Annotated in this window: 58 protein-coding genes and 5 tRNA genes (1 of these 63 cut by a window edge); 25 read left to right on the top strand and 38 right to left on the bottom strand. The window is 38.3% G+C overall.

Going from position 1 to position 57,671, the window contains the following annotated elements; translation table 11 throughout:
* From rpoC to Q4597_RS13075, 24 genes are all read right to left on the bottom strand, one after another.
* A protein-coding gene (rpoC, locus tag Q4597_RS13190) for a DNA-directed RNA polymerase subunit beta' (protein WP_215441888.1) crosses the window boundary here: on the bottom strand, window positions 1–3,047 show its 5' portion. 1,252 nt of this gene lie to the left of the window's left edge; 3,047 of the gene's 4,299 nt are visible here — the first part of the coding sequence; it begins with the start codon at window positions 3,045–3,047; the stop codon falls past the left edge of the window.
* A gap of 55 nt (window positions 3,048–3,102) precedes the next feature.
* Window positions 3,103–6,912, bottom strand: a complete 3,810-nt coding sequence (gene rpoB / locus Q4597_RS13185; RefSeq protein ID WP_215441889.1) for a DNA-directed RNA polymerase subunit beta — start codon at window positions 6,910–6,912, stop codon at window positions 3,103–3,105.
* A 144-nt stretch (window positions 6,913–7,056) separates the two neighbouring features.
* Complete coding sequence (gene rplL, locus Q4597_RS13180) at window positions 7,057–7,434, bottom strand: 50S ribosomal protein L7/L12 (RefSeq protein ID WP_215441890.1); 378 nt, start codon at window positions 7,432–7,434, stop codon at window positions 7,057–7,059.
* 53 nt (window positions 7,435–7,487) lie between these two features.
* A complete protein-coding gene (gene rplJ / locus Q4597_RS13175) occupies window positions 7,488–8,003 on the bottom strand; it encodes a 50S ribosomal protein L10 (protein ID WP_215441891.1) in 516 nt (171 codons plus the stop codon).
* A gap of 28 nt (window positions 8,004–8,031) precedes the next feature.
* Complete coding sequence (gene rplA, locus Q4597_RS13170; RefSeq protein ID WP_215441892.1) at window positions 8,032–8,721, bottom strand: 50S ribosomal protein L1; 690 nt, start codon at window positions 8,719–8,721, stop codon at window positions 8,032–8,034.
* A gap of 20 nt (window positions 8,722–8,741) precedes the next feature.
* The gene (gene rplK / locus Q4597_RS13165; protein ID WP_215441893.1) at window positions 8,742–9,179 is read right to left on the bottom strand and encodes a 50S ribosomal protein L11; all 438 of its coding nucleotides are present in this window, start codon (window positions 9,177–9,179) and stop codon (window positions 8,742–8,744) included.
* A 67-nt stretch (window positions 9,180–9,246) separates the two neighbouring features.
* Window positions 9,247–9,798 carry a transcription termination/antitermination protein NusG gene (gene nusG / locus Q4597_RS13160; RefSeq protein WP_038234863.1) on the bottom strand — a complete coding sequence of 184 codons (552 nt, stop codon included), beginning with the start codon at window positions 9,796–9,798 and terminating at the stop codon, window positions 9,247–9,249.
* Window positions 9,799–9,807: 9 nt separating this feature from the next.
* Window positions 9,808–9,996: a preprotein translocase subunit SecE gene (gene secE / locus Q4597_RS13155; protein WP_194526328.1), complete on the bottom strand. Its 189-nt coding sequence runs from the start codon at window positions 9,994–9,996 to the stop codon at window positions 9,808–9,810.
* A gap of 21 nt (window positions 9,997–10,017) precedes the next feature.
* Window positions 10,018–10,090 (bottom strand) — tRNA-Trp (locus Q4597_RS13150).
* 70 nt (window positions 10,091–10,160) lie between these two features.
* Window positions 10,161–11,348 carry an elongation factor Tu gene (gene tuf, locus Q4597_RS13145; protein ID WP_215441894.1) on the bottom strand — a complete coding sequence of 396 codons (1,188 nt, stop codon included), beginning with the start codon at window positions 11,346–11,348 and terminating at the stop codon, window positions 10,161–10,163.
* 55 nt (window positions 11,349–11,403) lie between these two features.
* Window positions 11,404–11,475, bottom strand: a tRNA-Thr gene (locus Q4597_RS13140).
* 69 nt (window positions 11,476–11,544) lie between these two features.
* Window positions 11,545–11,617: transfer RNA gene (locus Q4597_RS13135), tRNA-Gly, on the bottom strand.
* Between the two features lie 53 nt (window positions 11,618–11,670).
* Window positions 11,671–11,752 (bottom strand) — tRNA-Tyr (locus Q4597_RS13130).
* Between the two features lie 26 nt (window positions 11,753–11,778).
* A tRNA-Thr gene (locus Q4597_RS13125) sits at window positions 11,779–11,852 on the bottom strand.
* A 101-nt stretch (window positions 11,853–11,953) separates the two neighbouring features.
* Window positions 11,954–12,256 (bottom strand): ribosome hibernation-promoting factor, HPF/YfiA family, encoded by a 303-nt coding sequence (gene hpf, locus Q4597_RS13120; protein WP_303406527.1) that lies wholly within the window; start codon window positions 12,254–12,256, stop codon window positions 11,954–11,956.
* Between the two features lie 45 nt (window positions 12,257–12,301).
* Window positions 12,302–13,192, bottom strand: coding sequence for a tyrosine-type recombinase/integrase (locus tag Q4597_RS13115; protein WP_303406526.1), 891 nt, complete (start codon window positions 13,190–13,192; stop codon window positions 12,302–12,304).
* A 135-nt stretch (window positions 13,193–13,327) separates the two neighbouring features.
* On the bottom strand, window positions 13,328–13,522 hold the full coding sequence (rpsU, locus tag Q4597_RS13110; protein WP_038234876.1) for a 30S ribosomal protein S21: 195 nt from the start codon (window positions 13,520–13,522) through the stop codon (window positions 13,328–13,330).
* Window positions 13,523–13,656: 134 nt separating this feature from the next.
* Window positions 13,657–14,826 carry an acyl-CoA dehydrogenase family protein gene (locus tag Q4597_RS13105; RefSeq protein ID WP_303406525.1) on the bottom strand — a complete coding sequence of 390 codons (1,170 nt, stop codon included), beginning with the start codon at window positions 14,824–14,826 and terminating at the stop codon, window positions 13,657–13,659.
* Window positions 14,827–14,837: 11 nt separating this feature from the next.
* Entirely contained in the window at window positions 14,838–15,638 is an 801-nt protein-coding gene (locus tag Q4597_RS13100) for a ComEA family DNA-binding protein (protein ID WP_368506684.1), read from the bottom strand.
* Between the two features lie 94 nt (window positions 15,639–15,732).
* Window positions 15,733–17,805 (bottom strand): amino acid carrier protein, encoded by a 2,073-nt coding sequence (locus Q4597_RS13095; protein WP_303406523.1) that lies wholly within the window; start codon window positions 17,803–17,805, stop codon window positions 15,733–15,735.
* A gap of 110 nt (window positions 17,806–17,915) precedes the next feature.
* Window positions 17,916–18,929 carry a potassium channel family protein gene (locus Q4597_RS13090; protein ID WP_408065839.1) on the bottom strand — a complete coding sequence of 338 codons (1,014 nt, stop codon included), beginning with the start codon at window positions 18,927–18,929 and terminating at the stop codon, window positions 17,916–17,918.
* A complete protein-coding gene (locus tag Q4597_RS13085; protein WP_038234885.1) occupies window positions 18,926–19,153 on the bottom strand; it encodes a PspC domain-containing protein in 228 nt (75 codons plus the stop codon). Before Q4597_RS13085 ends, Q4597_RS13090 begins: the two co-directional genes overlap by 4 nt.
* A 73-nt stretch (window positions 19,154–19,226) precedes the next feature.
* Complete coding sequence (locus Q4597_RS13080; RefSeq protein ID WP_303406522.1) at window positions 19,227–20,501, bottom strand: DUF2851 family protein; 1,275 nt, start codon at window positions 20,499–20,501, stop codon at window positions 19,227–19,229.
* A 148-nt stretch (window positions 20,502–20,649) separates the two neighbouring features.
* The gene (locus Q4597_RS13075) at window positions 20,650–20,961 is read right to left on the bottom strand and encodes a rhodanese-like domain-containing protein (RefSeq protein WP_215441901.1); all 312 of its coding nucleotides are present in this window, start codon (window positions 20,959–20,961) and stop codon (window positions 20,650–20,652) included.
* A 160-nt stretch (window positions 20,962–21,121) separates the two neighbouring features.
* Between Q4597_RS13075 and Q4597_RS13070 the strand changes: the two genes are divergently transcribed.
* From Q4597_RS13070 to Q4597_RS13020, 11 genes are all read left to right on the top strand, one after another.
* Window positions 21,122–21,571, top strand: a complete 450-nt coding sequence (locus Q4597_RS13070; RefSeq protein ID WP_303406536.1) for a MarR family winged helix-turn-helix transcriptional regulator — start codon at window positions 21,122–21,124, stop codon at window positions 21,569–21,571.
* Between the two features lie 34 nt (window positions 21,572–21,605).
* On the top strand, window positions 21,606–22,181 hold the full coding sequence (locus Q4597_RS13065; protein WP_215912551.1) for a YceI family protein: 576 nt from the start codon (window positions 21,606–21,608) through the stop codon (window positions 22,179–22,181).
* Between the two features lie 241 nt (window positions 22,182–22,422).
* Entirely contained in the window at window positions 22,423–23,820 is a 1,398-nt protein-coding gene (locus Q4597_RS13060; protein ID WP_303406521.1) for an anthranilate synthase component I family protein, read from the top strand.
* 2 nt (window positions 23,821–23,822) lie between these two features.
* The gene (locus Q4597_RS13055; RefSeq protein WP_303406520.1) at window positions 23,823–24,386 is read left to right on the top strand and encodes an aminodeoxychorismate/anthranilate synthase component II; all 564 of its coding nucleotides are present in this window, start codon (window positions 23,823–23,825) and stop codon (window positions 24,384–24,386) included.
* Between the two features lie 50 nt (window positions 24,387–24,436).
* On the top strand, window positions 24,437–25,432 hold the full coding sequence (trpD, locus tag Q4597_RS13050) for an anthranilate phosphoribosyltransferase (protein ID WP_215441905.1): 996 nt from the start codon (window positions 24,437–24,439) through the stop codon (window positions 25,430–25,432).
* A gap of 7 nt (window positions 25,433–25,439) precedes the next feature.
* On the top strand, window positions 25,440–25,694 hold the full coding sequence (locus tag Q4597_RS13045) for a hypothetical protein (protein WP_303406519.1): 255 nt from the start codon (window positions 25,440–25,442) through the stop codon (window positions 25,692–25,694).
* Window positions 25,695–25,708: 14 nt separating this feature from the next.
* The gene (gene trpC / locus Q4597_RS13040; protein ID WP_303406518.1) at window positions 25,709–26,491 is read left to right on the top strand and encodes an indole-3-glycerol phosphate synthase TrpC; all 783 of its coding nucleotides are present in this window, start codon (window positions 25,709–25,711) and stop codon (window positions 26,489–26,491) included.
* Window positions 26,492–26,516: 25 nt separating this feature from the next.
* A complete protein-coding gene (locus Q4597_RS13035; protein ID WP_303406535.1) occupies window positions 26,517–27,200 on the top strand; it encodes a phosphoribosylanthranilate isomerase in 684 nt (227 codons plus the stop codon).
* Between the two features lie 37 nt (window positions 27,201–27,237).
* Window positions 27,238–28,422 (top strand): tryptophan synthase subunit beta, encoded by a 1,185-nt coding sequence (trpB, locus tag Q4597_RS13030; RefSeq protein ID WP_303406517.1) that lies wholly within the window; start codon window positions 27,238–27,240, stop codon window positions 28,420–28,422.
* A 76-nt stretch (window positions 28,423–28,498) separates the two neighbouring features.
* Window positions 28,499–29,263 (top strand): tryptophan synthase subunit alpha, encoded by a 765-nt coding sequence (trpA, locus tag Q4597_RS13025; RefSeq protein WP_303406516.1) that lies wholly within the window; start codon window positions 28,499–28,501, stop codon window positions 29,261–29,263.
* A 101-nt stretch (window positions 29,264–29,364) separates the two neighbouring features.
* Window positions 29,365–29,508 (top strand): hypothetical protein, encoded by a 144-nt coding sequence (locus tag Q4597_RS13020; RefSeq protein WP_215441909.1) that lies wholly within the window; start codon window positions 29,365–29,367, stop codon window positions 29,506–29,508.
* 55 nt (window positions 29,509–29,563) lie between these two features.
* Here the strand turns inward: Q4597_RS13020 and Q4597_RS13015 are convergent, their stop codons facing one another.
* From Q4597_RS13015 to Q4597_RS13005, 3 genes are all read right to left on the bottom strand, one after another.
* The gene (locus Q4597_RS13015; protein ID WP_303406515.1) at window positions 29,564–32,110 is read right to left on the bottom strand and encodes a phosphoenolpyruvate carboxylase; all 2,547 of its coding nucleotides are present in this window, start codon (window positions 32,108–32,110) and stop codon (window positions 29,564–29,566) included.
* Window positions 32,111–32,421: 311 nt separating this feature from the next.
* Window positions 32,422–33,087 carry a uracil-DNA glycosylase family protein gene (locus Q4597_RS13010; protein ID WP_303406514.1) on the bottom strand — a complete coding sequence of 222 codons (666 nt, stop codon included), beginning with the start codon at window positions 33,085–33,087 and terminating at the stop codon, window positions 32,422–32,424.
* Between the two features lie 16 nt (window positions 33,088–33,103).
* The gene (locus Q4597_RS13005; RefSeq protein ID WP_303406513.1) at window positions 33,104–36,556 is read right to left on the bottom strand and encodes a pyruvate carboxylase; all 3,453 of its coding nucleotides are present in this window, start codon (window positions 36,554–36,556) and stop codon (window positions 33,104–33,106) included.
* A gap of 196 nt (window positions 36,557–36,752) precedes the next feature.
* On the opposite strand from Q4597_RS13005, the gene Q4597_RS13000 reads away from it, so the two are divergent.
* On the top strand, window positions 36,753–36,881 hold the full coding sequence (locus Q4597_RS13000) for a 30S ribosomal protein THX (RefSeq protein WP_215441913.1): 129 nt from the start codon (window positions 36,753–36,755) through the stop codon (window positions 36,879–36,881).
* An 87-nt stretch (window positions 36,882–36,968) separates the two neighbouring features.
* Here Q4597_RS13000 and Q4597_RS12995 read toward each other — a convergent pair whose 3' ends face one another.
* The 6 genes from Q4597_RS12995 to Q4597_RS12970 form a co-directional block, all read right to left on the bottom strand.
* On the bottom strand, window positions 36,969–37,544 hold the full coding sequence (locus tag Q4597_RS12995; protein WP_303406512.1) for a hypothetical protein: 576 nt from the start codon (window positions 37,542–37,544) through the stop codon (window positions 36,969–36,971).
* The gene (locus Q4597_RS12990) at window positions 37,528–38,325 is read right to left on the bottom strand and encodes an alpha/beta hydrolase (RefSeq protein ID WP_303406511.1); all 798 of its coding nucleotides are present in this window, start codon (window positions 38,323–38,325) and stop codon (window positions 37,528–37,530) included. Before Q4597_RS12990 ends, Q4597_RS12995 begins: the two co-directional genes overlap by 17 nt.
* Window positions 38,326–38,397: 72 nt before the next feature.
* Window positions 38,398–39,006, bottom strand: a complete 609-nt coding sequence (locus Q4597_RS12985; RefSeq protein WP_303406510.1) for a Crp/Fnr family transcriptional regulator — start codon at window positions 39,004–39,006, stop codon at window positions 38,398–38,400.
* 16 nt (window positions 39,007–39,022) lie between these two features.
* Window positions 39,023–39,784: a peroxide stress protein YaaA gene (yaaA, locus tag Q4597_RS12980; protein ID WP_303406509.1), complete on the bottom strand. Its 762-nt coding sequence runs from the start codon at window positions 39,782–39,784 to the stop codon at window positions 39,023–39,025.
* A 107-nt stretch (window positions 39,785–39,891) separates the two neighbouring features.
* Window positions 39,892–40,917 (bottom strand): RluA family pseudouridine synthase, encoded by a 1,026-nt coding sequence (locus tag Q4597_RS12975; protein ID WP_289041029.1) that lies wholly within the window; start codon window positions 40,915–40,917, stop codon window positions 39,892–39,894.
* Window positions 40,918–40,921: 4 nt separating this feature from the next.
* On the bottom strand, window positions 40,922–41,509 hold the full coding sequence (locus tag Q4597_RS12970) for a PASTA domain-containing protein (protein ID WP_215441919.1): 588 nt from the start codon (window positions 41,507–41,509) through the stop codon (window positions 40,922–40,924).
* A gap of 94 nt (window positions 41,510–41,603) precedes the next feature.
* Between Q4597_RS12970 and Q4597_RS12965 the strand changes: the two genes are divergently transcribed.
* From Q4597_RS12965 to Q4597_RS12945, 5 genes are all read left to right on the top strand, one after another.
* The gene (locus tag Q4597_RS12965; RefSeq protein ID WP_303406508.1) at window positions 41,604–42,587 is read left to right on the top strand and encodes a D-alanine--D-alanine ligase; all 984 of its coding nucleotides are present in this window, start codon (window positions 41,604–41,606) and stop codon (window positions 42,585–42,587) included.
* Between the two features lie 36 nt (window positions 42,588–42,623).
* The gene (gene coaD / locus Q4597_RS12960) at window positions 42,624–43,079 is read left to right on the top strand and encodes a pantetheine-phosphate adenylyltransferase (protein ID WP_303406507.1); all 456 of its coding nucleotides are present in this window, start codon (window positions 42,624–42,626) and stop codon (window positions 43,077–43,079) included.
* A gap of 202 nt (window positions 43,080–43,281) precedes the next feature.
* Entirely contained in the window at window positions 43,282–45,135 is a 1,854-nt protein-coding gene (locus tag Q4597_RS12955; RefSeq protein ID WP_215912536.1) for a PAS domain S-box protein, read from the top strand.
* Window positions 45,122–45,526: a two-component system response regulator gene (locus Q4597_RS12950; RefSeq protein WP_215441923.1), complete on the top strand. Its 405-nt coding sequence runs from the start codon at window positions 45,122–45,124 to the stop codon at window positions 45,524–45,526. Before Q4597_RS12955 ends, Q4597_RS12950 begins: the two co-directional genes overlap by 14 nt.
* Window positions 45,527–45,560: 34 nt before the next feature.
* Window positions 45,561–47,336 (top strand): M14 family metallopeptidase, encoded by a 1,776-nt coding sequence (locus Q4597_RS12945; protein ID WP_303406506.1) that lies wholly within the window; start codon window positions 45,561–45,563, stop codon window positions 47,334–47,336.
* Window position 47,337: 1 nt separating this feature from the next.
* Here Q4597_RS12945 and Q4597_RS12940 read toward each other — a convergent pair whose 3' ends face one another.
* Complete coding sequence (locus tag Q4597_RS12940) at window positions 47,338–47,925, bottom strand: NUDIX hydrolase (RefSeq protein ID WP_303406505.1); 588 nt, start codon at window positions 47,923–47,925, stop codon at window positions 47,338–47,340.
* 7 nt (window positions 47,926–47,932) lie between these two features.
* Here Q4597_RS12940 and pyrE point away from each other — a divergent pair, with 7 nt between their 5' ends.
* Together pyrE and Q4597_RS12930 are read left to right on the top strand one after the other, a co-directional pair.
* The gene (gene pyrE, locus Q4597_RS12935; protein ID WP_215912534.1) at window positions 47,933–48,574 is read left to right on the top strand and encodes an orotate phosphoribosyltransferase; all 642 of its coding nucleotides are present in this window, start codon (window positions 47,933–47,935) and stop codon (window positions 48,572–48,574) included.
* 7 nt (window positions 48,575–48,581) lie between these two features.
* Entirely contained in the window at window positions 48,582–48,974 is a 393-nt protein-coding gene (locus tag Q4597_RS12930) for an SRPBCC family protein (protein ID WP_215441927.1), read from the top strand.
* Here the strand turns inward: Q4597_RS12930 and Q4597_RS12925 are convergent, their stop codons facing one another.
* Complete coding sequence (locus Q4597_RS12925) at window positions 48,975–49,706, bottom strand: biotin--[acetyl-CoA-carboxylase] ligase (protein WP_303406504.1); 732 nt, start codon at window positions 49,704–49,706, stop codon at window positions 48,975–48,977. It abuts the gene before it with no gap.
* 93 nt (window positions 49,707–49,799) lie between these two features.
* On the opposite strand from Q4597_RS12925, the gene rsfS reads away from it, so the two are divergent.
* Genes rsfS through Q4597_RS12895 form a run of 6 tightly spaced genes read left to right on the top strand, consistent with a single transcriptional unit; the run spans window position 49,800 to window position 54,589 of the window.
* A complete protein-coding gene (rsfS, locus tag Q4597_RS12920) occupies window positions 49,800–50,183 on the top strand; it encodes a ribosome silencing factor (RefSeq protein WP_215441929.1) in 384 nt (127 codons plus the stop codon).
* A 9-nt stretch (window positions 50,184–50,192) separates the two neighbouring features.
* Window positions 50,193–52,196: an ATP-dependent zinc metalloprotease FtsH gene (gene ftsH, locus Q4597_RS12915; protein WP_303406503.1), complete on the top strand. Its 2,004-nt coding sequence runs from the start codon at window positions 50,193–50,195 to the stop codon at window positions 52,194–52,196.
* A gap of 57 nt (window positions 52,197–52,253) precedes the next feature.
* Window positions 52,254–52,868 carry an LUD domain-containing protein gene (locus tag Q4597_RS12910; RefSeq protein ID WP_215912531.1) on the top strand — a complete coding sequence of 205 codons (615 nt, stop codon included), beginning with the start codon at window positions 52,254–52,256 and terminating at the stop codon, window positions 52,866–52,868.
* Between the two features lie 3 nt (window positions 52,869–52,871).
* On the top strand, window positions 52,872–53,675 hold the full coding sequence (locus Q4597_RS12905; protein WP_303406502.1) for a phosphatidate cytidylyltransferase: 804 nt from the start codon (window positions 52,872–52,874) through the stop codon (window positions 53,673–53,675).
* Window positions 53,665–54,348, top strand: a complete 684-nt coding sequence (locus Q4597_RS12900) for a phosphatidylserine decarboxylase family protein (RefSeq protein WP_215441933.1) — start codon at window positions 53,665–53,667, stop codon at window positions 54,346–54,348. The genes Q4597_RS12905 and Q4597_RS12900 overlap by 11 nt, the downstream gene beginning before the upstream one ends.
* Entirely contained in the window at window positions 54,323–54,589 is a 267-nt protein-coding gene (locus Q4597_RS12895; RefSeq protein ID WP_215441934.1) for an acyl-CoA-binding protein, read from the top strand. Before Q4597_RS12900 ends, Q4597_RS12895 begins: the two co-directional genes overlap by 26 nt.
* 37 nt (window positions 54,590–54,626) lie before the next feature.
* On the opposite strand, the gene Q4597_RS12890 is transcribed toward Q4597_RS12895, so the two are convergent.
* From Q4597_RS12890 to Q4597_RS12880, 3 genes are all read right to left on the bottom strand, one after another.
* Window positions 54,627–55,388 (bottom strand): creatininase family protein, encoded by a 762-nt coding sequence (locus tag Q4597_RS12890; protein ID WP_303406501.1) that lies wholly within the window; start codon window positions 55,386–55,388, stop codon window positions 54,627–54,629.
* A 79-nt stretch (window positions 55,389–55,467) separates the two neighbouring features.
* A complete protein-coding gene (locus Q4597_RS12885) occupies window positions 55,468–56,736 on the bottom strand; it encodes a sterol desaturase family protein (protein ID WP_303406500.1) in 1,269 nt (422 codons plus the stop codon).
* Between the two features lie 76 nt (window positions 56,737–56,812).
* Window positions 56,813–57,406, bottom strand: coding sequence for a hypothetical protein (locus Q4597_RS12880; protein ID WP_303406499.1), 594 nt, complete (start codon window positions 57,404–57,406; stop codon window positions 56,813–56,815).
* Window positions 57,407–57,671: the final 265 nt, after the last annotated feature.

Genomic DNA, 57,671 nt, shown 5'->3' with positions numbered 1-57,671 from the left:
CCGTAAGGTATATTATTAGTACTTAAAGTAATACCGGTTTTCTTATCTACAACTTTGATTTCAGAGGTTCTAGAAATAACAATAGTGGCAGGATTACCCTCATTGTCGGTTCCTATAACCGTTCTTAAATCTTCTATTTCCGCTACACCGCTAAATTTAGCGATCAACTTGTTATCTTCAGAAATGTTACCTGCAATACCACCCACGTGGAATGTACGTAACGTAAGCTGTGTACCTGGCTCACCAATGGATTGTGCTGCCACAACACCTACTGCCTCACCTCTTTGTACCATTTTATTGGTAGATAGGTTTCTACCGTAACATTGAGCACAAATTCCCTTAGGCGCTTCACATGTTAATGCAGAACGTACTTCTACTTTCTCAACAGGAGATTCTTCAATTCTCTTAGCATCGGCCTCCATTATTTCCTGACCAGCAACAAGTAATTGCTCCTCAGTTAATGGATCAAATACATCATGTAATGAAACCCTACCTAAGATACGAGCTCCAAGAGATTCCACAACTTCTTCATTCTTCTTAAGGGCAGAAACTTCAACCCCTCTTAAGGTCTCACAATCTGTAATGTTAATGATTACATCTTGAGAAACATCTACCAAACGACGTGTTAAGTAACCTGCATCCGCCGTTTTAAGGGCAGTATCCGCAAGACCTTTACGAGCACCGTGAGTAGAAATAAAGTATTCAAGGATGGAAAGACCTTCCTTAAAGTTAGAAAGAATCGGGTTTTCAATAATCTCACCACCTCCGGCAGTAGATTTTTTAGGCTTGGCCATCAAACCACGCATACCTGTTAACTGACGAATCTGCTCTTTAGAACCCCTTGCACCAGAATCAAGCATCATGTACACCGAGTTGAATCCTTGCTGATCCTCACGAATACGCTTCATAGCAAGTTCCGTTAACATGGCATTGGTAGATGTCCAAACATCAATTACCTGATTGTAACGTTCATTGTTAGTAATAAGACCCATGTTATAGTTGGTCATAATACCTTCTACCTGAACATTGGCATCGGCAATCATTTCATGCTTCTCTTGAGGAATAATAATATCACCCAAGCTAAATGATAGTCCACCTTTAAAAGCGAACTCATATCCCATTGTCTTAATCTTATCCAAGAAATCGGCAGTGGTCGGAACATCAGTTACAGCCAAAATTCCACCAATAATATCTCTTAAAGATTTTTTGTTCAATACGTCGTTAATGTACCCTGCTGCCTCCGGAACTTCCATGTTGAACAAAACTCTACCTACGGTGGTAGGTATTATTTTGTAAACCAACTCTCCTTCTTCATTAAAGTCCTTAGCTCTAACTTTGATACCTGCGTTCAAGTTTACTTTACCTTCATTAAAGGCAATTTCAACTTCTTCCGCTGAATAAAAAGTAAGACCTTCTCCCGCGATAGGAACTTCAGGTGTAGACTTTCTTTCTTTGGTCATATAGTACAGACCCAATACCATATCCTGAGAAGGTACGGTAATTGGTGATCCATTTGCAGGGTTCAAGATGTTATGCGATGCCAACATCAATAACTGAGCCTCCAAAATAGCTTCTGGTCCTAATGGAAGGTGAACCGCCATCTGGTCACCATCAAAATCCGCGTTAAATGCCGTACAAACCAATGGGTGAAGACGTATTGCCTTACCCTCTATAAGTTTTGGCTGGAACGCCTGAATACCCAAACGGTGCAACGTAGGAGCACGGTTCAACAGTACCGGATGCCCTTTTAGTACGTTTTCAAGAATATCCCAAACAACTGGTTCTTTCTTGTCTATAATTTTCTTAGCGGACTTCACCGTTTTTACAATACCTCTTTCTATCAGTTTTCTGATAACAAAAGGCTTATAAAGTTCGGCAGCCATATCTTTAGGAAGACCACATTCAAACAATTTCATTTCCGGTCCAACAACAATTACCGAACGTGCAGAATAATCAACACGTTTACCCAAAAGGTTTTGACGGAAACGACCTTGCTTACCTTTTAATGAATCCGAAAGAGATTTTAACGGTCTGTTAGATTCCGTTTTTACTGCTGAAGCTTTTCTGGTATTATCAAAAAGAGAATCTACCGCTTCTTGAAGCATACGTTTCTCATTTCTAAGAATTACTTCAGGAGCCTTGATCTCTACCAACCTTTTTAAACGGTTGTTACGAATAATAACCCTTCTGTAAAGGTCGTTCAAATCCGAAGTAGCGAAACGACCACCATCTAGTGGTACCAATGGACGCAATTCTGGCGGAATCACCGGAATTACCTTCATGATCATCCACTCAGGTCTGTTTTCTCTATTTTCTTGAGATTCACGAAGCGCCTCAACTACTTGAAGTCTTTTTAACGCCTCTGTTTTTCTTTGTTTAGAAGTTTCAGTGTTCGCCTTATGACGTAACTGGTACGAAAGTTCTTTTAAGTCTATACGAGCTAAAAGATCTATAAGACATTCCGCACCCATTTTAGCAATAAACTTATTAGGGTCCGTATCTTCTAAATATTGATTTTCAACTGGAATAGATTCCAGAATAGTCAAGTACTCTTCTTCGGTCAAGAAATCCATCTTGTTGATTTCTTCACCTTCAGGTCCTTTGGCAATACCCGGTTGAATTACTACATAACGCTCGTAGTAAATGATCATATCCAATTTCTTGGAAGGTAATCCCAAAAGGTAACCTATTTTATTTGGCAACGAACGGAAGTACCAGATATGAGCTACAGGAACCACTAAGTTAATGTGCCCTACTCTATCTCTACGTACTTTCTTTTCCGTAACCTCAACACCACAACGGTCACAAACAATACCACGGTAACGAATTCTTTTGTATTTACCACAGGCACATTCATAATCCTTAACAGGACCAAAAATACGCTCGCAGAAAAGACCGTCACGCTCTGGCTTGTGCGTTCTATAGTTGATAGTTTCAGGCTTGAGAACTTCTCCTCTTGACTCCGCCAAAATTGCTTCTGGAGAGGCCAATCCGATAGAAATTTTATCAAACCTTTTTATTGGATTATTATCTTTTATTCTAGCCATAATCTAATGGTGATACTAATTAAAATGTGTGTTCTTCAATCGCTACAATCGGATTCTATTCTTCCAAACGGATATCTAAGCCCAAACCTTTAAGTTCGTGCATCAATACGTTGAAAGATTCCGGTAAACCGGGTTCTGGCATGGTCTCGCCCTTAACTATTGACTCATAGGTCTTGGCCCTACCGATAACATCATCCGACTTAACGGTCAATATTTCACGTAAAGTTGCCGAAGCACCATATGCCTCAAGAGCCCAAACTTCCATCTCTCCAAAACGCTGACCACCAAACTGAGCTTTACCACCCAATGGCTGTTGTGTAATTAAAGAGTAAGGTCCTATAGAACGTGCGTGCATTTTATCATCTACCATGTGACCAAGTTTTAGCATATAAATCACACCAACTGTAGCCGGCTGATCAAAACGCTTACCTGTTCCACCATCATGAAGGTAGGTATGGCCAAATCTTGGAATACCAGCTTCATCTGTGTATTCATTAATTTGATCCAATGTAGCACCATCAAAAATTGGTGTAGCATATTTTTTACCCAACTTAAGACCGGCCCAACCTAATACGGTTTCGTAAATCTGACCAATGTTCATACGAGAAGGTACACCTAATGGGTTCAATACAATATCAACTGGTGTTCCATCTGCCAAGAAAGGCATATCCTCTTGACGTACGATACGGGATACAATACCTTTGTTACCGTGACGTCCCGCCATTTTATCCCCAACTTTAAGCTTACGCTTTTTGGCAACATAAACTTTAGCCAGCTTCATAATTCCTGCAGGTAATTCATCACCAACAGAAATTGTAAACTTGTCTCTTCTTAGGTTTCCTTGAAGATCGTTAAGCTTTATCTTATAGTTGTGAAGTAAATCTGCAACAGACTCGTTGGTATCCTTATCCATTGTCCAGCTACCACCTACCAAGTGAGCAAAATCGTCTACGGAGTTTAACATTTTAAGTGTATACTTCTTACCTTTTGGTAATACTTCTTCACCTAAATCGTTCAATACACCTTGAGACGTCTTACCATTGATCAAAGTAAAAAGCTTCTCTATCAAGATGTCTTTCAACTCTTGAAACTTTACTTCGTACTCTAATTCTAACTTGTTAAGCTCTTCTTTATCTTCGGAACGCTTACGCTTATCCTTTACAGAACGAGAGAATAACTTCTTATCAATAACAACACCTCTTAGAGATGGCGAAGCTTTTAAAGATGCATCTTTAACATCGCCCGCTTTATCTCCAAAAATTGCTCTTAATAATTTTTCTTCAGGAGTTGGATCAGACTCTCCTTTTGGAGTAATCTTACCAATTAGGATATCACCTGGCTTAACCTCTGCACCAATACGGATCATACCGTTTTCGTCCAAATCCTTAGTAGCTTCCTCAGAAACGTTAGGAATGTCATGGGTTAACTCCTCTGCACCTAATTTTGTATCTCTAACTTCCAAAGAATACTCATCTACGTGAATAGATGTAAAGATATCTTCACGAACTACTTTTTCAGAAATTACGATTGCATCCTCAAAGTTATACCCTTTCCAAGGCATGAAAGCCACGGTAAGGTTACGGCCTAGTGCCAATTCGCCTTTTTCTGTAGCATATCCTTCACACAGAACCTGACCTTTTTTAACTTTATCACCTCTTCTTACAATTGGCTTCAAGTTAATACTGGTTCCTTGGTTAGTTTTTCTGAACTTAACCAAGTTGTATGATTTAGAATCTTCTTCAAAACTTACCAAACGCTCAGCATCGGTACGATCATATTTTACAGTAATCATTTTGGCATCAACATACTCTATAGTACCATCTCCTTCTGCATTGATTAATACCCTAGAATCAGAAGCAACCTGACGTTCAAGACCGGTACCTACAATTGGTGCCTGTGGTCTTAACAATGGTACAGCTTGGCGCATCATGTTAGATCCCATCAATGCACGGTTGGCATCATCATGTTCCAAGAAAGGAATAAGCGATGCGGAAATAGACGCAATCTGGTTAGGGGCAACATCCGTATAGTTGATTTCACTTGGATCAACAACAGGAAAATCTCCCTCTTCACGTGCAATAACCTTATCTGTATTTATCTGACCGTCTTCTTTTAAAGGAATGTTAGCCTGAGCTATTTTCATTCCTTCCTCTTCCTCAGCACTCAGGTATACAAACTCTTCTGTATTCACCTTAGCGTTATCTACCTTGCGGTAAGGAGTTTCCAAGAAGCCCATTGGGTTTACTTTAGAAAAAACTGCAAGTGAAGATATCAAACCAATGTTTGGACCTTCAGGAGTTTCAATAGGACAAAGTCTACCGTAGTGCGTGTAGTGAACATCACGAACCTCAAAACCTGCACGCTCTCTAGAAAGACCACCTGGCCCTAGCGCCGACAATCTACGTTTGTGCGTAATCTCTGCCAACGGATTGGTTTGATCCATAAACTGAGATAACTGGTTAGTTCCAAAAAATGAATTAATCACAGAAGACAAGGTCTTTGCATTAATCAAATCTATTGGAGTAAACACCTCGTTATCACGTACGTTCATACGCTCACGAATAGTTCTTGCCATACGGGCAAGACCAACACCAAACTGAGACGACAACTGCTCACCAACCGTACGAACACGACGGTTAGAAAGGTGATCAATATCATCAATCTCTGCTTTAGAGTTAATAAGCTCGATCAAGTATTTAATAATAGTTATGATATCTTCTTTAGTCAAGACCTGCTTGTCCATTCCAATATCCAACTGTAATTTCTTGTTCATTCTATAACGACCAACTTCACCTAAGTTGTAACGTTGATCAGAGAAGAATAATTTATCTATAATACCACGAGCAGTCTCCTCATCGGGCGGCTCGGCATTACGTAATTGACGATAAATATGCTCAACAGCTTCTTTTTCTGAGTTTGTTGGATCCTTCTGTAATGTATTGTGAATTATAGAATAATCTGACTGTGCATTACTCTCCTTGTGAAGAAGGATAGTTTTTACGTCAGCTTCCAAAATCTCCGCAATATGGTCCTTTTCCAATACCGTATCACGATCAATAACAATTTCGTTTCTTTCTATAGAAACAACTTCGCCGGTATCCTCATCAACAAAATCTTCGTGCCAAGTGTTCAATACCCTAGCAGCCAATTTGCGACCTAGTACTTTCTTTAGACCGGCGTTTGAAACTTTAACCTCTTCAGAAAGGTCAAAAATCTCAAGAATATCTTTATCTCTCTCAAAACCTATAGCCCTGAAAAGAGTAGTTACTGGCAACTTCTTCTTACGATCAATGTACGCATACATTACACCGTTAATATCTGTTGCAAATTCTATCCACGAACCTTTAAACGGTATAACCCTGGCAGAATATAATTTGGTACCGTTTGCATGAAATGACTGACCAAAGAAAACACCTGGAGAACGGTGCAACTGAGAAACTACAACCCTTTCCGCTCCATTGATAACAAATGTACCACTAGGTGTCATATAAGGTATAGTACCCAAATACACATCTTGCACGATAGTTTCGAAATCTTCGTGCTCAGGATCGGTACAGTATAATTTTAATCGTGCTTTTAACGGAACACTATATGTAAGACCACGCTCTATACATTCTTGGATAGAATATCTTGGCGGATCTATGAAGTAATCTAAAAATTCAAGTACGAACTGGTTTCTGGTGTCCGTAATAGGGAAGTTTTCCATGAAGGTATTGTACAAGCCTTCATTGCCTCTTTCATCAGATTTTGTTTCTAACTGAAAAAAGTCTTGAAACGATTTTATCTGGATGTCCAAGAAATCCGGATACTCCGGCGTGTTCTTAGCGGATGCAAAATTTATTCTCTCAGTCTGTTGTGTGAACATCTATGGACAGTATTTTGAACGTGAATACTAAAAAGGGGTCGTATACTTCTTCATATACGTGGGTCTTACTTGTATAAAAAGGCTTAGGTCTAGCTCCGCCATAAGCGAAGAAAGACCTAAACCAAATTGTTATGGTTGCTGATACTATTTAAGCTCAACTTCTGCTCCTGCTTCTTCCAAAGATTTTTTGATTCCTTCAGCTTCGTCTTTAGAAACACCTTCTTTTACAGCTTTAGGTGCACTATCTACGATGTCTTTAGCATCTTTCAATCCAAGACCAGTTAATTCTTTAACCAATTTAACTACAGCTAGTTTAGAACCACCTGCTGCTTTCAAGATAACGTCAAATTCTGACTTTTCTTCAGCGGCTTCAGCGGCTTCACCACCACCACCAGCGGCAACAGCTACAGCTGCAGCTGCAGGCTCAATACCGTACTCTTCTTTCAATATATCAGCCAACTCGTTTACCTCTTTTACGGTTAAGTTAACCAACTGTTCTGCGAAATCTTTTAAATCTGCCATTTTTACTATCGTTTAATAAATTTTTAAAATATACTTAGTTTACTAGTGCGTTCTTATCTTTCTGATAATGTCTTAAGGATACCTGCCAGTTTACCACCGCCAGATTTAAGTCCAGAAATAACGTTTTTGGCTGGGGATTGTAACAATCCAATAACCTCACCGATCATTTCTTCTTTAGACTTGATGCTTACAAGCGCATCCAAATTCTCATCACCAATATATACTGATTCCTCAACATAGGCTCCTTTCAACAAAGGCTTATTTGACTTCTTTCTAAAAGTCTTTATAAGTTTTGCAGGAACGTTACCTACTTCGGAGAACATTAACGAAGTATTGCCCTTAAGCACTCCGGGAAGTTCACCAAATTCTCTTTCGGAAGCTTCCATTGCTTTTGCAAGCAATGTATTTTTGACTACTGCCAATTTTACGTCAGCTTTGAAACAAGCTCTTCTCAAATCTGAAGTTTGCGTTGCGTTCAAACCTGATATATCAGCTAAATAAATAGTTGAATTTTCGGCCAACTGTGAAGTCAAATCCTGTATTACGTTTGCTTTTTCTTCTCTTGTCATACTGTAAATTTTGAACTACCCAGTTCGATTAAACGGTCTTTGGATCTAACTGAACACTTGGGCTCATGGTACTTGACATGAAAATACTTTTCATGTAAACACCTTTAGCAGCTGCAGGTTTCATCTTTACTAGAGTATCTAACAACTCTCTAGCGTTTTCTTCCAATTTATCCGCAGAGAAAGAAGCTTTCCCTACAGCAGCATGAACGATACCTGTTTTATCAACTTTAAAGTCAATTTTACCAGCCTTTACATCAGATACAGCTTTCGCAACATCCATAGTAACTGTTCCCGTCTTTGGATTAGGCATAAGACCTCTTGGACCTAAAACTCTACCTAAAGGACCTAATTTACCCATAACGCTTGGCATAGTGATGATAACATCAACATCTGTCCAACCACCTTTAATTTTATCCAAATACTCATCTAATCCCACAAAGTCAGCACCGGCCTCAGTAGCCTCTGCTTCTTTATCTGGTGTTACCAAAGCCAAAACTTTTACATCTTTACCTGTACCATGAGGAAGTGTTACAACCCCACGTACCATTTGGTTTGCTTTTCTTGGATCTACACCCAAACGCACAGCCAAATCTACAGACGCATCAAATTTTGTATTGGTAATCTCTTTTATTAAAGCTGCACCTTCACCGACAGAATAAAGTTTATCTTTATCTATCTTGGCGTGGGCCTCTTTTTGTTTCTTAGTTAATTTTGCCATTTCAAATTGCTTTTAAGATTTTAGAAAGGTCGCTTACCTGCAACTTTAAGACCCATAGACCTTGCAGTACCGGCTATCATGCTCATTGCAGATTCTACCGTAAACGCATTAAGGTCTACCATTTTGTCCTCAGCAATTGCTTTAACTTGATCCCAAGTAACATTACCAGATTTTACACGATTAGGCTCACCTGATCCTTTTTTAATCTTAGCCGCTTCCAATAGCTGAACTGCCGCTGGTGGTGTTTTAACGACGAAGTCAAAAGACTTGTCCTTATATACGGTGATAACAACAGGTAATACCTTACCCTGTTTGTCCTGCGTACGAGCATTGAACTGCTTACAGAACTCCATGATGTTAACACCGGCAGCACCTAAGGCGGGTCCAACCGGTGGCGACGGATTCGCTGCACCTCCCCTAACTTGTAGTTTAACTACTTTACCTATTTCTTTTGCCATTGTTTAAAATTAAATTTAAGCTGTATCAAATTGGAAGCAACACAACTTTAAATATGTAACACTTAACTTATACTTTCTCTACTTGCATATAACTTAATTCCAATGGTGTTTTTCTTCCGAAAATCTTAACCATTACTTCAAGCTTACGCTTCTCTTCGTTGATTTTTTCAACTGTACCGTTAAATCCGTTAAACGGACCATCAATAACCTTAACCGTTTCACCATGCGTGAAAGGTATAGCTACCGTATCTGTATTAACAGCCAACTCATCTACCTTACCTAACATTCTGTTCACTTCGGTCTTTCTTAACGGAACAGGATCACCTCCTTTTGTTTCCCCTAAGAAACCGATTACGTTCGTAATAGAACGTATAATATGAATCATTTCACCACCTAGATTGGCCTTAATCATTATATATCCCGGAAAATAAACCCTTTCTTTATTGATTTTTTTTCCATTTCTAATCTGAATCACTTTTTCCGTAGGAACAAGCACATCTTCTAAATAATCAGAAAAACCATGGCGCTCTACCTCACTTTCAATATAGCCTTTGATTTTATTCTCTTGCCCACTGACAGCTCTCACTACGTACCATTTTTTTTCCAATACTTCTGACATAGCGATCGACTAGTTTAAGATGTTATCGAAATACAAACGAACCAATTTGCTGAATGCACTATCTACCCCCCAAGTTGCCAAGGCGAACAAAATAGAAAATACCGCAACCACAACCATAAGATTGGATGATTCGGCTCTTGAAGGCAAAGTAACATTGTTACGAAGCTCCTCTATAGATTCTTTTATATACGTTAACATAATGATTCTTACTTAAATTCGCACGGGAGGAGAGACTCGAACTCCCGACACCTGGTTTTGGAGACCAGTGCTCTACCAACTGAGCTACACCCGTTTATAATTGCATTTAAAGGTGTCCTACTAAAGCAGAACACCCTTAAAATACATTATCCTATAATACTAAATTAGTCTATAATCTTAGTAACCTGACCGGCACCTACTGTTCTACCACCTTCACGGATAGCGAAACGTAGACCTACACTAAGAGCAATAGGCTGAATAAGCTCTACTGTAATAGTAAGGTTATCACCAGGCATAACCATCTCAACACCTGAAGGCAAGGAAATGTTACCAGTTACATCAGTAGTTCTTACGTAGAACTGTGGACGGTAGTTATTGTGGAATGGTGTGTGACGACCACCTTCTTCTTTCTTAAGAACGTAAACCTCAGCTTCAAACTTAGCGTGTGGCTTAACAGAACCTGGCTTACAGATAACCATACCTCTGCTGATCTGAGCTTTTTCAATACCTCTCAACAAGATACCTACGTTATCTCCAGCTTCACCTCTATCCAATATCTTACGGAACATCTCAACACCAGTGATAGTAGAAGTCAATTTCTCAGCTCCCATACCAATAATTTCAACTGGATCACCAGTATTAGCTACACCAGTCTCAATACGACCAGTAGCAACAGTACCACGACCAGTAATCGTAAATACATCTTCAACAGGCATCAAGAAGTCTTTATCAACATCTCTAGCAGGCAATTCGATCCAGCTATCAACAGCTTCCATCAATTCCATTACAGTATCAACCCATTTTTGCTCACCGTTAAGTGCACCTAAGGCAGAACCAGAAATTACAGGACCGTTATCACCATCATACTCGTAGAAAGAAAGCAATTCTCTTACTTCCATCTCAACAAGCTCTAAAAGCTCCTCATCATCAACCATGTCAACTTTATTCAAGAAAACAACGATTCTTGGAATACCAACCTGACGTCCCAAAAGGATATGCTCACGTGTTTGTGGCATAGGACCATCAGTAGCAGCAACAACAAGAATAGCACCGTCCATCTGAGCAGCACCAGTAACCATGTTCTTTACGTAATCGGCGTGACCAGGACAGTCAACGTGAGCGTAGTGACGGTTAGCTGTTTGGTACTCAACGTGAGAAGTGTTAATAGTAATACCTCTCTCTTTTTCCTCAGGAGCGTTGTCAATAGAGTCAAAGCTTCTAAGCTCAGACAAACCTGCATTTGCCAATACTGTAGTAATAGCAGCAGTCAATGTTGTTTTACCGTGATCTACGTGTCCAATAGTACCTATATTCAAGTGCGGTTTGGAACGATCAAAAGTTTCCTTTGCCATTTTTAATGAATTTTAATCTTAGTTATATATTAGTGTACAAATAATGCCTTTATTGAGCCAACGACGGGAATTGAACCCGTGACCTCTTCCTTACCAAGGAAACGCTCTACCCCTGAGCTACGTCGGCTTATTAGGTTCAAGGTTCAAGGTTCAACGCTGTAGATTTTGAAACCACAAACATTACCTTGGCTATTAGAGCGGGAGACCGGGTTCGAACCGGCGACATTCAGCTTGGAAGGCTGACGCTCTACCAACTGAGCTACTCCCGCAATTATAATAATCCAATATTTCAATACCCGAAAAACGGGTTTTCTAAAAAAAGTGGGGAGAGCAGGATTCGAACCTGCGAAGACGTAGTCAGCAGATTTACAGTCTGCCCTCGTTGGCCGCTTGAGTATCTCCCCAAACCAATTTTTTAAAGAACTTTTAGAGCCGATGGAGGGACTCGAACCCACGACCTGCTGATTACAAATCAGCTGCTCTAGCCAGCTGAGCTACATCGGCCTTTCTATGCTATTTTCGGCATAAAAAAGTCCGCTATTTCTAACGGACTGCAAATGTATACGTTTTTTTGTTTATTCAAAACAAAATTCGAAAAAATTTTATCATGCTTGAATACGAGATTTTTCTTTGTGTTTTATCAGCTTCCTTTCCAAGGAGTTACAAGCGGAGTCAACTGCCTCCTCAAATTTCTTACATTGCTTTTTTATCATGAATTTATCTCCGGGGATGTTCAATTTAATCTCCACTATTTTATTTTCCTTTGAACTCGTGTTTTCGACTTTCAAGTACACGTCTGCGCTAATTACCTTATCATAAAAGGTCTCAAGCTTATCCAATCTGTTTTGTAAAAAGTCTATAAGCGTTCTATCCGCATTAAAATTGACTGATTGCGCATTTACTTTCATAGGTTATAATTTTTAAGTTAAACAATGTAATGTAAAATAGTGCTGCTACCCCTTACTTCTTGGGTGGGCATTTGCGTGTACCTTTTTTAATTCAGCAATGCTATTGTGTGTATACACTTGGGTAGATGCTAAACTTGCATGCCCCAACAGCTCTTTTACCGAATTCATATCCGCCCCTTTATTAAGCAGATGGGTAGCGAAAGTGTGCCTTAAGATATGGGGACTCTTTTTAACCTTAGAGGACACCTCACTAAAATACTTATTTATTAATCGATAAACAAGATTTTCATATAGTTTATTGCCCGACTTCAACAAAAAAACATAGGCTTTATCGGTTATTTCACCAAGTGTTTCCCTTTCAATTAAATACCTTTCCAAAAGCGTTACCACAGAAGGCAACAGGGGCACCATACGCTCCTTGTTTCTTTTACCCAAAACTTTTAAAAGCCTTTGAGAAAAATCAATATCCACAAGCTTTAAGTTGATAAGCTCCGCCCTACGCATTCCGGTAGTATAGAACAACTCAATAATCAAACGATCCCTAACTCCTTCAAAATCATCCGGAAAATCAATTTGGGAAAGGATTTTATCCATTTCAGTTTCAGAAAAAGGAACTTCTATTTTTTTTGATGTTTTTAAAGCTTTGTGCCTAGCTAACGGATTCACATCCAACTCCCCTATATTCTGTAAGAATTTATAGTATGCCTTTAGGGAGGCTATTTTTCGGTTGACAGACCTATTGGAAATACCTGAATCTACCAGAACCACAATCCAGCTTCTTATGATTCCGTAAGCTATATGATCAATATTTTTATTTTGATAATGCTCATCACAAAAAGCACTAAACGCCTCCAAATCTCTTTTATACGCCGTTACCGTATGAGCAGAATAGTTCTTTTCTAACGCTAAATATGATATAAAGGATTCCTGAGACATATTACGAAGTTAACAATAGTAAGACTAACAACGCTACGGTAAAAAGGAGATTGCGAAGACAGACAAAATTATTGAAACAAAAGAAGCCCATCATAAATGATGGGCTTCTTCTATTTGTACACTAAACAAAGTCTCTTAGATTTCTTCTTTATCTCTTAAACCTTGAATGTATTCTGCTTTCTGTATCTGCGCTCTGCGCTCAACGGAAGGTTTTGTGAATTGTTGACGCTTACGCAATCTGCGCATCGTACCCGTTTTATCGAATTTACGCTTGAAACGTTTCAAAGCCCGATCGATGTTTTCTCCTTCTTTTACTGGTATAATTAACATTGGCTACAACCTCCTTTCTTTATGATTAAGGCGGCAAATATATAAACTAATTTACAATTGAGCACTACATATTTGCAAATATACCAAGAAACAATACCCTAAAAAATACGAAAACCCTTGTACTTAAAGGCTTCTTACCCTTTTGGAGCTCTGTATTCTTTTTTATCTATAACGATTTTGGCAATTATCTCCTTGAGTATTTCAGACGTTCCACCACCAATTGGCCCAAGACGACTGTCCCTGAACATACGTGCCATAGGGTAATCTTCTATATAGCCATAACCGCCCAAAAATTGCAGACAGTCATAAGCCACCTTATCGGCCATTTCAGTAGATTTTAATTTAGATATAGTAGCCTCCCTAACCACATATTCACCCTTATCCATTTTATAAACAACCCCATAGTTGTATTGTTTACACAATTCCATATCGGCATGAAGGTCTACAAACCTGTGGCGCAATGCTTGATATTGATTAATTGATTTTCCAAATGTTTCCCTTTCGGACATATATTGCAAGGCATACTCCAAAGCATACTCAGCCCTAGCATGGGCATTTATCCCCATTACCAAACGCTCTAGAGCAAAAGCCTCCATTATAAATGAAAAGCCTTTTCCCTCCTCACCCATAAGATTCTCTGCTGGCACCTCTACATTATCAAAAGCCAGTTCGGCAGTATCGGACGCCCTCCAACCAAGCTTATTCAGTTTATTGGCGGAAACACCCTCACTCTTTAAATCAACAATAAAAATACTTATTCCCTTATTACCAGCAGCAGGGTCTGTTTTGGCTGCAAGAATACAATAATCACCATATACGCCATTGGTAATAAATGTTTTAGACCCATTAATGATATAACTATCACCCTCTTTTATGGCAGTTGTTCGCATACCGGCCACATCACTACCTCCAAAAGGCTCGGTTACACCAAGGCATCCTATTTTCTCCCCATTTACACTGGGTGTCAAATATCTTTTCTTTTGGTCATCATTTGCATTTTTATTCAAATGGGTCATTGCCAAATATGCATGCGCCCACATGGCAGCGGCAAAACCGCCAGAATTCACCCTTTGTAGTTCTTCCAAGAAAATAACGGTATAAAACAGATCCAAGCCCATTCCTCCATAAGCTTCGGTCGTTGCAAGACCAAAATAGCCCATCTCACCAAACTTTTTCCAGATAAAGGGCTCTATGGTTCCCGATGCCTCCCACTTATCAATATGAGGTACTACTTCTTTCTTTAAAAAATCTCGGAGACTCTCTCTGAATAATTGATGCTCTTCCGTAAAGTACATGCTTTGCATTGACATAAAATTTATAGGGCCAAATATAACTTAATTCTATCAATCTTCTCTATTGGAAAATCTTCTATTTTTGATAATTCATCAAAAGAAAGTATAGTTCCGTTGACATTTCTGTAATTTACTATACTCTCAGAGACGTGTTTTTGAAGATATACTAATTTTGATAGTGATTTTACCGAAGCAGTATTTATATTTATTTTCTCAATAACCGGTTTTTTAATCACCTGAAACCGCTCTAAAGTACGCTCTACAACTTCTGGTTCTAGCCCATAAACATCGTACAACTGCTCATTTACCAAAAAACCGCCTAACCTATCTCTAAATTTTACGATTCTAGCGGATAGTTTCTCTCCAATCCCATTGATTTTCTTAAGCTCTTCCGTTGTTGCTGAATTTAAATCGGAAATTTGCAGGGTAGATTCCTTCGCAACATCTTTAGTTGTATAGGACGAAGCAGGTTTATTTTTATTTTTCGTCCATTCTGGAAATTTGAAATAAGGGGAAATTAGATTCAGTACCGAATCCGAAACTTTAGTCACCTTTTGAAAATCTTCCACAGAGTTCACAAACTTTCCCCCTTTCCTGAAAAGGAGCAACCTATCTATTTCCTCTACGGACAATCCCAAAACATAGCCCTTGTAATCTGTTATATAATTAGGGTTGAAAGGAAAGATTTTAACAGAATCTTTTAATTGTTCCTGAGCTTTTAAACTATCAATCTGATCTTGAATCTGTTCATTTTCCTCAAAAGCATTATTGCTAGCGGTTGGCTCTATAGAACGAAGCACAAAATAAGTCACCTGAAGTGCCACAATAATAAAAAGTAAATAAAAAATCCCACTCCGTTCTTGTTTATTGAACCTGAAGTGGGACTTAAAATTTTTCATCCGCGAAACAAAAAAGCTATTATTCCTTAGCGGCCATTTGTTTCTTGAAAAGCTCGTTGGTCTTCAATTTTTTCCAGTAGGCATTTAAATCGCCCTTAACTTCACCGGACATAATATAAAGACCAATAATATTAGGAAAGGACATTGCCAAAATCATCATATCCGAAAAATCAAGTACAGCACCTAAACTTACCGAAGCACCAATAACCACAAATACCAAGAAAAGCATTTTATAAATCATCTCTGACTTTTTACTCTTCCCAAAAAGATAAGTCCACGCACGCATACCGTAATAGGACCATGAAATCATAGTGGAAAAAGCGAAAAGGAATACCGCCAACGCCAGAACATATGGAAACCAAGATATTTGGCTACCAAAAGCGTCCGAGGTCAATTGCGCACCTGCCATTCCTTCCACCTCGTGCATGCCTGTAAAAATAAGTACCAAAGCGGTAAGCGTACAAACCACTACCGTATCTATAAACGGCTCAAGAAGTGCCACGAAACCTTCAGAAGGAGGATGATTGGTCTTAGCTGTACTATGCGCGATTGCAGCGGATCCAACGCCCGCCTCATTTGAGAAAGCCGCTCTTTGGAAACCTATGACCAGAACCCCTACAATACCACCTTTTAAGGCAGACGGACTAAACGCTCCTTCAAATATGGCCGAAAATGCAGGACCAATATTCTGTATGTTCATTATTATAACCGCAAGTGCGGCTAGGATATATATAGAAGCCATTATAGGCACTACCCTACCGGTAACTTTTGCAATACTATTTATACCACCAATAATCACAACTCCAACAAGAATGGCCGTTACTACACCAAACCAAAAACCATGACCTACCAAAGCAGGAAACTGACCTGCCAATTGTTCAAAGGATTGGTTGGCCTGAAACATGTTTCCACCACCAAAAGAAGCGCCAATAGCCAAGACCGCAAAGAAACCAGCTAAAATCTTACCAAACCCTTTCATATTACGTTTCTCCAGCCCGTATCTCAAATAGTTCATTGGACCACCAAAAACTCTTCCATCTGGTAATATATCCCTATATTTCACGCCTAAAGTACACTCCACAAATTTGGAGGACATTCCGAGCAAACCACATACGATCATCCAAAAGGTAGCTCCCGCACCACCAAGTGAAACCGCTACGGCTACACCAGCAATATTACCTAGACCTACCGTACCCGAAACCGCTGTTGCCAAAGCCTGAAAATGTGTTACCTGACCTGGAGCATCCGGATCATCATATTTCCCCTTGGCCAAGTCAATAGAATGTCTAAAACCTTTAATATTGATAAAGCCCATTCTAAGGGTAAAGAATGTAGCTCCCAATACCAACCAAATTACAATGAACGGTATACCGTTAGAGATAGGATCACCGTTTGGATGAACCATAGTTAATGGCTCATCATATTTTATTTCGGCCAAATAATGCGCGCCTTGCTCAATAACATGCTTTGCATTTTCTGAATTATATATTACTTTACCCTCCTGCACCAAATATTTCAACTCGCCATTGGCCGTAGCCGTAACAATTTCATCTTGGGCATCATCACTGGAAACAACAGCAATTTCATCACCTTTCTTAACTTTAGACCCTTCGGCCTTTAGCCATTTTTTAAGAACAAACTTATTTTGAATATTATTTGTCCATCCTGGCGTACCCACCAATTTAACATCTGCATAAACAACCGGGTCGTAAATACCAATTGCAGCAAAAGGGTCCCAAAAAAGAACGGAACCTAACGCGCTTACAGCGGGAGTCATGGTTCCGTTAAAAACTTCAGCTATTGCATTGGTCTCAACTTCAAATTCTTTGGTAATGGAGGTGCCTGCAGCATCCGTAACCGTAATTGTATACGGAATACCTTCTACCAATCCACTGGCTCTCTTAGAGGACAATGCCGTAGATTGATTGCTCCACTTATAGATATATGGAGGCGTTCCTCCCGTTGCATTTACCTCTATAACACCGTCATTTATTTGGTGTGACGGATTGTAAACTTTTCCTTGTACAACTAGTTCCTGAGAAAAGGCTACTACACCTAGTAGTAGGAAAAACAATAAGGTAAATTTCTTCATATTTATTTTTGTGGGTTCAGTTCTTTTTCTAGTTTTTAACACAATTGCGGCAATATCTTAAAAAATACTAACACAATCAAATAATAATGTTCAATTAACGTAGAGCTATCCTAACCAATTTGGAACATTTCATTTAATTTTCGTATCTGCTCAGGTCTCCCTAGAACTATAACTTTGCTCTTAGGTTGTAACTGCAAATCTGCCTCCGGGTTAATGATATAATTTCCATTAGGCTCTATATAACCTATTATAGTACAGCCCGTTCGTTTTCTAAGATCCAAATCCCGCAAGGAATTACATTCTACCTGACCTTTAAAATTCTCAATGGCTACCTCTTCCAAATTAGTGGTATGCTCACCTTCTACCCCTAACTTATCCATAAAGGTTATTAAATCTGGCATTACGATCAATGAAGCCATATGGTCTCCCCCTATTTTATCCGGCATGATTACCTTATCGGCACCCGCCAAGAGCAATTTTTTCTGTGAGGTTACCAATGATGCTCGTGTAACTATAAAAAGGGATTTATTCAATTGTCGTGCGGAAAGCACCACAAAAAGGTTGGCCGCATCATCCGGAAGCGCCGTAATTAAATAACGGGCACGGTCAATACCGGCAAGTTGCAAAATCTCGTCTTCATTGGCATCGCCTTCTATAAACAAGAGGTCCTCATCATACTTTTCAATAACCTCCCTATCTCTTTCGATAACCACAAATGGTTTCTTATACGCCGTTAAACGCTCTACGGCCTGCATTCCGTTTCTACCAAAACCACAAACAATGACGTGATCAGAAAGACTATCTATCTTATTCTTCACTTTTTTCTTTTTTAATTCCTGTAACGAATTCCTGCTCAAAATATATTCGGTAATGACCGAAATGGCAAATGCAAAAATGAAAATGCTAAGTATAATAAGTACTACCGTAAATAATTTTTCCTGGGTATCCATTGGGCCAACCTCAGAAAAACCTACTGTAGTAACCGTAATTATGGTCATGTAAAGCGCATCTACCCAAGTAAGATCAGACAAAAAACGATAGCCCAAAACACCTACTATAAGTACACTTGACATTAACGTCAAGGCAATATTCATTCTGGACTGGAAGAATTGTGTCAGTTTCATAAATCAAAAACGGAAGTACGCTTGGTATATACCAAATCTTTAATGCGCAACCAAAATGCCAGAAACAAATAAAGAGCAAAGCCAAAACCTAAGGTTACGAACGTTAGGTAAATGAACGATGTACGAACTACCCTAGCCCGTATTCCCAACCTTTCGGCTATTCTACGGCATACCTCAAAACCACGCTTTTGAAAGTAATAAAGTAACTTATAGAAGATGTTCATATTGATGTTTGAAACTTATAGTATGGCCGGTTAAAGCATATTTTCAAAACCTTCAGGTTCAAATTTAACCATTTCAGCGCAATAAATGAGCACCTACGGCACATTGTAGACATTTGTTCTGAGTGCAATAGGTATTGTACAGTTGAAGCAAAGCCTGACTTTCCTGTGCATTGGTAGAAACAAGCCCATGTAAACTGTAATTTTTAACTACGGTATTCTCTTCCTGTTTAATTTTTGATATAATATTGATAATGCGCTCATGAACCTCCTTACCCTGGTATTTGGCATAGCAAAATTGAAGCGGCAAAATAGCGTTAACCACTAATAAATCTATAAACTTAGGTGTAAGCTTTTTAGTCTTCTTTTTTGATTCTTTTCCAAAAGTATAATGACTGTTCCAATACGTACTGGCCGAAACTTCGAACAACCCATACATCTCGTCTAAACTTGATGCCGAGACTACCTTTTGGAACAATGAGGAATGTGCCCCGTACAAATTGGCCAATTGCGATAAACGAATGGTAGGAAAGTTAGGCGGTCTTAGTTTAAAGAATTCCGGTTTTAGAACGCTTTCATCCTTTAAATTATACTTTTTCTTTTGATAGATATATTCCTTTTTCAGTTGAATGTAATGTTCATCCAAAATCTTGGAATCCTCCAGTAAATGCGTCATACCAAACAACAAACTTTCCATCTGAAACACACTCTGTTGTTGTTTTCTAAAAATAGAAAACTCTAGTGCGGAGCCCAGACTCAAAAATGAAGCTCCGTTTATTTTAAGTCCAAAGGTTTTTAAAAGCAGCGTAAACAGCACTTGTTCCCAGTCGTTATTGGATTTCTTTAGCAAGTCAAACACAAATTCAGCCTTAACCTCTAGGCGCTCAAAATAAAGTCGCTCCAACCAATTTTTCAGCAAGAAGTCATCAACATGGCCAATATCTTTCTCGCAATTAATAAAACGGACTTCATTTTTATCAAATAACTTTTGATACGATTGTAAGAGTTGTAACGGAATGTATTTACGGAGTTCCAAGGTAGTGATAAGGCTATTGTCTTTTCTAAATACCTCCGCATCATCTTCCCATACTACGTGCAGTATTACATTATTATAGTTATCATCTTCCTCATGACCGTGCGCGTACCAATCAGATGATTTTAAATGCATCTCAACATTGCCCGCCCAAACTTGACCATCAATACGTATTTTGGCATTAAAGAAATCAGGCCCTGCCAATAGGTTATGCGCACCAAAATTCAAAATGGTCAAAGACTCCCCTTGGGCGGTAACCAATTGATCAGGCTGTACTTTTTTGTGCTTCCAGATAAAATGAAGAAGATCTTCGCGCATGACAAAAAGTTTGGCTTTACTACGCACAATGTAAAGACAAAAAATGTAAAATCTAAATTACAGGAATCAAGAAGTCCCCAAAGACACCCATACCGGACATCTATTGAGGACTCTATTTTATTGAACCTTTATGAGGGTAAAAAGAATTTTATTCCCCTTCTACAGCTCCGTCCCAGTTCATAAAGCCACCTTCCAAATTATAGGCGTTTTCTATACCAACACTGTTCATAATGGCACAAGCCTGACCGCTACGATTACCACTGCGGCAATACACGTAGTAATTTTTGCTTTTGTCCAGTTTTTCTATCTCGTTCAAAAAATCCTGTCCAAGATAAAAATCTATATTGGTTGAGTTGGGTATATACCCTTCTTCTACTTCCTCAGGGGTTCTAACATCAAGGACAAATGCGTTATCATCCTTTTCTAGTTGCTCTTCCCATTCTTCTTGTGATAAATTCATAACGTTCTTTTTTATCGCTACCGCGGATATCAATTAAAATTCAAAATTACGGATTTTGATGCAAAGGCATTCCCAAAATATTTAACAAAAAATTACCTATTTAATATAACAGCAAATGAAATACAAAACATACATTTGTATATACAATAGTTGTAATAACATGAATGTTGAAAATATCATAAAGACCCAGAAAGAGATTCCATTAAAAAGTAGAACGGTGATTCACCTTTTCTTGGTCAATACTATGATTACCGAAGCTTTAAGTACGGCATTAAAACCTTACGGTGTATCACTTCAACAATTTAATGTATTACGGATACTAAGAGGTCAAAATGGCAAACCCGCTAGTTTGGCTACACTTAATGAACGTATGGTAACCAAGATGAGCAACACCACACGTTTGGTAGACAAACTACTACTAAAAGGATATGTAGATAGAAAGGTTTGTCCGTCCAACCGAAGAAAGATAGAAATACGTATAACAGATAAGGGACGTGAAGTTTTAAAACAAATGGACGCCTCAATGTCCGAAGCGGAAGACAAAGTACTTCAAAATATTTCGGATAAAGAAATGGAACAACTAAACGCATTGCTTAATAAATTTGAATAGGAACACTAATTATTAATTAAATTTTAAATCAATTATGAAAAAAGGAGTATTTAGTTTGGCGCTTGCCTTGGTCTTTGGGGTAGCAACAGCAACAGAACCTGTAGCTGAAGAAAAAAAAGAAGTAAAAACAGATGCCAGTACCATTACCTGGAAAGCTTATAAGGTAACCGGGTCTCACTATGGTAACGTTAACCTTAAGTCAGGTACTTTAATTTTTGATGGCGACAAACTTACCGGTGGTGAATTTGAAGCGGATATGACCACACTTGTGGCTACTGACCTTGAAGGGGAATCCAAAGGTAAATTGGAAGGACATCTAAAATCCGCAGATTTCTTTGCTACGGAGAAACACACAGCTGCAAAATTGGTTTTCACCAATGTAAAGGCTACTGGCAAAAATGCTTATGAAGTTACTGGTGACTTGACCATTAAAGGTATTACCAAGCCCGTAACTTTTGACGTTTCCGTTTACGGCAGCAAAGCAACTGCATCTGTAAAAGTAGATAGAACAGCTTATGACATTAAATATGGTTCTGGAAGTTTCTTTGAAAACTTAGGAGACAAAACTATTTATGACGAGTTTGATCTTGTGGTAGATTTAGAATTCTAAATTACTTTAAAAGCTTAAATACATGCCCTGCATTTTCACACGATTGCAGGGTTTTGTTTTTTTCAAACAATAGGTTTGTGGTTTTAAAAATGATTTCTATATTTGAGCCAATGAACAGAAATAACGCAAATACTTGGTGGTGGAACAACTCTCGACAGATATCGTGAGCTAGCACCATTGTAGTAAAACTATATAAAGGCTTGTCATCACGACAAGCCTTTTGCATTTGAATACTATCAACATGAAGTACAAATTAAAATCTTATCACAAAAAAATTCTGGCAGATACCATTACGCCGGTAAGCGTCTATCTCAAAATTAGAGACCGCTTTCCCAATAGTATTTTGCTAGAAAGTAGCGACTACCATGCGACGGACAATAGTTTTTCGTATATCTGCTGCAACCCTATTGCCTCTATAAAAACAGAGAACGAAACTATTGTTGAACGTTTTCCCGATCAGAATTCCAACGAAACGGAAATAAATCCGGATACGGATGTTGTAAAGGTACTTCATGATTTCAGCAAAAAGTTTGAGGCCGAAGAAAGTGATTTCAAATTCATAAACAACGGTATTTTTGGCTACATGGCCTATGATGCGGTACGTTATTATGAAGATGTTAAAATCAGTAAGAAAGACAACTCCATAACCATCCCGGATATCTATTATGCGGTCTACCAAAACATCATTGCTATAGACCATCATAAGAACGAGGCCTATATTTTTGCACATTGCTATAACTCCGAGGAAAATACGGCTGAAATTGCACACATTTTAAACGTACGTACGTTTGCCTCCTATGATTTTTCTTTGGATGGAGAAGCCACTTCTAATCTAGAGGATGAAGAATACAGGGAACATGTGCGGTTGGCCAAGAAACATTGCCAACGGGGCGATGTTTTTCAATTGGTATTGTCTCGCCGTTTCTCCCAAGGTTTTAAAGGAGATGAATTTAATGTATACCGTGCACTACGTAGTGTAAACCCTTCTCCCTATTTATTCTACTTTGATTATGGCGATTTTAAAATTTTTGGGAGCTCACCGGAAGCACAGCTTATTGTAAAGGATGGTAATGCTGAAATTCATCCTATTGCAGGAACTTTTAAACGTACCGGTAATGATGAACAAGATGCTGTCCTGGCCAAAGAACTTACCGAAGACGATAAGGAAAATAGTGAACACGTAATGCTTGTAGATTTGGCCCGTAACGATCTAAGCCGAAACGGAAGCATGGTAAAAGTGGCCAATTATAGAGAAGTTCAGTTCTTTTCCCACGTAATCCATTTGGTATCTAAAGTGGTGGGTCAGAAGAAAAAAGACATTCCTACCATGAAAGTGGTTGCAGATACATTTCCTGCCGGTACGCTTAGCGGTGCGCCAAAACACATGGCCATGCAACTCATTGAAAAATATGAAAAAACAAGCAGGGGCTACTATGGCGGTGCCATTGGTTTTATGGATTTTGATGGCAATTTTAACCATGCCATTATGATCCGTACTTTCTTAAGCAAAAATCACCAATTGCATTACCAGGCGGGTGCAGGTCTTGTGGCCGCATCAGATCCGGAAGACGAACTTCAAGAAACATACAACAAATTAGGTGCATTGACCAAGGCATTGAAAATTGCTGAAACCATATAACCATGAAGAAGATTTTAGTAATAGACAACTACGATAGTTTTACGTATAATTTGGTTCATTATTTAGAGGACCTAGATTGTCAGGTTATTGTAAAACGTAACGACCAACTTACTTTAGAGGAGGTTGATGCTTTTGATAAAATTGTGCTTTCACCAGGCCCTGGTATTCCAGATGAGGCAGGGCTTTTAAAAGAGATAATTGCCAAGTACGCCCCTACAAAGAGTATTTTTGGTGTGTGTTTGGGGCAACAGGCCATATGCGAAGTTTTTGGTGGATCTCTTATTAATTTAGATGAAGTGTATCACGGTATTGCTACGGAAATTACATTGACTAAAGACGATCCTAATTTTAAGGGACTTCCTAAAAAATTATTGGTGGGCCGCTACCATTCATGGGTAGTAGACCCTAATTTACCGGAAAGCCTAGAAGCCACTTCTATTGATGGAAACGGTCAGGTTATGTCCTTACGTCATAAAGTTTATGACGTTTCCGCAGTGCAGTTTCATCCAGAATCGGTTTTAACCCCAGAAGGCAAAACAATCCTGTCTAATTGGGTCAAGAATTAAATAAAAACCATTTCCCGGAGAACTTATTAAACAGTAGTTAGAACAGTATCATGAAAGAAACATTAAACAAACTTATCAATCACGATATTCTTCCCAAGGAAGAAGCAAAACAAGTATTGGTAAACATTGCTAAAGGAGATTACAATACAAGTCAGATTGCCGCATTCTTAACGGTATACATGATGCGTAGTATTACGGTAGATGAGCTGGAAGGTTTTCGTGACGCACTTCTGGAACTGTGTATGGCAATAGACCTTTCTGAATACGATCCTATTGACCTTTGCGGAACCGGTGGAGACGGAAAAGATACCTTTAACATTTCCACCCTTGCCTCCTTTGTAACGGCAGGAGCTGGAGTTCATGTAACCAAACATGGTAACTACGGGGTTTCATCAAAATGTGGAAGTAGCAACGTGATGGAATTTCTTGGAATAAAATTCAGTAATGAGGCAGATTTCTTAAAAAAATCCATAGAAGAAGCAGGTATCTGTGTTTTACACGCCCCTCTTTTTCACCCTGCCATGAAAAATGTTGGCCCTATCCGAAGGGAATTGGCAGTAAAAACGTTTTTTAACATGTTAGGGCCAATGGTTAATCCTGCATTCCCAAAGAATCAGATGGTAGGTGTTTTTAATTTGGAACTGGCCCGTATGTACGGCTACCTTTATCAAAACACTGATAAGAAATTTACCGTGCTCCACGCTTTGGATGGGTATGATGAAATATCGTTAACCGGAAATACAAAAACCATTTCCAACAATAGTGAAAGCATGTTAAAGCCAGAAGATTTTGGTGTGCAAAAAATACAGCAGTCCCAGATTGTGGGCGGCGACTCCATTGAAGATTCTGCTCAGATATTTATGAACGTACTACAAGGCCGTGGTACGGAAGCTCAGAACAATGTGGTGTGTGCCAATGCGGGAATTGCCATTGCAACGGTAAAGAACCTAACTCCAAAAGAAGGTTTTGAAAAAGCCAAAGAATCACTTTTAGCCGGGAAAGGCCTAAATGCCTTAAGGAAGTTGCAAGAATTGAGTAAAAATTAAAAATAAAATGGAGACTATCTTAAAACAATTCCCGGAATTACAATTTGAAGAAACTAACTCTTTCACAAATAACCCTGGACCATGCTATTATTCTAAATCACCAAATGGATATGTTGTCTTTTTTATTTTTAAAGGAAAAAGTGTTGATTTTGCTGTATACGATAAAACCAAAAAATTAATATCTCTTGTAACAGCTATCGATCAATCTCTTAATAAAGATTGGCAAAAACAATTTGTCAAGTATACGATTCAAGAAAGATAAATTAATAATAATCCATGGATATACTTTCAAAAATAGTAGCCGACAAACGTAAGGAAGTAGACCTTAAAAGCGCACTTATTCCGGTTTCACAATTAGAAAAATCGGTTTTATTCTCGCGCAGGACGGTGTCTTTGAGCAATGCACTACGGAACAGCAATAGCGGTATTATTGCGGAACATAAGCGTCGCTCTCCGTCAAAATCGGAAATCAACCAAGGGTTGAACGTTCAAGATGTAGCTACCGGATACGAAAATGCCGAAGTTTGTGGCATGTCCGTTTTAACAGATGGAAAATATTTTGGCGGTTCTTTAGATGATTTATTATTGGCCCGTGCAGCAGTTCAAATGCCTTTATTGCGAAAAGAGTTCATAATTAACGAATATCAAATTTTAGAGGCCAAAGCCCACGGAGCGGATGTCATTCTTCTTATAGCGGCCATCTTGTCCAAAGAAGAAATAAAAACGTTTTCAGAATTGGCAAAAAGTCTGGACCTAGATGTGTTATTGGAAGTACACAACGAAGCCGAATTGCACAAAAGTATTATGCCCAGCCTGGATATGCTTGGCGTCAACAACCGAAACCTAAAGACCTTTGAAGTAAGCTTGGAGACCAGCAAATCACTATCGCAACTAATTCCGGATGATTTTGTAAAGGTTTCCGAAAGCGGCATCAGTTCCATTGAGGCCATTAAGGACCTAAAACCTTACGGTTACCAAGGATTTTTGATCGGGGAAAACTTTATGAAAACGGACAACCCTGGTGAGCACGCCAAGAAATTTATAAAACAATTGTCGTAATTGCGACCCAATAGCAATGACTAAAATGGACTATCATTACACGACCAAAAAAGACGGGCCTTCTACCATAGAAAATGCCCCGATTAAACTGAAGGTGTGTGGTATGAAGAAAAATACATCTGAAATTGCCAACCTAAAACCGGACTATCTTGGTTTTATTTTTTGGGACAAAAGCAAAAGACATTTTTCGGGCCCAATGAAACCTATACCCCATACCGTTAAAAAGGTAGGTGTATTTGTAGACGCCAGTATTGAAACTGTAGTTGCTCGTATTGAAGATTACGAACTTTTACTGGTACAATTACACGGTTCCGAGAGTCCGGAGTACTGTGCGCAACTTAGGGCTAAAGCCAAGCAGGTACAAATTATAAAAGTGTTCTCGATCAAGAATAACTTTGATTTTGACATCTTGAAGCCGTACGAATCCGTGTGCGATTTCTACCTTTTTGATACCAAGGGAGAATTACCGGGTGGCAACGGTTATGCTTTTGATTGGGGAGTACTTAAGGAATATCCCTCAACCAAACCTTATTTCCTAAGTGGTGGCATAGGACTAAACGAAATAGATTCCCTAAAAGAATTTATGAAAAGACCCGAAGCAAAATACTGCCACGCTATTGACGTGAACAGTAAGTTTGAGATAGAACCGGGACTTAAGGATGTTGAGAAAGTAAAAGAATTTAAAAAAGAACTTGGCTTAAAACAGTAGTACATCTGTTGATGCCATTTACCTAATACGAATGAATATGAAAACGTATCAAGTGGACGAAAAAGGATATTATGGGGAGTTTGGAGGTGCTTTTATTCCAGAAATGCTCTACCCCAATACCGAAGAACTACGGCAGAACTATATTCGCATTATGCAGGAACCTTCCTTTAAGGAGGAGTTTGATCAGTTGTTGAAAGATTATGTGGGCCGCCCTACCCCGCTCTATTTTGCGGAAAGACTTTCAAAGAAATACAACACAAAAATATACCTTAAGAGAGAAGACCTTTGCCATACCGGAGCACACAAGGTTAACAATACCATTGGTCAGATTCTTATGGCCAAGAAATTGGGCAAAAACAGAATTATAGCCGAAACTGGCGCCGGACAACATGGCGTAGCAACCGCAACGGTCTGTGCGCTTATGGGCATTGAATGCATCGTATACATGGGCGAAATTGATATTGCCAGACAAGCCCCCAACGTTGCCCGTATGAAAATGCTAGGAGCAGAAGTTAGGCCAGCACTCTCCGGAAGTAGAACTTTAAAAGACGCTACCAATGAAGCCATTCGGGATTGGATCAATAATCCGGTAGACACGCATTACATTATTGGTAGTGTTGTGGGGCCACATCCTTACCCGGATATGGTAGCCCGGTTTCAATCCGTTATTTCGGAAGAAATCAAATGGCAATTAAAAGAAAAAGAAGGTCGTGAAAATCCAGATTACGTAGTGGCCTGTGTTGGTGGAGGAAGTAATGCCGCCGGTGCATATTACCACTATTTGGATGTTCCCGAAGTGGGTATCATAGCTGTGGAAGCGGCTGGTAAAGGAATAGATACCGGTGAAAGTGCAGCCACATCGGCATTAGGAAAAGTGGGTATCATTCACGGAAGCAAAACCTTATTGATGCAGACCGATGATGGCCAGATTACGGAACCTTATTCCATTTCTGCAGGATTGGATTACCCTGGTGTTGGACCAATGCACGCCAATTTGTTTGCATCGGGTCGTGGAGAATTTATATCCATTACGGATGAGGATGCTATGAATGCAGGATTGCTGTTGTGTAAGACCGAAGGCATTATCCCGGCCATAGAATCTTCACATGCATTGGCTGTTCTTGATCACCGAAAATTCAAGCCCGAAGATGTAGTGGTAATCAATCTGTCCGGTCGTGGTGACAAGGACCTCAACAATTATATTGAATTTTTTAATCTATAAAATATCTGGACTAGTTATCGAAAGTAATTCGGGTTAAACTTGTCCATCCTCACAAAAGGAAATAGCATTTTAAACTATGGCTAATAGAATAAAAGAAAAACTAAACGAAGACGGAAAACTACTTTCTATCTATTTTACCGCAGGCTACCCCAAATTAGGTGATACTGTAAAAATTATTCAACAGTTGGAAAAAAACGGTGTGGATATGATTGAAATAGGGCTTCCTTTTAGCGATCCTCTTGCAGACGGCCCCACTATTCAACAAAGTTCCACTGCAGCGCTTAAAAACGGTATGACCACCGAGATTCTTTTTGATCAATTAAAGGATATTCGTGAATCTGTTTCCATTCCATTAATTATCATGGGATATTTTAATCCTATGCTACAATATGGAGTTGAGGCCTTCTGTAAAAAGTGTCAGGAAATTGGGATAGACGGACTTATTATACCCGATTTACCAGTTGATGTGTATCATGACGAGTACAAAGCAACTTTTGAAAAATACGGCCTTATAAATGTATTCTTGATTACGCCACAAACTTCGGATGAACGTATTCGATTTATTGATTCGGTTTCGAACGGTTTTATCTACATGGTAAGTTCCGCTAGTGTTACAGGCGCACAATCCGGCTTTGGCGATGAACAGCAAGCTTACTTCCAACGCATTTCGGATATGAAATTGAATAACCCTCAAATTGTTGGTTTTGGAATAAGTAACTCCGAAACTTTTGAGCAAGCTACGAAATATTCAAAAGGGGCAATTATCGGTTCGGCATTTATTAAACATTTGAACGGCCACGGTGTTGACGGAATTTCAACTTTTACCAAAACTATTAGATAATTCTCAGACTTTAACACTCCCTAACAAAGGTTTAAAAAGCCTTTAACCCTGATTGCCAATTACATTTCTTAGTTTGAGACTGAACTAAAAAACGTAACAACATGGGAATGATTGATGATAAGAGAAAATTTAAAAGAAAAGTAGAACAAAGTAATCCTACAAACCCAAACGGGAATACGGGTATTGACACCAATACCTTTGATATTGAAAAGGATACTATTAAAGATCAACAAAACAAGCAATAGTGCACAGCACTTTTAAAATGAAAAAGCCCTTACTCACGTAAGGGCTTTTCGTTTATTATGCCGAGTTTCTACTGGCGTTTATATTACCATAGAGCGAACGGGTGACGATTTTCTCATACTCATCCTTAAAGCTCGTTTCCTTTCCTATTTTTTGCAATGCAAATTGCTGAATAACCAACAACGGAAGAACAATGTTCTCTCGTATTTTAATGGATTCCCGAGAAACTGCTTCGTTTTCCATCAAAATTTTACTGCCTGATATCTGCAATAACATTTTCTTTGATAACTGATACTCTTCATGCAGTATATTCCAGAATGCACCGTATTCCTCATCTTGCTTCATGTATGAGGTCAACTCAAAATAACACTTGGAAAGTGACATCATACTATTGCTCATCAAAGCCTTAAAGAAAGGTACTTCTTTGTACAGTTTTTTAAGCTCAGACATTCTGCCTTCGTTCTTTATAGTTTGGATTGCCGTACCCAAACCAAAGTAGCCTGGTACATTTTGCTTCAATTGGCTCCATGAACCAACAAAAGAAATAGCCCTTAAATCTGTAAGTTCCAGTTTCTTCTTATTTCCTCTTTTACCCGGTCTACTACCAATGTTAGCTTTTTGATAGTATTTTAAAGTACTTCTGTTCTCTAGGTAAGAAATAAACTTATCATGTTGCTTAAGCGCATCGTACTTCTCAAAACTAAGTTCAGAAAGTTGTTCTATTAATTTTCTATGTTCTTTGGAAATTACATTTTCCTTACCAAAAAGGTTATTGGAAAGACCTGCGGTTAACAATTGTTCACTGTTGTGAATAAATTGCTCTTTGGTACCGTAGGTACTTGTAATGGTCTGTCCTTGTATAGTTAATTGAATTTCATGATTGGCAATACTCTTGGTCTGTGCCGCATAGAAACGGTGCGTCTTTCCTCCTCCACGGGCCGGTGGACCTCCACGACCATCAAAGAAAATAGCGTTAAATCCATTTTTATCACAAACTTTGGAGAGGGTTTCCTTGGTCTTAAAAATCGCCCAGTTGGCCTTCAAATAACCGCCATCTTTTGTACCATCGGAAAAACCGAGCATTATGGTCTGGTTGTTATTTCTTCTCTCTAAATGTGCTTTGTATTCAGGAAGGTTAAAAAGCGTTTGCATGGTGTTTTCTGCACCATCCATACCGTTCATAGTTTCGAACAAAGGCACGATATCAAAACTAATATCCTCTTTCTTCCAACCACACCATCTGAATAACCCAAAAACGAACAATACTGAAAAGATATCCTCCGAATTACTAATAATGTAACGGTTACAGCCATCCTCACCATTAGTGTCTTGAATACTCTTTAATTGTTTTATATTGGTAATGGTATCTTTTACGATATCTTCTGAGTAATCGCTTGCATTAACCGTCAAATCTTTATTGATCAAAAGGTCTACCAATGCATCTTGCGAAAGCTCACTGATATCTTCTTTAATCAAATTATTCTGCTTCAATATGCTTTCTATGGCCAAGACATGTTTGCTATGATCTTGTCTTACATCCAAGGTTGCAAAGTGCGTTTTGAAAATTTTCACCTTATCAATAAAGTTCTCCAACTCCTTTAAGTAAAGGCTGTGGTATTTACTGATCAATAGCTCTTTTATTTCAAGAAGTGGCTCTAGAATATCTGAATACCCTACTGTTTTCTTGGAATCGAACATAGCAGTATATAAGTTGCTACGAAGCTTTTGAATAGGCTCTTGAACATCTTTGAAGGTCAATTTTTTCTGAATGATCTTCAAATCATTATAATAGCACTTCATTAGGTTAAGACGTAGTTCATCTGCCACATCTTTAGTAATATCTGCAGTTACGAACGGATTTCCATCACGATCGCCTCCTGGCCAAAAACCTAACTTCATTATGTTATGGTTCTCAAAATCGGCTTTGTTGATGTTCTCTTTGATATAGGCATATAAATCACCTACCGCGTTATAATACACGTGGCGCAAGAAGTAAATAATGTTCTTGGCCTCATCTAAAGGAGTAGGTTTTTTAGAGTTGATCAACGAGGTTAAACCTAACTGCTGCAAGGCTACATCTATATCATCTATTTTATCTTCAAGAATAAGAGAACGCAATTTTTCAATAATATCCAAAACTGCAGGTGTGTAGAACTGCGTTGGGTGCGCCGTTAAAACCAAGCGAGCACTAAAAGATGATAATTTCTTGGACACCTTATCCCAGCTTTTGTTCTTATCAACCAATTCAAAATAATCCTTAATGGATAATGAACGGGTGTGTTCCTGTAGTTTAGGAAAAGCAGCGTCTTCAACACTATCATACAACACTACTTGTCTTTCTACGTACTGTATGATTTTGAACATAAAATCGATTTGGTCTTTCTCAGAATCGATATCTGCATAATTCTTAAAAAAACCTTCTAGAATTTCCTCGGGATTAAGACCTGAACCCAATCCTTTTTGGCACTGATCCAACAATAATGGAATAAGCATACCAACGTTCTCAATATTGCGATAAGGCAAATTTAAGAACAGGCTGTTGTAAACGTTAAACTTATTGTTGACCGATTTCTTAAACTCAACCAATCTTTCTGAATGCGGCATATGTTATTTTAAAATTTAAAGACAATTATATATCGATTTCGATTGGTAAATATCGGCAATAATCCATGACTATTACCACTCCAATACATCATATAACAAAAATACCACACTACACCACAAAAACAACAGCCTTGACAACAATAATTACCCGGCAACCTTATATCTAGGTACATTTACCATGTAATTAATACGGATTTAAATTTTTTCATTTTCATATAGTGTTCTCGTAAAAGAGTCTTGTCTTAACTGACAGGACTCTTTTTAGTTTACGGTTATATGAATTCTATTTTAATCTGGCTGAAGAGACCTTCTTAAGAGGTGAAAAACTCACGATACTGCATCACCCTAAAATCCAGTGTATTAAAGCTGGCATCTGCAGCTTTCATTCTTTTATACGCATCTAAACTGCCTACTGCCCTATTTGCTGCTCCCGATGGTGCCGTTAAAGAAACTGTACGAACCGTACGTTTGGATTTGGGCAACTGCAATTCGTAGACTCGTGGTACGTGTTCGGAAATTGTTTTTAATTTATGTCCTAAAGGTTTTAGAAGTCTCCTAAAAAAATATTCGGGTCCGTTTTTGCTATTACCCCCCATAAAGAGCACGGTTTTAAGGTTAGGGTACTGTTCCAAATAGAAAAGCAGGTCTCTTAAGCGCACATTTTGCATTCCTAAATCAGAAGCATCTACTTTATCACGTTCGGCACTTTCTACAATATCACAAACGCCAATTTTATTTTTGACTAAAAAATTCTTGCGTTGCTCAATAGCAAAATGGGTGTTTTCATATACCAACCCCAACTCAAAGATACGATCAAGAATAGGCCAAAGCATACCATTTCTACTTCCATAGCAAAAATCTACATCATCAGGCTTTAACTCTCCTGTAGTAAACCTAGGCGGTGGAAGCGTGCCAACGATTAACTTTTCCGTTTCTTCAAAAATAAAAGGCTCGTAAGGGTGTGCATGTAAAAACATAGGTGCAAAAATACACCTATTTAAGCGTCAGCACCAAATCTTCCGAATTAACCAAAGAACCACCCTTTAATTGAATTTTGGCCACCACGCCTTCTTCCGTAGCCGTTACCGTAGTCTCCATTTTCATGGCTTCAATAACGAACAATGGTTGGTTGCGTTTTACTTCCTGCCCCGGTTTTACCAGTACATTGGATAGTAAACCTTGCAATGGTGCCCCTATCTGTTTTGGATCACTCGTATCCGCTTTTACGTTTTCCTGTTTTTCGACCTTTACAGAGGTATCCTTGATCAGTACATTTCTCAATTGGCCATTGATTTTAAAGAAAATACTAACATTGCCAGCCTCATCAGGCTCACCCTTGAGCATCAAAGAAATAAGTACGTTTTTACCACCTTCCAATTCTACCATTATCTCCTCGCCCACATCCATACCGTAAAAGAAGTTCTTGGTAGGTATGTTCACTACATTACCATACTTTACATGATTGTTATAGGCATCCGTGAAAACTTTTGGATATAATTTAAAGGATAGAAAATCCGTCATTTCAAGTTCCCTACCCATGCCCTTTTTAAACTTTCTTTTAAAAGCCTTGAACTCCTTGTCAAAATCTATAGGTTCCAAATGGGCATTTGGTCTATTGGAATACGGTTTTTCGTCTTTTAAAACAATCTTTTGCAACTTTTTAGGAAATCCGCCAACAGGCTGGCCCAAATCTCCACGGAAAAAACTTTTCACAGATTCCGGAAAAGAAATATCCTGTCCTTTTTCCATTACATCCGTTACCGTGAGGTTATTGCTTACCATATACTGCGCCATATCTCCCACTACCTTAGAGCTAGGGGTAACCTTTACAATATCTCCAAACATTTGATTAACCTCTGCATACATTTTAGTAACCTCGGTAAATTTGGTCTCAAGACCTAAAGCTATGGCTTGCCCTTTTAAATTGGAATATTGTCCTCCTGGTATTTCATGCTGATATACATCTCCCGTTCCCGATTTTAACCCGGACTCAAAAGTGTAATAGTAATTACGAACAGCTTCCCAATAATCTGAATATTCGCTTAATTTTTCCGTATTCAATTTATGCTCCCGTTCGTTAAAGCGAAGCATTTCTACCACCGAATTAAAATTAGGCTGGGAAGTAAGTCCGGAAAGTCCCCCCAAAGCTACATCTACCACATCTACACCAGCCTCAATGGCCTTTAAGTAGGTAGCTGTCTGTACCGACGATGTATCATGGGTATGTAGATGGATAGGAATATTTATTTCGGATTTTAGTGCCTGAATCAACTCAAAAGCCGCATTAGGTTTCAAAAGTCCGGCCATATCCTTTACCCCAAGAATATGCGCTCCGGCGTTTTCTATATCCTTGGCCAACTGTACATAATACTTAAGGTCATATTTTGTTTTAGACGGATTTAAAATATCGCCTGTATAGCAGATGGATCCTTCCGCTAGACCGCCTGTTCGTTTTCGGACGTGTTCAATACATGGCGCAAGGGACTTCATCCAGTTTAAAGAATCAAAAATTCTAAAAACATCCACACCCGTGTTCCAAGATTCCTCTACAAATTTCTCGATCAAGTTATCAGGATAAGCAGTATAACCAACTCCATTGGAACCACGGATTAGCATTTGCAACAACACATTTGGCATTGCCTTTCTCAAAAGGGCCAAACGCTCCCATGGATTTTCATGTAAAAACCTTAAACAAACATCAAAAGTTGCTCCGCCCCAAACTTCCATGGAAAAAATTTCAGGGTGATTCTTGGCATAGCCTTCGGCTACTTTCATCATATCTACCGTACGCATACGTGTGGCCAACAAACTTTGATGGGCATCACGCATAGTAGTGTCCGTAAAATGTACTTTGTTCTCCGCTTTCAACCATTGTGCGAATTTTTCAGGCCCCATTTCCGTTAACAGGTCTTTTGTACCCTTGGGATAGGTATCCGCTTTTGAAAAAGACGGCACTTTTGGTTTCGTAAATTTACGGTTAGGGTCGTAATTCTTAACGTCCGGGTTTCCGTTTACAATAGTTTCACCTAAAAATGTAATTAGTTTATTAGCCCTGTTCCTTGGCTCTACAAACTCAAAAAGTTTAGGCTCGTTCTTTATAAAGTTCACCGTTACTTTACCCTCACGGAAAGTATCATGTTTCAATATATTATCCAGAAAAGCCATATTGGTGTTCACACCACGAATACGGAACTCCGCCAAGGCCCTCCTCATTTTTCTGCAACACCCATCTAGCGTACGACTGCGCGCAGAAACTTTTACCAACATAGAATCAAAGAAAGGCGAAATAACCACACCTTGATAAATACTACCCGCATCTAAACGGATACCAAAACCAGAAGCACTTCTATAGGTTGTAACTACACCATAATCTGGCTTAAAGTCATTGGAAGGGTCTTCTGTTGTAATTCTACACTGCAAGGCAATTCCCGTAACTTGAACGGACTCCTGATCGGGTATTTTAATTTGCGTGTCCGATAGTTTATACCCTCCAGCGATAAAAAGCTGCGCCTTTATTAAATCGATATTGGTAATCATTTCCGTAACCGTATGCTCTACCTGAACACGTGGGTTTACTTCAATAAAATAGATACTACCATCATCATCTACCAAAAACTCTACCGTACCAATATTATTATAATCTACCGCCTTACATATAGCAATGGCGTATTTATAAAGACTATCCTTCGTTTCTTGGGGAAGCCCGATGGACGGAGCAAATTCTATTACTTTTTGATACCGTCTTTGTACGGAACAATCTCGCTCATAAAGGTGAACCATATTACCATGGGTATCCGCTACAATCTGAATTTCAATATGCTTGGGATTCTCCACAAACTTTTCCAAGAAAACGGTGTCATCACCAAAAGCATTCAACGATTCCCTTTTTGCTTCCGGAAATCCCTTTTTTAATTCCTCTTCAGTTCTTATAACCCGCATACCACGACCTCCACCGCCAGAAGCCGCCTTTAGCATAAGTGGATAACCTATTCGCTTTGCTTCGGCAAGAGCAATTTTTATATCTTTTAAATCCTTATCACTACTTTGTATAATAGGAATGTTATTGGCAACTGCTACTTCTTTGGCCGTAATTTTATCGCCCAACGCCCTTAACACGGAAACTTTAGGCCCTACGAATACAATACCGTTATCTGCGCATTTCTGGGCAAATTTGGAATTTTCAGAAAGAAAGCCATACCCAGGGTGAATGGCATCTACGTTATTTTCCTTGGCCACTTTAATAATGGCATCAATATCCAAATAGGGTTTTAAAGGTTCATTATCTTCACCTATCTGATACGATTCATCGGCTTTATAACGGTGCAAGGAATACCGGTCTTCGTAGGTATATATTCCAACGGTACGAACACCAATTTCAACACAGGCCCTAAAAATACGTATAGCTATCTCTCCTCTGTTCGCTACTAAAACCTTTTCTATTTTCATGTGTTTCGTTGTTTAAATTCGTACCTAAAAAACCGATTCAAACAAACTTAACTTTTTTGCTTTAGGATAACAATATGATATTCTTATAAATTATAGGAATTTTGTGAAGTTTCTTCTGACGAACAAAGTGACTTTAAGACCCTTCATTTGACATTCCCGACTTAATATTGTATGTTGAAGAAAAGAACTACATATTATGGGAAGAGGAGACAAAAAATCAAGAAGAGGTAAAATAGCAAATAGATCTTATGGAGCAAGGCGACCAAGAAAAATCAAGAGACGCCCAACTGTAGAGGAGAAAATTGATATTAAGAAAAAAAAATAATGGTTTCTATTTGCTAAGCGGTTCGTTTTTAAGCTGGTTTTAAAGGGTGATAGATAGCAGAGAAAACTAGAATTGTTTTTTTCTGTTTTATTTATGTCCAAAAGTTTTTGTCCAGCCAATCCCGATTTGATATCCTGATTGCGCTTTATCACTAACTAAGGGCAAAAAACTGTAAAGCCCAAGACTACTGGTGCTACTAAGCTTATATTTTGGAGAAAAAGACAAGCCGTAGTTAAAAAAAGTTTCATTATTAGAAAAGTCCCTTTCAAAGCCTATTCGTTCATTGACCAAGGTTCCTTTTGTACTTGCGAAACTTACACCAATAGGTACTTCAGCACTTAACTGTATTTTATTAAAATTTAGAGTGTATCCAAAATTTGCCGTTGGTATTAAACGCATATCTACATCGTTTTTTAAATATGCATCAGGCTCGGATTCTCCTTTAAAATCAAAATATGCAACCATTGAAAACCCCAAAGTAAAATGATGTTTATTTTGGGAAAGTGGCATAGCATATTTACCGTAAGCACCGTAATACATAGCTTCATCACCAGCCGCGAGCACTCCTATCTCTATTGAATTACCATTTGTTTTCTGCGCGCATAAAGCTGACCCAAAAAAGAGAAATAAAATAACCACTATTGCTTTAATCGATAAATACATAGTCCAATCCCTTTTTAAATATTTCACTAGCAGAACCACTGTGTCCACTTTTTTCTATTAATTCACTCCTATGCTTAAAATTTGGATAGTTTCTAGAATTGAGCCTTTCATTCATTTCCGCAAAGGATGCCAACATAACCCCGCCTTCTAAGGTGCCCATACCATTGTAAAATTTCACGTCCAAATCGTTATGAGAATTAGCATAAGACTCCTCAAACTCAAATATAACCCCAGCATCATACCAATATGATGTACCGCTTGATATGAATTTATTGAAAGGGTTTGAAGCTCTTTCTTGAGCCATTACATATTGTGTAAATAGTCCACCAAAGGAATGTCCAATTAATGTTTTGTTATGGGATGGATCTATACTGTACCTAGATTCTAATTCCGGTATTAATTCATTTTTAATAAATTGATAGAATTTTTCAGCACCACCAGAACCGTGGGCATAAGCAGTAGGGGTATAATCTCTATTTCTCTGATTATTGTTACCAATAGCAACCAAAATACAAGAAGGTATACTTTCGCTTTGTACTTTATCCGATATAATACCGGCAATTGTATTATACCTTGTGTCTCCGTCCAAAGCAATAATCAATTGATGTTTTGAATTGGCATTATAATTTTCCGGAAGAAATACATAAACAGGGTAACTGTCACTTATTATCGAAGACGCTACAACAAATTGTTCCTTTTTACCATTGACCTCAAAACTATCATCATCATTAGAGCAGCTAAATAATAAAATGGAGAGTATAAGAATTGTTGCAAGTTTCATAGCCTTAGACTTTGCTTCAAAAGTCCAAAATCTTTAAAACTTAAAACTTATTCCAAATCAAGAAATTCCCTTCTAAGCGTTTTTTAGGTATGTTTTTTTAACCCTACTATAGGTTTCTGCAGTCATACCTAAATAATTGGCAATTAACTTTTGAGGTACCTCCTCTAAAAACCTTTTAGATTTAGAAATTGTATTCAAAAAAAGCTCATATTTTTTGTAGGCGTTCTTATGCTGTAGTATTAAAGACCTCTTTTCCCGCTCTAGGTGAACTTGTTCAAATAACTTCGTGTAAATAATAGAAAACGGATGGCTTTGTAATAGAAGTTTATCTATATCTTCTTTTTCAAAATAGATAATTTCAGAATCAGTTAATGCTTCTTGCACTTGATCTGAAGGTGAGTTCTCCATATAACTTGTAAAGTTATTGAAACTCATACCTGCCAAAGAAAAATCGATTGTAAACAGATTATCTTCAATAATGGTGTACTGATGGATAAACCCTTTTAAAACTAAACTGGTTTTTGTTTCCACTTGCCCTATATCCAACAGAAACTCTCCCTTTTTTATTTTTTTCTTCCTTATAACCTTAGCCAAAGGCTCAAAATCCTTTTCAGTAAGAGGATATACCTGGTTGAAAAAATCAAACAGGATGTTTTCTTCAACAGAAAAGTGCTCTTTCATAAGGTTATTTTACTAACTACCTGATAAAAACGGGTTCGTTCTCCTTTACTGTATGGGCCTCACTGTATTCATACTCATCATAATTAAAGCCTTTAAGCTCCTCTAAAGTGTTCACATCTTTATCTATGATGTAACGCACCATAGAACCACGGGCTTTTTTCGCATAAAAACTGATGATTTTGAGCTTATCATTCTTCCAATCCTTAAAGACCGGAGTTATGATCGGTGCCTTCAACGTTTTTCTATCAATTGCACTAAAGTATTCATTACTTGCAAGATTGATGAAAAGTTCATCATCCTGCAGCTCTTCGTTTAATTTATCGGTCAGTGTCTTTTTCCAGAATTCATAAAGGTTCTTTTTTCGTCCCACCTTTAATTGCGTACCCATTTCCAAACGATACGGCTGCATTAAATCCAACGGACGAAGAATACCGTAAAGACCCGAAAGAATGCGTAGTCTTTCTTGTAGTTTTTCCATTTTATGCGAAGGCATCGTATAGGCATCCAATCCTTGATACACATCACCATTAAAAGCATATATGGCAGGTCTCGCATTTTTTAAGGTAAAAGGCACCTCAAAATTCTGGTTCCTTTCATAATTTAATTGCGCCAAATTATCCGAAATACCCATAAGCTCAGATAAGGCTTTAGGGTTTTTCTTTGCCAAAACTTTGTTCAGTTTTAAAGCTTCTTCCAAAAATTGAGGCTGTGTTTCCTTAAATCTAGGGTATTCTTTGTCAAAATCCAGTGATTTTGCGGGTGAGATAACAATCTTCATACTCGTGTCTATTTTCAAAAACGTAAGACAAAAATACTGATGATTATCAATATAACCTATGGCTCCAGAAAAGAGTTATCGATACGATTATCAATGTTATCTATGGATTAACTGCTGTGCTGTGCGTAATGCCTCCACTTTTCTATACACTCTACCATGTCCTGAGGAATTTCAGAATCAAAACGCATCATCTTACCAGTTACGGGATGTACAAATCCTAAGGTTTTTGCATGCAGCGCCTGACGCGGTAAAATCTTAAATGCATTGTCTACAAATTGCTTGTATTTGGTAAATGTAGTGCCCTTTAATATCTTATCCCCACCGTAGCGCTCATCATTAAAAAGAGTATGGCCAATGTACTTCATATGCACCCTAATTTGATGGGTACGGCCCGTTTCCAACTTACAGGATACCAGTGTTACGTACCCCAATCTTTCCGTAACGGAATAGTGGGTTACGGCTTCTTTGCCTTCTTCCCCATCAGGAAAGACCTGCATTTGCAACCGGTTCTTGGGGTTTCTTGCGATATTACCTTCTATGGTACCCTCATCATCCTGAACATTGCCCCAAACCAGAGCAACATATTCCCTTTCGGAAGTCTTGTCAAAAAATTGCTTTGCCAAATGGGTCATGGCTGCTTCTGTTTTTGCAACCACCAAAAGCCCTGAAGTATCCTTATCTATACGATGCACCAACCCTGGACGCTCATTACTGTTATTGGGCAAATCCTTTGTATGATGCAAAAGGGCATTAATAAGAGTCCCGGAATAATTTCCATGGCCGGGATGCACGACCATACCTGCAGGTTTGTTCACTACAAGAAGAACATCATCTTCGTAAACAACATCAATCGGAATATCTTCTGGAACTAACAAAAACTCATGGGGCGGGTGCTCAAACAAAACCTTGACCTCATCGTTGGGCTTTACCTTGTAATTTTGCTTTACAATAGTACCGTTTACCCAAATATGTCCATTTTTAGCGGATTGCTGTATTTTATTTCTGGTAGCATACTCTATAAAGTTCATTAAGAATTTATCTACTCTTAATGGCACTTGACCTTTTGAGGCTACTACCCGATGGTGCTCAAAAAGCTCATCATCGTTCAATTCTTGATTTTCCGGTGTCTGCATCTAATTATTCTGAATCTGCTTGAACCCTCGCCTCCTCGGTTATGGAACCATTGCCACAAACCAACTCAATTTTAGAAGTCTTTGGCAATTTATCGCCCGGCTTGATCTGCTTTCCTTTATACTTTATATAATAGACCATGTCCTTACCCAATTGATCTATGTAGGTAACACGTTGCACATCTAGACCAACGGCACGTAACATAGATTCTGCATTACGCTGAGTAACCTGTATAATATTAGGAACAGAAACTTTTTTATAACCAGAAGGGTTTACCGTAAAATAAATTTTTCTGTTTTCCTTAACCTTATTACCCGCAGGTGGGTTTTGTTCTATAATGGAAAATCTAGGGTAATCCGGATTAAAATTTGCGGAATCCAAAACCTCATATCTCAATTTGGCCTCTTCAACAGATTTACGCATTTCAGGCACGGACATTTTTGAAAAGTCGGGCACTTCTACAAATTCCCCGTGATTAGTGGTTGAATTTAACCAACGTAGCATAAAAAAAACAAATAAGATCAAGACCAACAGGGCCAAACCTATCTGGATAAAAAATACTTTACTTTTTAAAAAATTGAAGAAATTACGCATTGGGTTCCTTTTAACGCAACAAATATAGTGAACTCGTGTTGCTTTTTTTGTTTAATTTCGGTTTCGTTTTATCGAGTAAAATTTAAACGGTCGTATGAAGAAGAATATTGCCATTATTATGGGTGGCTATAGTAGCGAATATAAAATTTCGCTCAAGAGTGGAAATGTGGTACATAACTACATCAACAAACATAAGTTTAACACCTATCGTATTCACATTTTCAAAGAAAAATGGGTTTATGTAGATGATAATGAAAACGAACATCCTATAAACAAAAACGACTTTACCGTTAGTTTGGAGACGGGAACGTTACGCTTTGACTGTGTATTTAACGCAATACATGGTACACCAGGTGAAGACGGACTAATGCAGGCTTATTTTGAACTACTGGATATTCCGCAGACCTCATGTGATTATTACCAATCTGCACTTACCTTTAATAAACGCGACCTTTTAAGCGTGCTAAAACCTTACGGAATAAACGCCGCCCCATCCTATTATTTAAACTTGGGCGACGAAATAGATGAGGAAGCTATTATAAATAAGGTGGGATTGCCCTGTTTTGTAAAGGCGAACAAAGCCGGAAGTAGCTTTGGTATATCTAAAGTACATGAACAAAAGAATTTAAAGAGCGCTATAGAAAAAGCTTATAAAGAAGATGATGAAATTATTATAGAAGCTTTTTTAGACGGCACCGAAGTTTCCGTTGGCGTTATTACCTATAAGGGAGAAACCAAAGTATTACCTATTACCGAAATCGTATCTGAAAACGACTTCTTTGATTATGAAGCCAAGTACGAAGGAAAATCTCAAGAAATTACCCCTGCCCGTATTTCAAAAGTACAACAAGTAAAAGTTGAAGAATTGGCAAAGCGCGCTTATGAGGTTTTAAAAATGAAAGGGTACTCTAGAAGCGAATTCATTTTCATTGGAGACGAGCCGTTCATGTTAGAGATGAACACAACACCTGGTCTTACTACCGAAAGCATCCTACCCCAGCAAGCGGAAAAAGCCGGGATTTCACTAGAAGAATTATTCACCAGTGCCGTGGAAGAAGCTTTAAATAAAAAAGGGTAACTTTATAAGAGAACAACCCAACAAGAACATTCATACATGAGACGCGCTATATTCCCTGGTTCTTTTGACCCACTTACTTTGGGGCATTCAGATATTATTCAAAGAGGTATTACCCTTTTTGATGAAATCATAATCGCTATTGGCGTAAATGCCGAAAAAAAATATATGTTCTCCTTAGAGCAGCGAATGAAGTTCATAGCCGAAGCCTTTAAAGATGAACCAAAAATAAAAGTCCTCACCTATGAAGGGCTCACTGTAGATTTTTGTAAGAAAGTAAATGCCGACTTCATCTTAAGGGGTTTACGAAACCCTGGAGATTTTGAATTTGAAAAGGCTATAGCGCATACAAACAGAAAATTGTCAGAAATAGAAACCGTGTTTTTATTAACATCTTCAGGAAAATCTTACATTAGTTCTTCAATAGTACGAGATGTAATTAGAAATGGTGGTGACTATACCAGTCTTGTACCTGATACTGTACGTATCTCATAATCATTTACTCTTCTTTCTATTATCTATTTTAAAATAAGGATTTATTAAATTAAATTTGTATTTTGTAGGTAAATACAACACATTGCAGTTTTTTGTTTGACCAAACAACCTTTTTTTTGAACAACACAACGAGTTTGATACTATTCACAACAAAGGTTTAGATATAAGGTCAAATGCATCTATTTTAGTCAGAAATTACACCATGACCTTGAACGGAACGAAAATTAGACTAAATAACCCCCTAGTAAAACAGCTGCCCACGGCCACTGTTTTCACGAACAAAAAGTTCGAGGTTATTTACGCGTCCGATAAGTTCCTTTCCAATTTTGAATTTGATTCAGAAACTACATTTGGCAAACCCATTAATGAACTTTTCACCACTCTAAGTGATAATTGGGAAAACACACTTTACCAATGTCTTTCAGACAAATCTAATGACACCAGTGTAAGCTATAATTTAAACAGTGCTACTGGCTCAAAATGGTACAAGTGGGCCTGCACGGCATGGCAAAACGAGACCCATGAAATTGTTGGTCTCATCATTCATTTTGAAGACATCACAGAAAAAAAGCTTCAAGAGGAGCAAGTAAACACACTTCAATCGCTTCTTGACGCCATGTGCGAAATAAGCAAAATAGGTGTTTGGGATTATGATATAATAAATGACAAACTTATTTGTTGTGATGTCATACGCCAAATTCATGATGTACCGGAAGATTATGAATTTTCCTTTGACTCCGCCTTATCCGCGTATAAAGACGGGTACAGCAGAAACACGGTATCTATGCTGGTTCATGAAACCATGACGAAAGGCACTAGTTGGAACGAAAAATTACAGTTTAAAACTTCTAAAGGAAAAGAAATCTGGGTTCAGGTAGCTGGTATGCCAACCTACTCAGACGGCAAAATTGTAGGAATAAAAGGGACTTTGCAAAACATTGAAAAACAAGTTCAATCAGAAACTAAGACCAAAGAAAACGAACTATTATTACGCACGTTAATAGATAATTTGCCACTGAACGTATTCATAAAAGATACGGAATCTAGAAAAATTCTAGTGAACAAATCGGAATGTGACTATATGGGCGTAAAGAGCGCCGAAGAACTATTGGGCAAAAATGATTTTGAGCTTTTTAGTAAAGAGGTAGCCTTAATTTCCAGAGCAGAGGATTTACAAGTTATGGAAACCCTAACTCCAATGTTGGGCAGAGAGACCATTAATGAAACCAAAGACGGTAGGGTCTCAACTTTCCTTACGTCCAAAATACCGTTAAAAGGTAACAATGGTAAGGCCCAAGGACTCGTAGGTATTAGCATGGATATCTCTGACCTTAAACAAAAGGAACAAGAGCTTCGAGACCTAATTAACGTAACCTCGCAACAGAACAAAAAATTGGTGAATTTTGCTCATATCGTTTCGCATAATTTACGCTCGCACACCGCCAATTTCTCCATGCTATTGGATTTTCTTGCCAGCGAAAAGAACGAAGAAGAAAAGTCCAATATCATAAAAATGCTTACCCAAGCTTCGGACAATTTACTTGAGACTTTAGAAAACCTAAATGAAGTAGTAGCAATAAATACAAATATTAATCTTGAGAAAAAGCCAGTTCGGTTAAACCAGCGTATTGTTTCCGTAAAACGGAACTTAAAGGCATTTTTAATAAATCACGATGCCAAAATAGTAAACGCCATATCCGAGCATACCACTATTAAAGTCATTCCCGCATATATTGATAGCATCTTAATGAACTTCATTACAAATGCCGTTAAATATAGACATCCGGACAGACCACCTTTAATTACATTAAGCGCAATAAGCGAAAATGGGTACATAGTGCTTTCTATTGAAGATAACGGGTTAGGTATTGACCTTAAAAAATACGGAAGCAAGTTATTTGGAATGTACAAGACCTTCCATGACCATAGTGATTCCAGAGGAATTGGTCTATACATAACCAAAAACCAAATAGAAGCAATGAACGGCAAAGTAACGGTTGCCAGTAAGGTAGGTGCAGGAACTACCTTCAAAATATATTTTAATGAACAAAATTGAGAGTATTTGTATTATTGATGATGACCCAATTACGGTATTTGGCATTCAAAAGATGCTGAGTCTTGTAGTTGATTGCAATGATATTACAGTATACCGTAATGGAAAGTTGGCGATTGAAGGTATTAAAAATAGGCTTCAGCAAAACAAAAAGGTACCACAAGTAATTTTCTTGGATATAAATATGCCAATTATGGACGGTTGGCAGTTCTTGGATGAATTTATAACTTTACCTCTTACAGAAAAAGTTAGGGTAAATATCATTACATCCTCAATAGACACCTTTGATTTGGACAACTGGGAAGATTTTAAAAAGAAAACCTGCCACACCATTACCTTTAACAACAAACCTATCCGTAAAGAACACGTTGCCGAGATTACCAAAATTGCATAGTAAAAGCTTACTCGTTTTTGCTTATTTTTGATTTATGCAACGGAAAATTACAACTACTTATTTTCTTCTACCTGCCACCCTTTTGGTATTGGGATTACTTTCTCTTTCTTGCGAAACAGAACAACAGGACAAAACAGCCGACTATAAAACCCATTTTGAACTCAGTAACGGTTCCGAAACGGCTACCTATTTAGAAACTATAGACTTCTACATTAGATTAGCCAAAGAGTTTCCTGAAATAAATATGCAAACCATTGGTGATACAGATAGTGGTTATCCGCTACATATTATCACCTATAACCCGGACGGCGATTTTAATTTTCAGAAAATAAGCAATAACAAAACCTTACTTTTCATCAATAACGGTATACACCCCGGAGAAAGTGATGGAATAGACGCTACCATGTTACTATACAGAGATTTGGCCACCGGTAAACTTCCGGCCCCTAAGAACACGGTATTAGTCACTATTCCCATTTACAATATTGGAGGAGCCTTAAACAGAAACAGCACCACACGTGCCAACCAAAACGGACCAAAATCCTATGGTTTTCGCGGAAATACGTTAAACTATGACCTAAACAGGGATTTTATTAAAGGTGACACCAAAAATGCCCAAACTTTTTTTGAAATCTTCCACATGGTCAATCCGGATATATTTATCGACAACCATGTTAGTAATGGGGCTGATTATCAATATACTTTAACCCACTTATTTACACAACATAACAAATTAGGCGGTGAATTAGGCAACTATATCCATAATAAAATGATGCCTTCCTTGGAAAAATCCCTTAGAGATTCAGAATGGGACATTACGCCTTATGTTAATGTTTTTAATCAAGTTCCGGAAAAAGGGTTTTCCCAATTCATGGACTACCCAAGATACTCTACAGGTTACACTACATTATGGAACACTTTTGGAATGATGGTAGAGACTCATATGCTAAAACCCTACAAACAAAGAGTAGAAGGCACCTACCAGCTCATGACGAAAATGATAAATCTTGCGGAGACCGATTACAAAGAAATAAAACAACTAAGGGGAGAAGCTAAGCACAGACATAAGGATTGGACGCACTATCCTACCCAATGGCAAATAGACACTACTAAGACTACAACCCTAGATTTTAAGGGATATGAAGGGGACACCATTACCAGTGAAGTTACCGGACTCAAACGATTAAAATACAACAGAGAAAAGCCTTTTACCAAAAAAGTTGCGTACCAAAACTTTTATACCCCTATTGATTCCGTGGAAATTCCAGAGGCCTATATTCTAAAAAAAGGGTGGCGTAAAGTTCTTTCACTTTTAGAATTGAACAAAATTCATTACAACACCATACAAAAGGACACAGTGCTTGCCGTGGAATCCTATAAAATAGATAGTTATAAAACCCTGAACTACCCTTATGAAGGTCACTACCCTCATTATGACACTAAGATTTCAAGCTCAATAAGCAAAATAAAGTTTCAACAGGGCGATATTTTAATTCCTACGGATCAAGAAGGGATTAGATACATCATTGAAACTTTGGAACCTGAAACAAAGGATTCTTTTTTCAATTGGAATTTTTTCGATTCTATTTTGCAGCAAAAAGAAGGCTTTTCACCCTATGTTTTTGAAGATGAAGCCATAAAGTTATTAGAGGAAAATCAAGTTTTAAAAGATAGTTTCATGTCCAAAAAAGCAACCGATTCTGTTTTCAACACTAATTGGTATGCTCAACTAGACTATCTCTTTAAACACTCGGACCATTACGAAGCGGCCCATTTACAATACCCCGTGTATAGAGTTTTGAAGAAATAAATTATGCTCCAAAAAGAATTTTAATGTTATTATAAGAATTTTGTAGTGCCTCCTGAATCTTTTTGGGACCCTTCCACTTTACCTTTACAATACCCTCTTTCTTTTCTGGCTTAAGCTTACCTATATAACTGGTTCTCATAGCGTACCAGTGCACCTCTTTTAGAGTATACACGCCATTATTATTGAATATATGATAGGTAGTTCTCAAAAAGTTCTCAATTCTAAGATCTTTTACCCCGGTCTCTTCCATAACCTCTCTTAGAGCACAAGCTTCTATAGATTCACCCTTGTCCAGTTTGCCTTTTGGCAGATCCCATTTATCGTTTCTATAGATAAACAATACCTCGCCCATATCATTTGTAACAACGCCACCAGCAGCAACTACTAACGGAATTCTATGCGTAAATTTCTTTAGAATATCCTCATGGTTAGGATGATAGATGTAAGCTTCGGTCAATTTTTTCTTCCTCAATGCCTTTATGGCTTCTTGGATAGAATCTTCGTTTAGCAAAAAATATTCGCCACCGCCAGTTTCTGAGAGCTTATTTGTTAAGATCAAAGGCAATTCGTTCACAAAAACTTTATACATTTGCGTCATGGTTTTAGACAAAAATACCGCCAAAAAAACGGCCGAACTTCTATTGCAAATTAATGCAATTAAGTTGAAACCGGAAAATCCTTTCTCATGGGCTTCCGGATGGAAATCTCCAATATATTGTGACAACAGAATAATCCTCTCTTACCCTGTCATCCGAAACTTTGTTAGGGAAGAAATGGCAAAGCAGGTAGAGGCGCTTTATGGCAAGCCGGACATTATTGCCGGAGTAGCCACAGGAGCTATAGGAATAGGTGCCTTAGTAGCTGATTTTCTTGGTCTTCCGTTCATTTACGTAAGACCTGAACCCAAATCACACGGCAGAAAAAACCAGATTGAAGGACAATTGGAAGCCAACCAGACGGTAGTGGTAATTGAGGATTTGATCAGTACAGGAAAAAGCAGCTTAAATGCTGTAGACGCTTTAACGGACTCCGGTGCTAACGTTAAGGGAATGTTAGCTATCTTTACCTATGGTTTTGATGTAGCCCAGACCAACTTTGAAGAAAAGAATATTTCTTTGAACACCCTTAGCGATTACGACCACCTGATAGAGCAAGCCTCAGAGACCCATTTCATTAAAGAAGAACAATTAAATACCTTATTAGAGTGGAGAAAAAATCCATCTAAATGGCAACAATAATATTGATATGCACATAGAAACCCCTCAAAAAGATATAGCAAAAGGAGATAAAGAAGTTTTTGAATTCTTAACAGACCTCAAGAACTTTGAAAAATTAATGCCCGAAAACATTGATAAGTTTGAGGTTATTAACGAGGATCGTTTCCTTTTTGCCCTTAAAGGCATGCCGCAGATTGTTCTACAACGCCAATCTCAAACCCCTAACAGCCAAATTGTATTGGGAGCGGCAAGTGACAAGTTACCTTTTACACTAACGGCAGATATTATTTCTGTGAGTGATAACGAAAGTAAAGTAGCTTTAAGTTTTGAAGGCCAGTTTAACGCAATGATGGCTATGATGATCAAGCACCCCATTACCAACTTTATGGGAACATTGTCCGATAACTTAACCAAGATTTAATCAGTAGCGTAGTTTTACTTCTTTAATATCAAATTCTTTTAGCACATTGTCCTCTAGGGCTATTTGCAGTTTCCCCTTGGGCGAAACTCCGCGAATAAAACCCATAAATAACTCATTTTCTTTATTCTCGAACGTAGAAGGCTTGTCTTTTCTAAACAGGACCGCCTCGTACGTTTCCCAAAGGCTCGTTGCACTATCCGTTCTTGAGCTTAAAAAAATAGCCTTAAGGTTCTTGATTACCTCTAAAAGCAATTCATCCAAATCAAAATTCCGCCCTAAAATAAGTTTCAATGAGGATGCATTCTCCAACTCGCCAAAAAAGGTTTGATTTACATTTAGGCCTATTCCTATAATTGCGGTATTTATCTCTTTTCCCGAAAGAATATTTTCGATGAGAATTCCGCAAATTTTTGAAGTACCTGACAGAATGTCGTTGGGCCATTTTATGGCCAAATCAGGTACATGATAAGCCTTTAACGTGTCATAAACAGCCAATGAGACACAAATGTTCAAAAGAAAATAATCATTGGGATGGAGCCCTAAATTCGTTCTTAACATACTAAAGGTAAGGTTTTTACCAGAATCAGATTCCCACTTAGCACCCATCTGCCCCTTTCCGTTCTGCTGTTCTTTGGCACAAACAACCGTAAAATCGGCTGGTTTACTATCAGACAACAAACGCTTTAAATATGCGTTTGTAGAGTCCGTGGCATCAAGTTTGATTATATTCATGCTAGGCTCATTTTGAATATATTGTATCTATTATAAAAAACTAGGTCTAAAAGAACAAAAAAATAATAACTTTGTAGAAACTAAAATTTTTGAATGCAAAAAAGCAAAGCCAGTGCAGATGAACTAATTGCATTGATATTACAGGGGATAGAAGAGGTTAAGGGACAAGATATAAATCTCCTTGATCTTAGAGATATAGAAAACACCGTTTGCGACTACTTTATAATATGTAATGGTACTTCAAATACGCACGTAAACGCTATAGTAGGTTCAATTCGTAAAATCGTTAGTAAAACCATTCAGGACAAACCTTGGCACGTAGAAGGCGAAGATAATGCCGAATGGGTATTAATGGACTACGTTAACGTTGTGGTGCACGTTTTTCAAAGACAAGTTAGAGAATATTATGATATTGAAGGGCTTTGGGGAGACGCCAAAGTAACCAAAATAGAAAGTAGTAGCAGTTTGAATCAGTAAAAAATAATAATGGCTAAAGATAATAATACAAATAACAAGAAACCGAAGTTCAGCTCGTGGTGGATCTATGGATTGATAGCAATTCTTTTAATAGGTTTTCAATTTATAGGTAGTGGCAATTTGGCCAACACCAGAAAAACTACAACTTCGGAATTACAGGAGTACCTTAGAAACGGTGATGTCAAAGAAATAATGATCATTACCAATACACGCCAAGCAAAGGTTTTCCTTACGGAAGAAGCTATGGCCAAGGACGTCCACAAAGATGTAGCCGAAAAACCTTTCCTTCCTTCTACAGGCGCTGTACCTCAATACGTATTGGATTACGGTGATCTGCAGAACTTTGAGAACGAAATTAAGAACATCAAAAAAGAAAACAATTTAGATACTATTGTCGATTATGACACAGACAATAACTATCTAATGGACCTTCTTTTGGGCATATTACCTTTTGTTCTGATTATTGGTATATGGATATATTTAATGCGCAGAATGTCCGGCGGTGGCGGTGGCGGTGCCGGAGGTCAGATATTTAATATTGGCAAATCAAAAGCTAAACTTTTTGATGAGAAAACGGACACCAGAACTTCGTTTAAAGATGTTGCTGGTCTTGAAGGGGCCAAAGAGGAAGTTGAAGAAATTGTAGAATTCCTTAGAAACCCGGATAAATACACCTCATTGGGTGGTAAAATACCTAAAGGAGCCTTGCTAGTAGGCCCTCCGGGAACAGGTAAGACCCTTTTGGCAAAAGCCGTAGCAGGAGAAGCCAAAGTACCGTTCTTCTCGTTATCCGGTTCTGATTTTGTTGAAATGTTCGTTGGTGTAGGTGCATCTAGAGTACGTGACCTATTCAAACAAGCCAAAGATAAATCGCCTGCCATTATATTTATTGATGAGATCGATGCTATTGGTCGTGCACGTGGAAAAAACAATTTCACAGGCTCTAACGATGAGCGCGAAAACACACTTAACCAATTACTGACCGAAATGGACGGTTTTGGAACCAACACCAATGTTATTGTCTTAGCGGCCACAAACCGTGCGGATGTGTTGGATAAAGCTCTAATGCGTGCAGGTCGTTTTGACAGACAGATATATGTAGACCTACCGGACATCAGGGAAAGAAAAGAAATTTTTGAGGTACACTTAAGACCTATCAAAACTTCTGAGGCCTTAGACCTTGAGTTTTTAGCCAGACAAACACCCGGTTTCTCAGGTGCGGACATTGCCAATGTTTGTAACGAAGCGGCGTTAATTGCAGCTAGAAAAGAGAAAAAGGCAGTTTCAAAACAAGATTTCTTAGATGCTGTTGATAGAATTGTTGGCGGATTAGAGAAAAAGAATAAAATCATAACTCCAGGAGAAAAAGAAACTATTGCTTATCATGAAGCAGGACACGCTACTACAAGCTGGATGCTTGAGCATGCCGCTCCATTAGTTAAAGTTACTATTGTGCCAAGAGGACAATCCTTAGGTGCCGCGTGGTATCTACCGGAAGAACGTCTAATTGTTCGGCCAGAACAAATGTTAGATGAAATGTGTGCTACTATGGGTGGTAGAGCTGCTGAAAAAGTTATCTTCAACAAAATATCTACCGGAGCTTTGAGCGATTTGGAAAAAGTAACCAAACAAGCCAGAGCCATGGTAACCATCTACGGTCTTAATGATGAAATAGGTAATATCACCTATTATGATTCTTCAGGACAGGATTCGTACGGTTTTTCTAAACCTTATAGTGAAGACACTGCGAAAAAGATTGATGAAGAAATTTCTAAAATCATAGAAGAGCAATACCAGAGAGCTATTCAGGTATTGACGGATAATAAGGATAAGCTTACCATTCTTGCTGAAAGATTATTAGAAAAAGAAGTTATTTTTAAAGAAGATTTAGAGAAAATTTTTGGCAAAAGATCCTTTGGGGAAGAGTTTGATGAAAAAGGGCAAGAAAAGATTTCTAACGACCTATTATCTTCCGAGGATACAGTAGCTGAAGAAGGAGAAGAAAATAAATAAGAATATTTAACGTTTTCTTTTATCAGAGAGAACGCGTATTGAGTTTTACAAGAGCAAATGGGGCTATTTGACAAATTATTCGGTGGCGGCAAGCAAAAGAAGGTTTCCAAAGAAACAGCGGAAACCAGAGGTGCACACATGCCCGATCTGAACATTCCTGTGGACGAGAAATTTACCATACATTTTAAACAAAACGGTGGTAAATTTCTTTACTGCGATTCGTTTTCCGAGATTTCTCAAGCGGTAAAAAATATCGTAAACGAGAATAGTTGGCAGGACCACCCCTTCTTTGTGATTAACGAAACGCTCAAAAAGAAATTCTCAAAAGAAAATATTGGCTTTACGGACCAAAGTAAGGATAGCGAAGTTTTCTTCACTACCTGTGAGCACTTAATAGCCCAAAACGGTTCTATACTGGTGTGCTCCAACCAACTTATGGACAAAAAGCTTAATGAATTACCATACAATGTTATTGTTTTTGCCACTACCAGCCAACTAGTTGAATCTATTGGGGAAGGCTTAAAGACCATAAAAAAGAAGTATGGCCATAACATTCCTGCAAACATTACCACATTAAAACATTTTCAGGCCAACGAAGGAAATTCAGATGATTTTCTAACTTACGGAAGCAGCTCTAAAAACCTGTATCTTTTACTTTTGGAAGACCTATAAAACATGAAGGAAGTTCTAAGACGGTCGCTTACAGGAGCTGTTTACATCTTTTTATTGTTGTCCGCTGTCTTTTTGAGTTCAGATGCCTTTGATTTTTTATTCATGATTTTTGGGCTCGCCTGCCTCAACGAATACAAAAAACTTGTAGATTTAAAAGGCTTGCACATTTATGCCGCATACTTAATCCTATGGTGGTTGTTTATCTATTTTGTTAGTGACATGATACTCGTGTACGTGCTTTTAGGGTGCACTCTGGCAGTAAACTTTATGTTACTGTTTTATCTCTTCTCAAAAAGAACGAAACTCTTTAATACCGCCCAAAAGTTTTTAATAGGACTTTTTTATGTTGGAGGCGGATGCATTTTCCTAACAATGATTCCTTATACCAATAATGACTTTGCCAAGTTTCTAATTATAGGTATTTTTATCTTAATTTGGGTAAACGATTCGTTTGCTTACATAGTTGGTCGTAGCTTTGGACGTACTAAATTGTTTTCTGCGGTTTCCCCCAAGAAAACTGTTGAAGGTGCTCTTGGCGGTTTGATTTTTGCCGTAGGAACGGCTTATTTTATGGCTAATTATGAACCTATATTAAATCCGACACAATGGGTTATTCTAGCCGTTGTAATAGTTGTAGCGGGCAATTTAGGTGATTTAATAGAGTCAAAATTTAAGAGAACGGCGGGCGTAAAAGATAGTGGTGCTATTTTACCCGGCCATGGCGGAATGCTAGATCGCCTAGATAGTTTAATATTTGCAGCACCGTTTGCGTTCTTAACCTTAAAAATATTCGCCCATGTTTCATAGAGAGGGTCAAAAAATTATTCTGACCACCTTTTTTATAGTTGCCGTAGTTATACTAGGTTCTCAATACGCCATTGAAATACCTTGGCTACGCATGGGCATTCAGTTGATTGCTGTTATATTTTTAATTTTGATACTACAGTTTTTCAGGAACCCGACTCGTAGGGCCGCAAAAAACTTTGATGAAATATTAGCTCCCGTAGATGGAAAAGTAGTGGTTATTGAAGAGGTTGAAGAAACCGAATTCTTTAAGGAAAAACGCATGCAAGTTTCTATTTTCATGTCCCCTACCAATGTACACGTAACCCGTTACCCCGCTAGTGGAACCGTAAAATATTCAAAATATCACCCAGGGAAATATTTAGTAGCCTGGCACCCTAAATCCAGTACGGAGAACGAAAGAACCACCGTGGTTATCCGTACCCCTAAATTCGGGGATATTCTCTATAGACAGATTGCAGGCGCTCTAGCCAGACGTATTGTAAATTATGCGGAAGAAGGAGACAATGTTCAGCAAGGCGAAGATGCTGGTTTTATTAAATTTGGATCAAGGGTAGATTTATTCCTACCTTTGGATTGTGCTATTACCGTTAAATTAAACCAGAAAGTTATTGGCGCTGAAACTTGTGTTGCGGCTGTTCTAAAGAAGAATGAAGAAGGAGAAATTACATACTGATTTCGATAAGGCGGTAGAGTTTATGAACAACTATACCGATCCGTTGCCTGCCGACCTGCTGCTAAAGCTCTACGCCTATTACAAAATAGCTAACAAGAACTATAGTAATCCCGGAAGCAGTACGCCGCTGATCAACGCATTTAAAGCAAATGCCCTTATTCAAGCCAAAAACATCAAACGAGATGATGCTATGAAAGCATACATAAAACTCGTTAAGGCAGAGGTACGGAAAAAAAAGTAATCACCCGCCCCTATTCCATTTCCTAGGGATTATTATTCTACTTGTACAAATCATTAATATCAGCTTTACAAAGCTCATAGATAAAACCACCTATTTTCTGGGTTACATCCTTAAAAAAACGCTCGCCTTTTTCCTTAGTAGCGCTGTGCGGGTTACCCACCCCGGTATCCTCACTAATTTTAGACCATTTTCTCTCTGCCCAAGCCCAACCTTCGGAGAAAGATTTAATCTTATATTGTTTAGATGCGCCATCTCCCCATTTATCCTTAGAGGAGACCAAATCGGGTCTTAGATAAAGCATAAGACTAGTTTCCATTTCATCGGCATGGTCACCCTTTTCATCAAAATATAAATCCTTGTTCAACGCTTGTGGAAAGAAGCAAAAGCTAATGAACATTTCAGGAAATTTGTACCCCAGCTCCCTAACCAAGGGCTTAAAGTTGTTTCCGCCGTGACCATTAAAAATCAATAATTTATGTACACCTTGCCTGTTGAGCACTTCTACAATATCCGTTAAAATAGCAAGCTGTGTACTGGGGTTTAAGTTTATATCCAAATAAATATCGGACTGCCCCGTATTTACCCCGAACGGAAGTGTAGGCAATACAATAGGCTTTACCCCTTGCTCCCATGCAATACGGGCAGCTTCCGCCGTCATGTGGTCTGCCTGAATGTTATCAGTAGCATATGGTAAATGATAATTGTGGGCTTCTGTAGCGCCCCAGGGTAATATGGCCAAATCAAACTTTTCGTCCTTTAGAGCTTCCCAATTCGTTTCTGCTAAAATATAAGGTCTCATAATGTAATTCTTGATCAACAAACTTAGCAAGATTCACTTTAGAACCCTTCCTTTTAACATGTCTTCCTCTCAAAAAAATTTAAGCGATTGTGTTTTGTTCAGAAACCACGGATTCAAAGTAAGTAAAATAAAATCCAGAAATAATGGTAACAACAAAATAGAGGGCCACCAGCCAGCTTCCAAAATTCAAATAACCGTTCAACCCAAACCAATCCTTCGTGAATAGAATGAACAACAAGCCAAATACCCCTCTAAACAATTCTATATAAACCGCATACTTTTTACGGTCCATTAATGTCGTATATCCATAAATACCTGTAAACACTATAAATCCAAACAGCAAGAGACCACTTACCCCTATCTCAGAAAAATTATAGAACATAAACCATAAAAATAAGGTAGTAGCAATCAATTGAAATACGGCATACAGTTTTAACCCTGTAGATGCCGGTGTTTCATAACGTGTAAACCCGTAAACATCCACAATACCCTCTATAGGAAATTTCTTTTTGACGTCCTCAGGTCTCCAACCCGTTGGCATAAACCAAATGCGGACTTTATCATAATAATTTTGGGTATGCCAAGCATCTTGTATCAATCGCCATAGATGCTGAAAATTAATAGGTATGGGGTTCCATGTCCCGGCCGGTTTCAACACTCCAAACTGAGGGGGAACATTATCTAATTCTTCCTGAAAAGTACCAAACCAACGGTCCCAAACGCAAAGTATTTGTCCTAAGTTTTTATCAATGTACTCCGGATTAATCGCATGGTGCACCCTATGCTGAGAGGGAGTTACAATAATGTATTCGGCCCACCCCATTTTACCAATATGTTGCGTATGATACCAAAACTGCGCAAAGAGGTGAACGGGTGCAAGAATTGCTATAACCTCATTAGGAATACCTGCAATAGCCGCAGGAATCAAAAGCAAAGGAAAATAACCTATTAAATTAGAAATGGACTGACGCAGAGCGCATGCCAAATTAAACTCTTCACTACTATGATGAATAAGGTGCTGATTCCAGAAAAAATTTATTTTATGATTAAGCCGATGGTTCCAATACCCCGCAAAGTCAATAACTACAAAAGCCACCAACCATACAACCCAAGTACTTTCCATTTTGAACAGGGCCAAATGTTCCAACAAAAAAGGGTAGGTGACCAGAATAAACCCTAGTCCTAAAGTATCTTTAATGATATTGGTAAAACCTGAGCTAATACTAGAAACGGAATCCATTACTTTATGCTTCTGATCTTTTACAAAATGACCATAAGCTATCTCAACTACCAAAAGCACCACAAAAAAGGGAATAGCGTACAAAAGTGCCTGGGCATACGTTTCCACCTATTTAGTATTTAAGTTTCATAAGTTGTACAATCGCAAATAAAATGAATCCCTTTACGGTTTCATCCCTATGTTGTTAATTGAACGGCCCTACCATGATATGGGCTCTAAAAGTACCCGGATCCATAAGCCATGGCATACCTTTTTCATGAGGTTTTGAAGGTAACCCCGTAGATTCTGTTGTAGCAAACGGAGTATAAATTACATATCTATACTGCCCATCACCCAATTCTCCAGTCTGCTTGTCATAGGCCTCATCACTGCCATAATAAATATAGAGCATACTGGGCACTATGGGCATTTGCCATTCACCCGCTGCAACCTCAGCGCCTTGAATTTCCCTTTTTTCTTTTGTGTTTTTTCCTTCCGCTGTTAATTCCCGCCCTCTCTTCATGAACGGTTCCAACGCCTTGGAATAACAGGCTACACTAACACCCTCTTTTGTAGGGTCATCTCCTATACATACTAAATTATTAGTGCCTTCCCTCAAAACCACCAAATTTCCAGATGGGTCGTACCCGTAAACCATGGCCGCCTCCTTATCTGCCTCAGGAGCCGGTAGAACTGCTGTTTTAATTTGAATTTCCGGCGATAAAATTTCAGTCTTAATTTCTTGCGAAGTCACATAGGAAATAGACAAAAGAGCTGTTACAAATGTTAGTTTTTTCATGTGATGCTGGTTTTACCTAAATATAAACATGAAAACTGAATTTTTAACGGACGAGCGCTAAAAATTATCAACTGTAAAAGAAGGACCCCGAAGCCATAAAGTGGGGGAACAAAAAAGAATCATGACCAGTGGGGCCTCCAATGACTTAAGCAGATTAGACAATCTCAAATAATAAGTATCCAAGTAAGACTATGGAGCTATTATAATCTAATTTTTGATGTCAATTACACTGTTAAGACATTACAATATACGTTTTATAAATGAA

It is taken from the genome of Zobellia sp. 1_MG-2023 (genome assembly GCF_030549125.1).
GTDB lineage: Bacteria > Bacteroidota > Bacteroidia > Flavobacteriales > Flavobacteriaceae > Zobellia > Zobellia russellii.
Note: the sequence above shows the minus strand (reverse complement) of the source record. Positions and strands in the feature narration are given on the sequence as shown.

Coding starts and splice junctions, on each gene's coding strand:
- hpf (WP_303406527.1), bottom strand. CDS start 12,256: ATGAAAGTAAATGCGCAATCAGTCAATTTTAATGCGGATAGAACGCTT.
- Q4597_RS13095 (WP_303406523.1), bottom strand. CDS start 17,805: ATGAAGAAATTTACCTTATTGTTTTTCCTACTACTAGGTGTAGTAGCC.
- secE (WP_194526328.1), bottom strand. CDS start 9,996: ATGTTAACGTATATAAAAGAATCTATAGAGGAGCTTCGTAACAATGTT.
- pyrE (WP_215912534.1), top strand. CDS start 47,933: ATGGTTTTAGACAAAAATACCGCCAAAAAAACGGCCGAACTTCTATTG.
- Q4597_RS13105 (WP_303406525.1), bottom strand. CDS start 14,826: ATGCAAAGCATGTACTTTACGGAAGAGCATCAATTATTCAGAGAGAGT.
- Q4597_RS13075 (WP_215441901.1), bottom strand. CDS start 20,961: ATGAATTTATCACAAGAAGAATGGGAAGAGCAACTAGAAAAGGATGAT.
- rplL (WP_215441890.1), bottom strand. CDS start 7,434: ATGGCAGATTTAAAAGATTTCGCAGAACAGTTGGTTAACTTAACCGTA.
- Q4597_RS13000 (WP_215441913.1), top strand. CDS start 36,753: ATGGGAAGAGGAGACAAAAAATCAAGAAGAGGTAAAATAGCAAATAGA.
- ftsH (WP_303406503.1), top strand. CDS start 50,193: ATGGCTAAAGATAATAATACAAATAACAAGAAACCGAAGTTCAGCTCG.
- rplA (WP_215441892.1), bottom strand. CDS start 8,721: ATGGCAAAATTAACTAAGAAACAAAAAGAGGCCCACGCCAAGATAGAT.
- Q4597_RS12930 (WP_215441927.1), top strand. CDS start 48,582: ATGCACATAGAAACCCCTCAAAAAGATATAGCAAAAGGAGATAAAGAA.
- Q4597_RS12895 (WP_215441934.1), top strand. CDS start 54,323: ATGAAGAAGGAGAAATTACATACTGATTTCGATAAGGCGGTAGAGTTT.
- Q4597_RS13045 (WP_303406519.1), top strand. CDS start 25,440: ATGGAGACTATCTTAAAACAATTCCCGGAATTACAATTTGAAGAAACT.
- trpD (WP_215441905.1), top strand. CDS start 24,437: ATGAAAGAAACATTAAACAAACTTATCAATCACGATATTCTTCCCAAG.
- trpB (WP_303406517.1), top strand. CDS start 27,238: ATGAAAACGTATCAAGTGGACGAAAAAGGATATTATGGGGAGTTTGGA.
- Q4597_RS12905 (WP_303406502.1), top strand. CDS start 52,872: ATGAAGGAAGTTCTAAGACGGTCGCTTACAGGAGCTGTTTACATCTTT.
- Q4597_RS12990 (WP_303406511.1), bottom strand. CDS start 38,325: ATGAAACTTGCAACAATTCTTATACTCTCCATTTTATTATTTAGCTGC.
- Q4597_RS12890 (WP_303406501.1), bottom strand. CDS start 55,388: ATGAGACCTTATATTTTAGCAGAAACGAATTGGGAAGCTCTAAAGGAC.
- Q4597_RS12955 (WP_215912536.1), top strand. CDS start 43,282: ATGACCTTGAACGGAACGAAAATTAGACTAAATAACCCCCTAGTAAAA.
- Q4597_RS12975 (WP_289041029.1), bottom strand. CDS start 40,917: ATGCAGACACCGGAAAATCAAGAATTGAACGATGATGAGCTTTTTGAG.
- Q4597_RS13115 (WP_303406526.1), bottom strand. CDS start 13,192: ATGTCTCAGGAATCCTTTATATCATATTTAGCGTTAGAAAAGAACTAT.
- rsfS (WP_215441929.1), top strand. CDS start 49,800: ATGCAAAAAAGCAAAGCCAGTGCAGATGAACTAATTGCATTGATATTA.
- Q4597_RS13085 (WP_038234885.1), bottom strand. CDS start 19,153: ATGAACATCTTCTATAAGTTACTTTATTACTTTCAAAAGCGTGGTTTT.
- Q4597_RS13020 (WP_215441909.1), top strand. CDS start 29,365: ATGGGAATGATTGATGATAAGAGAAAATTTAAAAGAAAAGTAGAACAA.
- yaaA (WP_303406509.1), bottom strand. CDS start 39,784: ATGAAGATTGTTATCTCACCCGCAAAATCACTGGATTTTGACAAAGAA.
- Q4597_RS12985 (WP_303406510.1), bottom strand. CDS start 39,006: ATGAAAGAGCACTTTTCTGTTGAAGAAAACATCCTGTTTGATTTTTTC.
- trpA (WP_303406516.1), top strand. CDS start 28,499: ATGGCTAATAGAATAAAAGAAAAACTAAACGAAGACGGAAAACTACTT.
- nusG (WP_038234863.1), bottom strand. CDS start 9,798: ATGTCAGAAGTATTGGAAAAAAAATGGTACGTAGTGAGAGCTGTCAGT.
- Q4597_RS13070 (WP_303406536.1), top strand. CDS start 21,122: ATGAATGTTGAAAATATCATAAAGACCCAGAAAGAGATTCCATTAAAA.
- Q4597_RS12940 (WP_303406505.1), bottom strand. CDS start 47,925: ATGTATAAAGTTTTTGTGAACGAATTGCCTTTGATCTTAACAAATAAG.
- rplJ (WP_215441891.1), bottom strand. CDS start 8,003: ATGACAAGAGAAGAAAAAGCAAACGTAATACAGGATTTGACTTCACAG.
- Q4597_RS12995 (WP_303406512.1), bottom strand. CDS start 37,544: ATGTATTTATCGATTAAAGCAATAGTGGTTATTTTATTTCTCTTTTTT.
- trpC (WP_303406518.1), top strand. CDS start 25,709: ATGGATATACTTTCAAAAATAGTAGCCGACAAACGTAAGGAAGTAGAC.
- Q4597_RS13035 (WP_303406535.1), top strand. CDS start 26,517: ATGGACTATCATTACACGACCAAAAAAGACGGGCCTTCTACCATAGAA.
- Q4597_RS12970 (WP_215441919.1), bottom strand. CDS start 41,509: ATGCGTAATTTCTTCAATTTTTTAAAAAGTAAAGTATTTTTTATCCAG.
- Q4597_RS13080 (WP_303406522.1), bottom strand. CDS start 20,501: ATGCGCGAAGATCTTCTTCATTTTATCTGGAAGCACAAAAAAGTACAG.
- Q4597_RS12945 (WP_303406506.1), top strand. CDS start 45,561: ATGCAACGGAAAATTACAACTACTTATTTTCTTCTACCTGCCACCCTT.
- Q4597_RS12880 (WP_303406499.1), bottom strand. CDS start 57,406: ATGAAAAAACTAACATTTGTAACAGCTCTTTTGTCTATTTCCTATGTG.
- Q4597_RS13005 (WP_303406513.1), bottom strand. CDS start 36,556: ATGAAAATAGAAAAGGTTTTAGTAGCGAACAGAGGAGAGATAGCTATA.
- Q4597_RS13090 (WP_408065839.1), bottom strand. CDS start 18,929: ATGAAACTGACACAATTCTTCCAGTCCAGAATGAATATTGCCTTGACG.
- Q4597_RS12965 (WP_303406508.1), top strand. CDS start 41,604: ATGAAGAAGAATATTGCCATTATTATGGGTGGCTATAGTAGCGAATAT.
- rpoB (WP_215441889.1), bottom strand. CDS start 6,912: ATGTTCACACAACAGACTGAGAGAATAAATTTTGCATCCGCTAAGAAC.
- Q4597_RS13060 (WP_303406521.1), top strand. CDS start 22,423: ATGAAGTACAAATTAAAATCTTATCACAAAAAAATTCTGGCAGATACC.
- rpsU (WP_038234876.1), bottom strand. CDS start 13,522: ATGTTAATTATACCAGTAAAAGAAGGAGAAAACATCGATCGGGCTTTG.
- Q4597_RS12910 (WP_215912531.1), top strand. CDS start 52,254: ATGGGGCTATTTGACAAATTATTCGGTGGCGGCAAGCAAAAGAAGGTT.
- rplK (WP_215441893.1), bottom strand. CDS start 9,179: ATGGCAAAAGAAATAGGTAAAGTAGTTAAACTACAAGTTAGGGGAGGT.
- Q4597_RS13055 (WP_303406520.1), top strand. CDS start 23,823: ATGAAGAAGATTTTAGTAATAGACAACTACGATAGTTTTACGTATAAT.
- Q4597_RS13010 (WP_303406514.1), bottom strand. CDS start 33,087: ATGTTTTTACATGCACACCCTTACGAGCCTTTTATTTTTGAAGAAACG.
- Q4597_RS12925 (WP_303406504.1), bottom strand. CDS start 49,706: ATGAATATAATCAAACTTGATGCCACGGACTCTACAAACGCATATTTA.
- Q4597_RS13065 (WP_215912551.1), top strand. CDS start 21,606: ATGAAAAAAGGAGTATTTAGTTTGGCGCTTGCCTTGGTCTTTGGGGTA.
- Q4597_RS12950 (WP_215441923.1), top strand. CDS start 45,122: ATGAACAAAATTGAGAGTATTTGTATTATTGATGATGACCCAATTACG.
- Q4597_RS12900 (WP_215441933.1), top strand. CDS start 53,665: ATGTTTCATAGAGAGGGTCAAAAAATTATTCTGACCACCTTTTTTATA.
- Q4597_RS13015 (WP_303406515.1), bottom strand. CDS start 32,110: ATGCCGCATTCAGAAAGATTGGTTGAGTTTAAGAAATCGGTCAACAAT.
- tuf (WP_215441894.1), bottom strand. CDS start 11,348: ATGGCAAAGGAAACTTTTGATCGTTCCAAACCGCACTTGAATATAGGT.
- coaD (WP_303406507.1), top strand. CDS start 42,624: ATGAGACGCGCTATATTCCCTGGTTCTTTTGACCCACTTACTTTGGGG.